Here is a 57671-nt window from a genome sequence, read left to right as displayed (position 1 = left end):
CTCCCTGATATCGATAAGCTTGCCGTTTTGGATGATGGCAATCCGGTCGCACATGAGCTCAATTTCAGAAAGCATATGGCTGGAAACGAAGACGGATACCCCTTCTGTTTCGGCAATCTTACGAAGGTACTGCCTGAATTCACGGATTCCCGCAGGATCAAGTCCATTCGTCGGTTCATCCAAAATCAAGAACTTCGGCCGGTGCAAGAGTGCTTGCGCGAGGCCTAAACGTTGACGCATTCCCAGTGAATACGTCCCCACTTTCTCGTGAATCCGGTTTTGCATCCCCACTTGACGGACGACATCATTGATCCGCTCCTTCGTCACACCTTTATGCATGCGGGCAAAATGCAGCAAATTCTTATAACCTGACATAAATTTATACATTTCCGGATTCTCAACAATAACGCCAACTTTTGAAAGGCCTTCCTCGAAGTCGTCCCGCAATGAAACCCCATCGATGACGATATCGCCCTCCGTCTGCTTCATGAGCCCAACCATCATCCGGATCGTCGTCGTTTTCCCCGCCCCATTCGGACCGAGGAAGCCCGTTATCTGCCCCGGATACAGCGACAGATTCAAGTTATCGATGATTTTCTTGCTTCGAATCGTCTTGGATAAATTCTTCAACTCCACTACCGGCTTCATTTTCCCAACTCCCTTTCTACTTGTGAATCTTTGAACAATGACATCATCCAGCTTGTCGCGTCGATTCCGTAAAAGTCCCTTATTTCGTCGACCGCCTCATGGGCGATCAACCGCCCGCCCCGCATGACGATGATTTCATCCAGCAGCGGCTCCACTTCCCGGATTTCATGCGTCGACATGATGACCGTCTGGCGCTCTTGGTCTGTAAAACGGATGAGCCCCTTTGAGATATCATCCCGCACCATCGGGTCGAGGCCCGAAAACGGTTCGTCAAGCAAGTAGTAATCAGCTTCCCGTGCAAGCGTCACAGCGATCTTCACACGGCCCCGGTTCCCTTTTGACAAGCTTTTAATCCGCGAAGCAAGCGACACATTCAGGAATTGCACTATCTCCTTCGCTTTGACCATGTCGAAATCCTCGAATTGCGTTGCGTAGAAATCGAGCAGCTGCTGAACGGTAAAGTACGTATAGAAATCATCGGTGTCGGACATATAGGCAATTTGTGATGCAATTCGCCTCGTAATCGGGTGCCCGTCAAACGTCGCGCTTCCGCTATTCGGCGTCACTAAACCCGCCATCATCTTCAATAACGTCGACTTGCCGCTGCCGTTCTCGCCGACAAGACCTATCACTTTCCCTTTAGGAATCGACACCGTCACATCATGCAATGCCATTTTACTGCCATATTTCTTCACAATGTTCATCAATTCAATCATCTACGCCACCCCGTTCCTGCAGACACTGTACAATCTCGTCCGTCGTAAATCCGAAAGCCGCCACGTTTTGAAGGAATGTCGCCACGAGCTGCTCCTTCATTTCATTGCGAAGCGCTGTAATCTTCTCCTGATCTTCTGTCACGAACGATCCCTGCCCCCTTCTCGTCTCCGTGATCTCCATTTGCTCCAACTCCTTGTATACGCGCTGCATCGTGTTTGCATTAACGCCCACTTCCACTGCGTACTCACGGACGGACGGCAACTTCTCCCCCGCTGCAAGCGTGCCGCGCATAATATCCCCCATAATCCGGTCGATGAGCTGCTGGTAAATCGGCTTATCCGGTAAGAAATCAATGCTCATCGTCAGTACCTCACTTTCTTTTCAAGCAGGATGGCTCCGCCTGCGAATAATACAATTGAAACGATGATGTATAGAGTTGAACCGGCGAAAGGTCCGAACTCATGCCAAATCATCTCCATAATCCCCCATAGAATCGACCCTATGAAAAGAATGACAAGTACGACAATTGCCGCCAACCAGCCAACCCTCAATGCTAAAACCTTGTAAATAGCCCATATCGGCAAACTTGCAGAAATCGCAAAGACTGTAGTCAATAACACTTTCAGCAAATTCGGCCATTCTGGGATAACTCCCACAAATCCTCCAATGAAATACGTGAAAACTCCTATGCCGCTCCAAACCAGGTTAGATACCCCAACCAATAGTAAAGCCATCAGCATTTTAGCCCCCAAAAGCTTCCCTAGCGAAGCTGGCGAATGCAGCCATATATCCGGTTGCTTCATGTCCGTATTAAGACTATGGACAAATAGCAACGCACCAAAATACATGTGCAAAAACGAGAACATATTCGTAATCTCTGTGAGATCAAATTTGCCCCCCACCGCCAAGGGAGCAAAACTGGATGCGGCAATGAAGATCATAAACGCGATTAATACTAGAAAAGTAATACGCAGAAGCACCCATTCTTTTCTCAATAAACCATTCCAACTCGTCATAGCCTCACCCTCTTCTCAAACAAGGCGATTGCCAGATAGAACAAGCCGACAGTAAAGAGAACGGCGAAGATGATCTCTCCTGTATACAAAACTGTATCCGTGACGGTGAAGTAATCATATTGGAGATCGATTACCGGGTTCTTAAGGGACATCAAATCGAAGCTGCCAACCTGCATGAAACTCGCGTAAAAGCCTGAATTTATAACTTCTCCGTACATCCATACTGAAATGATGAATAAAAGTAATGTAATGACAAAGGAAAACCCTTTAAGAAAAGGTTTCAGCAACTGGTCGATGACGATAAAGAAAAAACCGTAAACCATGAACTGTATAGAGGCGAGAAATATTCCGCCAATCAGAAAACTTCCATAAAACAATAATTCATTGAAAATGGCTTCCGGTTGAGGTGTAATTGCAAAACCGATCGCAACAACAAATGCTGTAACAAGCAAGTATGCCAAACCCACTCCTGCTGACATCACCATTTTCACCGCGACAAGCTTCACCGTAGAAGCTGTGGAATGAAACCATAAATCCGGCCTTTTCATGTCCTTGTTGAACATCGTCGAGAACGCAATGACGGGAACCACTATGCATGCACCCGCTGCTACGAAACCTATGACCATCGTCATTTCAAATACGGACACTTCCCCTGCTGCAAGCACCCCTGCAAAGTATGGCAATATAAACAATCCCGCTAGTAGCAGGAAGATCACCACAATGATCTGCCCTCTCCACTGGACCCATTCCTTTTGCAATAAACCATTCCACTGCTTCACCATCTACCCCTCCTGTACCGGTGTATTAGTTACATAGTACACTAATCTATTCTGGAATGTAAAGGAAATTGAATAATTTATCTGAAACGAAGCAAAAGTCCTTTTATGGTGGAGTGGGGGGTTATCGATCAATTCCGAGGAGTTATCGGTCACTTGGACAACGTTATCGGTCACTTTTGGAGAGTTATCGGTCATTTTCACATTTATATCGTCATTTCAGGACTATTGACTTACTCACTTCGAAAGCTTTCAGTTTCCCAAAGGCATTTAGCGCGACAAAAAAGGTTGCTAAAACAATTCTCCTCGCGTAACTTATCGCGAAGAGAATTGTCTATAAGCAACACTTATACATATTGTTCCATTTCCCGTCATAGCTTCTCTTGACCAACTCATCTACACTGAAGATAACAATACAAAGGGGGCGAATGAACATGACTCAATTTCTAACCGGTATCGACCATATCCAAATTGCGGCACCTCCTCATTCGGAAGAACAGGCACGCGAATTTTACGGCAACCTGCTCGGAATGAAGGAAATCCCGAAGCCAGAAAACTTGCAAGCGCGGGGCGGCTGTTGGTTCCAATGCGGCGTACAGGAAGTTCATATCGGCGTCCAAGCCGATTTCACACCAGCCAAAAAAGCGCATCCCGGCTTCACCGTACATGCGCTTGAACAATTGAAATCCCGATTGGAAACAGCCGGATACGTAATTTCTGAAGAACCACCGATTGCAGGGCGTGCCCGCTTCTTCACACACGATCCGTTCGGCAATCGAATCGAGTTTTTAGAGTTTAATTAGGACACAATGATATCCTTCTCCTGCTGATCCAGCCGGTTCAATTCTTCCAACGCTTCGTCGCGTTTCCGCCGCAACTGATCCTGCACGCGGCGGACGTCGTGGAGCACGGTGTTCAGCTTGCCCTTCGCATTTGTGATCCGCGAATGGACCGCCCAGTCGGAGAAGATATTATCAAAGAAAATATCCGTAAATGTGAAAATGTCGTTTTGATTCACATTGAATGATTCCGTCGCGGCATTTTGGACGTCCATCAATTCCGTTTCATAATGGCGAAGCGCCCGCTGTGCACGATGTACTAGATCATCCGAGCTGTTCATTTCAGAATACTTCAGCGCCGAAACGATGAGCCCACCACCTAAAAATGTATCCCACATGGACAGTCCTTCCGCGTTGCCCAGCTTATCGAGCGCAGCATCCAGTGTCCGTTTCGCTTTATCGCCCGCTTCATACGCCTCATCGATTTCCCTCACTAACGATCGGACCCGAACCCGGTCGTCGGCAATTTTCTGCAGCGTCCCATTTGCCACAGTATCATTTTGGCGGATCCACGCCTCTTTCTCCTTCAGGAAATCTTCCCAATCCTCATCGACATAAAGGAATTCATCCCGATTCATTTCGGTGCGCAGCCGTCCGACTTCCGCTTCCAAATCGGTTACCGTCTTTTCGGCTTCATTGTATTTCAGCTCAGCCTCCGCGACTTCATTGATCTCCTTTTCCATTTGCTCATCCCATTTCCCGGTCCACTCTTTAATTTTATCCGCAAATGAAAACTTGCCCAACTTCACAACATCCTGCTGCTCCTTCGAAAGCTGTCTGTGCAAGCGATCGCGCAACCGGATCGCTTCCTTATAGTGCGCCTCCGCCCCGTCAAGCCTGCGTTTCACTCGATTTCGTTCATTCCTCAGCATCGTCAGCTCCATTTGCCGTTCATGGATATCCGTCCTCATCGTAATCACTCCTTTCCTTATATACGGAAAATTCCATTGGAGGTTTCAATACAGCTTGATGCAAATCAATGTTTCCACGACGTTTTTACAGTATGCTTACTCCAAAGGTGATTACGATAAGAGAGGAGAACATGAATTGGAACAGATTTTCGAGCAAAATCAATTGAACAAACCTGCGTCTGACCAAGAAATCACACTTGCAGAAGAAATCCTTGGAAGGAAGTTGCCGCCTGATTTTATACAATTATTGAAAATCGCTAATGGGGGTTATGTCAACGCCGCGCATAGGGCATTCCCCGCGGACTTCCAGATTGAAAGCGGAGATGCTTTCATTGAAGTGGAAGAGATCATGGGTGTGAATGAAGGAGGCATCCTGTTAAGTGACTATTTCATCCAAGAATGGGGATTGCCTGACCAGCTCGTCCTCTTCTCAGGCAGTGGCCATGCCTGGCTCGCTTTCAATTATGAAGGCAGGGACACCCCGAATGTCGTCTACGTTGAGCCGGACGACGGGAACGGAAATAATTATCATGTGTTGGCGGAATCATTCACGGAATTCGTCGGCAAATTGACAAAGATAAATTGAAAAAACCGCCCACTATGAGGCGGCTTCTTTCAATGTTTAATTTCCCTACGCAGTTTCCGGTGGTTCCGGCGGGCAGGGCCGGTGTCGAATAGCCGTTTTTCCGCTTCAGTTTCCGGGTAGACGCCGGGAACCGGTGTTGGCTTGTTGTTTTCATCCATAGCGACCATCGTCAGGAATGATTCCGTCGTCAGTTTTTTCGCACCCGTCAACAGATCCATCGAATGCACCGAGACGAATATTTCCATCGATGTACGCCCTGTTGAGCTGACGACAGCTTCGAGTTCAAGTACATCTCCCACTTTCGCGGACGACAGGAAGTCGACCGAGTCGATGGAGGCAGTGACGGCTGCCGCTTTGTTCGAATGTTTCATGGCCGCGATGGCGGCAATTTCATCTATGTATGCCAAGACCTTCCCACCAAAAATTGTCTGCATATGGTTAGTGTCCGGCGGCAATACAAGTTTCGAAATGATTGTGCGTGATTGGCTCATCGGCCGTTGTTCCATAGTTGTCCATCTCCTTATAATTCTCTTTCCCAGTATACCCACTTCTAAAAAGGTTGAACAGGCTCACTCGAACAGCATTAGGGAATAGGGATGTGTGAATGAAAACCCGCCATTTCGCTTCACGCTTTCTTCGACAATCCTACCGCCCTCCATTACATACACCCGGTCGCATAAATGCTGCACGACCTTTAGATCATGGGAAATGAATAGAATCGCCATGCCCATCTCCCGGTTCATCTTCTGAATGAGCTCAACAATCTCTTTCTGAATCAACCGATCCAGATTGGATACGATTTCATCGCAAATCAACAGCTTCGGCTCAACAAGCATAGACCGCAGCAAATTCACCCGTTGCCGTTCGCCGCCGCTTAATTCCGAAGGACGCCGATCCAAATGGCTCTCTTCCAATCCTACTTTTCCTAGCATCATCAGGATGTACGCATCCCGATTGCCTATCATCAACCGCAACGGTTCCTTCAAAATTTCGCGGACCGTCCATGAAGGGTTCATAGCGGCAGATGCGTTTTGGAAGACGATTTGGCAGGAGGCATAGAAATCACCATCTTCAGCAAACGAAACCAATCCTTCATCTACAGACTCCAATCTCATAATCAGGCGAGCCAATGTACTTTTCCCGCTGCCACTTTCCCCGACGATTCCGACGAGCTCACCGTCACCTACCGACAAATTAATCTCGTGAAGAACAGTTTTCCTTCGTTTTCCTCTGCCATAGCTTTTCGAAAGATGTTCAACTCTCAGCAACCCCTACGCCCCCTTTCCTAAAATCGGCTATCCAACAAGCGCTTTGTATATTCATGCGTCGGCCTCGCCAAGATATCTGCAACTGCACCAGTCTCCACGATTTCACCTTTTCGCATGACAATCATTTCATCCGCCGCATCTGCGACGACATCCAGATCATGCGTTATGATCAATACCGTCGTGCCGCTTTCATTCAACAATCGCAGCCATTTTAGAAACTCCTTTTGCACAACTTTATCGAGTGCAGACGTCGGCTCGTCTGCAATGAGCAATGCTGGCTTCACATACAAAGCGCAGGCAATCATGCATCGCTGCAGCATACCGCCCGATAATTCGAATGGATACTGATTCAAAATTTCTGAGGACAAGTTTAGTTTTCCGAGGATCGCCTTCATCTTCTTCTGGAAGCTATCCTGGTCATCACCAACCCGGCCGGCGGAAAATGCATACAGCTGCCGATCCATCTTTACACTTGGATTGAAGCTGTTCAAAGCGTCTTGGAAGATCGTGAAAAACTTTCTTTTCCTCAATACCGCCATCTCTTCATCCGTCGCCTTCAATAAATCGGTGCCCATGAAACAGATTTCGCCATAAGCTTGAGCATCAACGGGCAGCATCCTGAGCAAAGCAGCAACCGTCATGCTTTTCCCGCTGCCACTTTCTCCGATCACCGCTGTTATTTTCCCTTCCGGAATGAAAAACGAGCTGTCTTTTACAACGGGGATTCCATTTATTTTAACCGATAATCCTATCGCCTCAAGCATGGAAACGCCCCCTTCCGGATTTCTTCAACGCTTCACCGATGAAGTTAATGGAAAGTATCGTCAGGAAGATCAGCAATCCAGGGAACACACCGATCCACCATGCACCGATCAACAGATCATTTTGTGCATTGTATAGCATATTTCCCCACGATGGAATCGAAGGCGGTATGCCGATTCCGAGGAAGCTGAGCGACACTTCGATGAATACCGCCCCTGCCAAATTGAAAATTGTCACGACTAACAGCGGCGGCAGACTATTGCGCAATAGATGCCCTGTAAGGATACTCCAAACTGGTGTGCCGAACATTTTTGCCATCTTCACATATTCAGCATCCTTCAGCCGGATGAATTCAGAGCGGATAATCCGGGCCGTCGTAAACCAGCCCGTCACACCGATAATGAAGGTCATTCCCCACATACCGCCTTGCATGACTGCCTGGAACGCCAAGACGAAAATGAGGGAAGGAATTGAAATGAGGGCTTCCAAAATCCGCATCATCACACTGTCTGTCCATCCGCCGGCATATCCGCTGATTCCTCCGTATATGACACCGATAACAAATGACAATGCAACCGACAATCCTGCAACGGCCAATGTTACCTTTCCACCTTGCACTAAACGCGAAAAAACATCCCGGCCAAGATGATCCGTCCCTAACAGATGACCCTCTCCCGGCGGCGAATACACGGAGTCCAAATCCATTTCATTCACGGGTTGCGTGGCAAGAAGATCAGAGAATATTGTCATGGCTAGGATCAGGCCGAGAAGCGAGCACCAGAAGATAAGTCTTTTCCGAGATTTCATCCGCCCAACTCCCCTTTCCGAAGCTTCGGATCGAGCATGTACATGAGCACATCAATGACAAATAGGCTTATGACTACAATCAGCCCTGTAAGCATAATGCCGCCCATGAGCAGCGGATAGTCCTTCACCATGACGGATCTTACAAGCAATTGGCCAAGACCCGACCATGCAAATAAAGACTCCACAATGACGGATCCCCCGAAAAACGAAGGGATTGTCACACCTAGATAATTCAAATAAGGGATGAATGCATTCCGCAAGACGCCCCGCCTGATTTCCCGCTCCATAACACCGTTCGCCCTGGCCGCCATCACATAATAACTTCCAAGTTCGGCTTTGACACTTTCTTGAAGGAAGCGCGCGTAAAGGCCGACATGCGTCAGAACGACGACGGATGCCGGCATGATGAGATGCTTCATTTTATCGACAAAACCGCCGTCCCCGCCCAGGCTTCCCGTCCCGGAAGACGGCAAGACGCCAAGCGTGACAGCGAATAGATAAATGAATAAAATCCCGAGCCAAAACGCCGGGATGGATGAAGATGCTATGCTGAAAGCCGACAGCCCCCTGTCGAGCAGCGATCCGGGTCTCATGCCCGCCGTCATCCCAAGCCAGATCGACCCGATGATGATGAAAAACATTGACACACCGAACAACAGCAATGTGTTCGGCAGCCGCTCCCCAAGAATCGAAGCGACGGGACGCCCAACACCAGCAGACATGCCAAGATTCCCTTGCACGGCCTGTTTCAGCCATGCCCCATATTGGACGGGCAATGGCCGATCCAGTGCAAAGGCTTTGCTGATCCGCTCTTTTTCTGCGGCGGTCAACGTTTGGGCATTACCCCCGTAATATGCCGTCGCAGAGCTTCCCGGACTTGCATGCATGATGAAAAAAGAGAGGAAGCTCACGATGAAGAGGACGAGTACCCCTAGCATCATGCGCTTCCCAATCCATTTAACGGTCATTCCATTTCCACTCCTCGACATTCCAAAGGAAACCGGAGCCGTGATGGCCAAGCGTTCGCTCCTTCACGCCTTCGATATTTCCGTGAATGCCATAGACTGCATTGACATAAGCGATAAATGCGAATGCCGGATCGTTCGCTAATTCTTCCTGGAAGGCCATATAGCTTGCTTGCCGTTCCTGTTCATCCATTGATAAACGACCTTTTTCAAGCAATGCATCCACTTTCTCATTCGAATAGCTGCCGTAGTTATAACCGGATCCTGTCAAACTTGATTCCTCTGAATGGAACAAGATGTACGTATGATGATCCGCGTCATACGGACTGCCCCATCCGATCATGAAAGCATCCGTCTCTTCAATCGTGATGGCACTCCAGTCGAGTGCCGCCACCTTGACATCCGCGCCGATCGATTTGTAGCCCTCGGCGACATAATTCGCCATATTGACACGCACTGCGTCGGACGCAGGTGCTGTAATCGTGAAGCTCAGTTTCTGGCCATCCTTGTAACGGAATCCGTCGTCCGCTAGCTTCCAACCTGCTTCATCCAGCAACTTTCCAGCTTGCTTGATGTCATAGCTGTACGTTTCAATGTCTTCATTATGAAAAGCATGCTTCTGAAGCGGCGAATATGCCTCTTCTCCGAACCCTTTCAAAATGCCTTTCACAATTTGCTTCCGGTCAATGGCATAGCTGAACGCCTGACGAACCCGTACATCTTGCCAAAGATCATTTTGCATATTGAAAAGGATTCCGCGGTAGTCGGCAGTGTCGATATTGTAAATCTTCACATGATTGCGCTTTTCCAGTTCACCGACTTGCACCGGATCGAGAAGGGCGATGTCGACCTCGCCGGAAGCCAATTGCAATGCCCGCACATTGCTGTCAGGGATGAATTTGAAGATGACTTTAGCAATGGACGGCTTCGTGCCGTGGAAATGCTCATACGCTTTCAACGTCAAGCTATTGCCTCGATCCCATCGATCAAATTCATATGGACCTGCACCGATCGGATGGCTGTTAAAGTCCGCTGTCCGCATCTCAACGCCGGCAAAAGCGTGCTTCGGCAAGATCGGCAACGTCAATTTATCCAAAATCGGCGTGAAAGGTCGCTTCAGTTTCAGTTCGAATTCATAGTCATCAATTTTCTTCAGCGACTCCACTTCTAGGAAGTCCGACTTCAGAAACGAGGCATTCTTGTCATCTAACACACTTTCGATCGTAAAGATGACATCGTCCGCAGTCAGCGGTTCACCATCGTGGAACCGGATATCTTCCCGCAGCTTGAATGTATATGTCAACTTGTCATCGGACATGTCGAATGACTCCGCGATATCGGCTTTCGGTTCATTGTTTTCATCAAAACGGAATAGACCGCGGAATAGAAGTGCGTCCACGTTCGTCTCCTCAAGAATCGGATTCAGTCCATCAAACTCGGATTCTGAAGCATAGATGAGGCTATTTTCTTTCGCTGCGGGCGCTGCCTTTTTTCCACATCCTGCAACGGCAACGAGCAGGAGCATACTGATTAAAACTAGTATTATTTTACGTTTATCCATAGTTTACCCCGCTTTATATGAGCGCCGACAGCTCGGAAAATACCCGTTTCATTTCCTGCTGAAGCCTCCATTGGTTCACCCCGAGAAAACGGCAATGCACCGCATTTCCCGCGAGTCGGGTCACACCTGCCCTTAATCCGTCGCCGACATTCATCGCTTCATGAATCGCCCGCAGATCGATTTCTTCGGCCTTTTCCGAAACGAGCCAGATGGAGCCGACATACAATGCCTCTTCAAGTAAACCAAGTCCATTGAGATGGATATCATCCGGGACGAAACGGAGGCTGTCGAAAGCGAGCAGCTCCTCTTCGACGTAAATCTTCATCATTGATTTCAATGAGGTGAAATCGAACACTTCACCGCGCATCTCCCTGCCCGGAGCGATGATTTCACCCCAGAGCAATGTGGCGCCCTTCTTAAGATGAATTTTCGTTTCCATCTGGAATTTGGAGTCCGCAAATGGGATGATCACTTCCGGCATCCATTCGAGGCGTGAATCTTCCTCAAGCTCCACGTCAATCGATTGGACGCACGTTTCACCCGTATGCGACCGGTACACTTTCAATGCCGATTGCTGGATGATCCTCGCTTTGCTTTCCGGCAACAGGCGGATCGTTATATCATTGCGATCTCCCGCCACCATGCCGCCTGATGACTCCATCACAAATACCGTCGCCGTCGGATCTTTGCCTTCGTACAGCTCGCGGCTCGCCTTTAAAGGAGGCTGCTGGAACACATGCGGCATCCGGGTATAGCCTCTTCTCGGCTCAAACACCATATCCAGCTTGCCGTTATGGTGTCTGCGTGCCACTTTACTCACCACTTGCTGTCCCCGCGCCTTCTAAAAGCATGTTCCGTTTGATCCAATTGACGATCTGGTCGACATTTTTCCGTGTTCGTACATCAGCAAGGACGTAAGGACGGCCGCCTCTCATCTTCTTCACGTCGCTCTCGTACAGTTCAAGGTCAACGCCGACATGAGGGGCAAGGTCCGTTTTATTGACCAATAAAAGATCTGATCTTGTCAACGCCGGGCCGCCTTTTCTCGGAATATCCTGTCCTTCCGCAACGTCGATCACGTAAATATAGCCATCTACAAGTTCAGGGCTGAACGTAGCCGACAGGTTATCCCCGCCGCTCTCGACGAAAACAATATCCAGATCCTTGAAACGTTCCTTCAAGTCATCAATCGCCGCGAAGTTCATGGAAGCATCTTCACGGATCGCTGTATGCGGGCATCCGCCAGTCTCCACTCCGAGAATCCTGTTTTCATCCAACACACCATGTTTCATTAGGAATTGAGCATCTTCTCGTGTATAAATATCATTCGTAATAACTGCAACGTTATAGTCTTCATGCATCGCACGGGTCAATGCGTCGACGAGCGATGTTTTGCCCGAGCCGACGGGACCCCCGATGCCAATACGTACTGGTTTCATATATAGAAACGCCTCCTGTCATGAAATGAATAATCTTGAATGTAAATATTCGTGCTTCATCGATGCAAGCTCGATGCCTAGCGCATTATTGCTAATATCCGCTTCCGTCAAACCGACGACGATACCGGCAGCCGCAACCGCCTCTTCCGCCAACACATGCACCGCCTGCACACCTGTATTTTGTCCGAACGGCACCGCGCGAACTGCGTTTGTAACGAGCCCGTTCACCGATGAGAATAAATACGAAAGGACCGCATAATGCGCATCCATACTATTGACGGCGCAATAAATGCCATAAAGGATCGCATAATGGCCTTTGATTTCATTCGCAGCGATCCGGTTTTTCCACTCGTCGAAAAAAGCATCCTCGACGAGCGGTGAAACCGTTTTGATGAACTGCCTGCCCAAATTGACGCTTGCATCCCTGGACTCCTTCGCGAGCTTAATAGCGCCGCAAAGGTTCTCCAAATGCAGAAGCCGGTCGATGTCCCGGTCTTTTGCAGCCTGATGCGCCTCCTGAATGAGAATCGCATCGCCATATACGAGATTCTGATAGAGGAAAGTCGTACAAAAAGCGATCAGCTCTTCCTTCGTCCGGATTGCATCCTCCTGGATATACGTCTCCATCCCGTAGGATTGCGTATACGTACCGATCGGAAAAGCTGAATCGTGGATTTGGAGAAGTCTTAAAAACTGTATATCAGTGGGAATGGCCGCGGTATTTGAAAGGTTGCTTGAATCGTCGTTCTGTTGTTTCATAGTCCACACCCACCTCATCCAATAATGGCGCCAACGTGTGATCTGCGCGGACAACAATTTCATCTTTTTCGATCAGCGCTGGAGTATGGCGGTTGCCAAGCTCGAATGCGGTCTTGCCCATTTCGACCATATCCTTCGGCCGGATGACGATGACCGATTCCATTTTCGTCCGGATCACAAGGGCGCGATTGTCGTCTTCGAACAACAGATCGCCGTATTTCAACGGCTCTTCCTGGTTGATGCGCAATGCGACATCTGTACCCTCTGTCGTTTCCGTCCGCAAAATACGCTTGCTTAGTTCTTCCCATTCCAGTTCAACCCACTCGATGCGCTTCCCTGGAATTTCTTCTGTATCACCGATATTGCCTATGACTTTTTCAATTAGCATCTTGCATTCTCCTTCTTTGCAAAGACTCATAAGAATTGGCTTTTACATAACGTTGATTTCCGTTTCAGGCGGACGCTTTCCGCGGGCGAGCGCCAAGCCTCCTCAGTCGCTTCGCTCCCTCCGGGGTCCCGGCTGTCTCGCTTTTCCCGCCGGAGTCGCCGCCTTACACTTCAATCAACTAGCAATCCGTAATTAATAAATAAATTAAAACTAATTAAAACTAATTAAAACAGGAAATATCTCTGTGCCATAGGTAGAACATCAACTGGTTCGCATGTGGCGAGTTCTCCGTTGATTTTCACTTCGTATGTCTCCGGATCTACGTCGATCACGGGCATTTCGCTATTATGCTTCATGTCCGCTTTTGACACATTACGGCAATTTTGTACCGTTCCGATCATCTTCTTCAGCCCGAGTTCTTCCGGAAGACCTTCCTCCACAGCGATCTTCGGCAAGAATGTCATTGAGGAGTTTTGCGGACCTTGTCCATGGTAGCCGTACATCCTGCGGCCCATGAACGGCTGCGGCGTCGGAATAGAAGCATTTGGATCACCTGTCGCTGCGTAAACGGCGATGCCGCCTTTTATGACAACCGACGCTTTGATGCCGAAAAATGCTGGTTCCCATAAAACGATATCCGCCAATTTCCCATCCTCAATCGAACCGACTTCATGGGAAATCCCTTGGGCGATCGCAGGGTTAATCGTATATTTTGAAATATAGCGCTTCACGCGATAGTTATCATTGTCCTTCTCTTCGTCCTGCGGGAGCGGACCTCGTTGTTTCTTCATCTTATCCGCCGTCTGCCATGTCCGGATTGCCACTTCCCCAACCCGGCCCATCGCCTGGGAGTCGGATGACATGATGCTCAGAATCCCTTCATCCTGCATAATATCCTCAGCAGCAATCGTCTCCGGACGGATGCGTGAATCCGCAAAAGCGACATCTTCCGGCACGTCACGCTTCAAATGGTGGCACACCATGAGCATGTCCATATGCTCATCGATCGTATTGACTGTAAACGGCTTCGTTGGATTCGTCGATGCCGGCAATACATTCGGCAGTGAAGCCATTTTCAACTGGTCAGGCGCATGGCCTCCACCAGCTCCTTCAGTATGGAAAACGTGAATGACACGTCCCTTGATTGCATCGATCGTATCCTCGACGAATCCTGCCTCGTTCAGTGTATCGGAGTGCAATGCGATCTGAACGTCATATTCATCCGCCACCGTCAAGCTTTGATCCAATGCAGACGGAGTCGCTCCCCAGTCCTCATGGATCTTCAAGCCGATTGCGCCCGCGCGGATCTGTTCAACAAGCGGCGCAGGAAACGCAGCGCTTCCCTTTCCGAATATACCGATATTCAACGGAATGTCTTCAATCTGCTGAAGCATCCGATGCAGATGCCATTTCCCCGGTGTCACCGTCGTCGCAGTGGAACCAGACGCAGGCCCTGTTCCGCCGCCTATGAACGTCGTTGTCCCTGCATTCAACGCGACATCCACCTGTTCTGGGCTGACGAGGTGGATGTGCGTGTCGATTGCACCCGCTGTCGCAATCAAACCTTCGCCCCCATATACCTCAGTGCCGACACCGATGATCATGCCCTGGTCGACGCCGTCCATCGTATTCGGATTCCCCGCCTTGCCTATACCGGCGATTCTTCCGTTCCTGATTCCGATGTCTGCTTTCACGATCCCTGTATGGTCAATGATTGTCGCATTCGTGATGACCGTATCCAATACGCCATCTTCGGAAGTCTTCTCTCCGTTCTGCCCCATCGACACGCGAAGGGATTTCCCCCCGCCAAAAATACCTTCGTCTCCGTAGGTCGTATAATCTTTTTCGATTTCAATCCATAAATCGGTATCCGCTAAACGGACCTTGTCGCCCACAGTCGGGCCGAACATTTTTGCGTACTGCTCGTGTGTAATTCTCACTTAACTGTCAGCTCCTTTAAATCCGCCATCCGACGCCTTCTCGACAATTTCATCCTTTTTATGAGTGGAACCTTCCGTCAACTTATTCAGACCGAACACATGGCGTCGACCGCCAAACTCAACAAGTTCCACTTCCTTTTCCTCGCCCGGCTCAAAACGCACCGCTGTCCCGGAAGGAATATTCAAATGCATGCCGACCGCCTGTTCACGATCGAATTCAAGAAACTTATTCACCTCAATGAAATGAAAATGGGACCCGACCTGAATCGGACGGTCGCCTGTATTCGCGACCTTTACCGTCTTCGTATCACGCCCCACATTAATTTCAATCCATCCTTCAGCCGGTTTGATTTCTCCTGGTTTCAAACGAAAAACCCCCTCTATTATTGAATTGGATGATGTACTGTGACCAGCTTTGTCCCATCCGGGAACGTGCACTCAACTTGCACATCTTTCACCATATCGCCGACGCCTTCCATCACATCGTCTACCGTCAACAGCTGCTTACCTTCACTCATCAACTGCCCAACGGACTTTCCGTCACGCGCACCTTCCATAATAAAATGGCATATAAAAGCCACAGCCTCGGGATAATTCAACTTCACCCCGCGCTCTTTACGCTTGATGGCAAGCTCTCCAGCCATATGCAACATCAGTTTTTCCTGTTCAACTGGTGATAACCTCAACGAAAAACACCCCCGAATTTTTAATCAGACATTTTAGACAACTATAGACAGTATTCTACTTCGTCTGGTACTTCTATTCAATTTTTTCGATTTTCTTGTGTCTTGCATGAACATGCAATTGTGGGCAGACGCCCGATAGATTGGGACCTGGCTTGATGCAGGCCGAAAGAGGGAAATGAGGGATTGCAACACTACTATTATAAGATAACCAAATTTCCTTGGCAACTTTAACGGAAACCGGAAGTTATTTCTTGGGAATCGCGTCGTCATTGGCGGCGGCTGCCCCATACAGAAGCCCGCGGAGCAAACCTTATCGGCTGCCCAAATTATTTGTGTGTGTTCAGGTCACTTATGCTCAAGTTTGAGGGAGTATGCGCGAGTTATAGGGAGTTTGCTCGTGTTTGTGGAGGTTTTGAGCGAGTCAGGGGCAGTTTAGCGCGAGTTTTGATGGGCTTTGATCATTTCAGGACCTTTGACCCGCCTTGCATCTCTGGAAATTTCTTCGCAACCAAAAAAGCCGCCCCGAACGATCAGGACGACCCTACTGGAATCTTCACCGCATCCGAACGCTTCATCACTTCCTCGTCATGCAAGTGACAGGCGACAAAATGCCCTTCTTCCTTTTCAAGCCATTTCGGCTTCAGCTCCCCGCACACCGGCATCGCGTACGGACAGCGTGTCCGGAAAACGCAGCCCGACGGCGGATTGATCGGGCTCGGCAGCTCGCCTTTAAGCAAAATCCGTTCACGCGCTTCCTCAATATCCGGATCCGGAATCGGGATGGCAGACAACAATGCCTCTGTATACGGATGCAACGGTTTGTCATACAACTGCGAACTCGTCGTGAGCTCTACCATATGCCCCAAATACATGACGCCGATCCGGCTTGAGATGTATTTGACCATCGATAGATCATGCGCAATGAACAAATACGTCAATCCCTTCTCACGTTGCAGCCGCTGAAGCAGTTTGACGACTTGCGCCTGCACCGACACATCAAGCGCGGAAATCGGTTCATCCGCGATAATGAATTCCGGATCGAGCGCTAGCGACCGGGCAATCCCGATACGCTGCCGTTGACCTCCGGAAAACTCATGGGGATAGCGGTTTGCATGATCCCGGTTCAAGCCGACGTCTTCTAGCAATTCATTCACACGCGCCCGCATCTCCGCCTGTGACTTGTACATTCCGTGAATCTGCATCGGCTCGGCAATGATTTCGTAAACAGTCGAACGTGGATTCAACGAGGCGTACGGATCCTGAAAAATCATCTGCATCTTCTTCAGGAAGCGTTGGCGTTCGTTATCGGTCATCGTATGGACGCTGCGCCCTTCATAAAGAACTTCACCGTCCGTTTTGTTGTACAGGCCAAGAATCGTCCGTCCCGCAGTCGATTTGCCGCAGCCCGATTCGCCGACAAGCCCAAACGTCTCCCCTCTTAAAATGTCGAAGCTGATGCCATCGACCGCCTTCAACTTCAACCCTTTGCCTACGTCAAAATGGCGTTTCAAGTCCTTTACGGATAAAATTACATCTCCAGCCATTCATTTTCCCCCTTCATCGCTGCCATACCGGCGGACTGCACACAAATCCTTCTCCAGCTTCGAGCCCTCAAGTTTCACTAGCTCAATCGATTGCCCTGTCGAAGGCGAATGCAGAAGCAGCCCATTTCCATAATAAAATCCGACGTGCCGGACATTGCCTTTCCCTTCATCATTCGCGAAGAACAGCAGATCGCCCTTTTCCCACCGCTCCGGTTTATCCACCGGCACTTCCTCACCGCTTTTCGCTTGATCGCCGGCATCCCGTGGGATGAAATGCCCGCAAGCCTTCAGCATATTGTACGTGAAGCCAGAGCAATCATAGCCGTACGACGACATGCCGCCCCAGAAATACGGAAGATCCAAATAGGCGAGCCCCTCTTCGACCGCGGCTGCCCCACTACGCTTTTTGAATGTATGGACAGATGCCGCCCGCACAATATCCGTTTTCAGGAGCAACGCCTCTCCGTCCGGCGTTTCCACATGAAAATGATTGTCGCTTTCATCGGTCAGCGGCAGGACCGTATTGAACGGAACAATGATGTGCGGCGTCCCATCCGGATTCCATACTTGTGATTTCGCGACCGCCACTCTCACAAATCCACCGGCCTCCGACAACGGAGTCGCCTTTTTCAATTGAACTAGCGGCACCCACCCCGGGTAGCCCCGTTCGTCTTTCTTCGATGGCTGCCATACCGCAATCACCTTCGCCCATTCACCTTCAATTTCGTCAACGATGACCGGTTCCCCGTATAACAGTTGCGTTTGCACCCGGTTACCATTGCAAAGGTCGAGCCGCTCCTCGTACGCAAGCTTCTCCAGCCATTTATTCAGATGAAGCGGATTGGAAGTACCATCCGCATCCAGCTCACGCGCTGATTCCGGCGAAGTCCACACCGTCGCGACCGGCACTGCGCACGCATACATATTCACTGTCAACTCCGTCATTGTCCTGCCCCCTTCCCGATCAGTCCCATTCCCGCCTGATCCAATCCTAGCCCAGGTCCTTCCGGCATTCGGATGACCTTTCCGGCATAAACGATCCCGCCCACGACAATATCTTCCGCTAACATTAGCGGCGCATCAAAATCGAATCTCGTAATGTTCGGCTGGCTTGCAGCAAAATGTGCTGCCGCCGTGATCCCGAGCTTCGTCTCGATCATGCTGCCAACCATGCATTCGACACCGTATGTCTCAGCCAATGCATTGATTTTCAGTGCCTCGTGGATACCACCTGATTTCATTAATTTGATATTGATCAAATCCGCTGCCCGCCGCTCCAGCACACGGAGTGCATCTTTCGCGGAAAACACGCTCTCATCCGCCATGATCGGCGTAATCGTATGATTCGTCACATACTGGAGCCCATCGATATCATCCGTAGGCACCGGCTGTTCAATCAATTCGATGTCGAGCCCTGCGTCTTCCATCTGGCCGATTGCAAAGACAGCCTCTTGTGGTTTCCACCCTTGGTTCGCATCGAGACGAATTTTCGGACCTGACCCGATCCTTTCCCGGATTGCACGGATTCTCTCGATATCGTCGGTAATCTCCCCGATCCCGACTTTTACTTTCAACACATTGAAACCGTCCGCAAAATAACGCTCCGCGTCGTCTGCCATTTCAGCGGCGTCATTTACACTGACCGTGAAGTCGGTTTCAATTTCACTTCTGTAACCGCCGAGCAATTGGTAAAGCGGCATGCCGGAAAACTGGCCAAGAAGATCATGGATGGCCATATCGACAGCGGCCTTCGCACTTGTATTGCGGACGATCGACCGTTTCAGCAGGCAGAACATCTCCTCGCGATTTCGTAAATCCTGCCCTTTCAGAAGGGGTGCAATAACCTCTTCAATCGCATATGTAATGCTGCCAAGCGAATCGCCCGTGATGACGTGGGTCGGGGGTGCTTCCCCCCAACCGGTCCGACCGTCTTCACAGGTCACTTTCACATAGATTGCATAGGCTGTTGTCACGGTACGAAGAGCCGTTTTAAACGGCTTAGTCAACGGCACCGCGACGGGAATTGTTTCGATTGAAAGGATGCGCATTCATTCCACCCCCGGCAAAATCGTCAACGTCTTGTGATCGGCGTCCAGCTTCGCATCGACCCCGAGGGGAATCGCGAAATGCGGCTCGCAGTGGCCTATCTTGAAGCCCTCCACAACCGGCTTATTCAAGCCGCTCAAATAATGGTTGAACACTTCATCCAACGACAAGGTCCTCTGTTGTTTCTTTGGCTCAACGTCAGAGAAATCGCCAATGACAATACCTGCAGCGTCAGCAAGTTTCCCTGCCATGCGCAACTGGTTCAGCATCCCATCGACCCGATAAGGTTCCTCGCCGACATCTTCAATAAACAGCAGCTTGCCCTTCGTTTCGATTTCGAATTTCGTACCAATCGTATTTGTCAGCAATGATAGATTTCCACCAACGAGCTCGCCCTGCGCGCTGCCCCCCGCAATTGCTGTCAGCGGTGAAATTTGGTCTGTATAATGTAGTTCCATCGGCTCGAATAGCTGTTGGAACATTTTTGCGGACAGTTCGCTGAAACTGTCTTTCCCGACGCATGAAGCAAGCATCGGGCCATGGAAGGTGACTAGATCCGAATAGAGACCGATTGCGGTATGGAGGAAGGTGATGTCGCTGAATCCCCAGAACACTTTCGGGTTTTCCCGGATCAGCTGCAAATCCAGCCGATCGGTGTATCGTGCCGAACCGTAACCGCCGCCCGCACAAATGATGCCGCTGATCGAGGAATCCGCGAACATGTCTTCCAAGTCCTGCAGCCGTTCATCATCCGTCCCCGCCAAATAGCCGTTACCATTTTTCACATGTTGTCCGAATTTCCATTTCAGGCCAAGCTGTTCCAGAAAAGCGAGCGAGCGATCAAGATTCTCTTGATTCGGCGGGCTCGACGGCGCGACAATCCCAATCGTATCCCCCTGCTGAAGCCTTTTCGGTCGTACTCTCATTTCCCTGCACCTCTTTCAATCAAAAATCATCGTACTTACGCATACTATCATTCAAATACGCAAAACTCCGTTCTAATACGCATAAATTTCATTTCTCGCGCATAAATCAATGGAGTTAAGCATAAACGCTCGAAAACACGCATAAATCATTTTATTCACGCATAACGCCTGCAACTAGTTCATGAATGGTCTAAAGGCATTTGGCGCGACTAATTGCTTACATTTAATTAGATTCCCCGCGAACTCCAATTGGAAAGTCGCGGCGCCATGACGGACACCGCGACTTGTTCAATCATTAGTTCTTATCTGCGTATTTCAAGTCGACATAGCCGACAGGGTGGCGAAGAATGCCGGAAACGCCTTCTTTTTCAAGCGATGTCGAGTTGTAGAAGTATAGTGGGAAGACAGGCATTTCATCCATGAGAAGCTTATCTGCCTGTTTCAATAACTCCCAGCGTTTATTTTCATCCGTTTCGTTTTTAATATCCGCAATGAGCTTATCATATTCAGCATTCGACCATGTTGTACGGTTCATGGAAGAGCCGGTGATGAAGCTTTCAAGCGCGTTCACAGGATCTGCATAGTCATGCAGGAACGAGGAACGGGACATTTGGTACTTGAACTCTTTTTGCTCGGAAAGGAATACTCCGCTTTCCACGTTTTGAAGTGCTGCGTCAACGCCGAGCACTTCTTTGAATTTCGATTGAAGCGCAATTGCGATATTCTGGTGCGTTTCGCTCGTTGAATAAGAAAGTGTCACTTTCGGAAGTTCAGCATAACCTTCTTCTTTCATTCCCTCTTCTAAGAGCTGTTTCGCTTTTTCCGGGTTGTAGGAGACGAGGTCGCCTACAGTTTCACGGAATTCTTTCCCGTCCGGCCCGATGAAGCCGTATGTGACGAAGCCATGTGCAGGCTTCTCGCCGTTTTTCGTTACAAAATTGACGATTTCCTCTTGATCAACCGCGTATGCGAATGCTTGGCGGATTTTTTTATTCGTGAATGGTTCCATTGATGTGTTGAAGCGGTAGAAATACAAGCCCGCTTGATCGTCGATGCGTAGTTCTTTGCTATCCTTCATTTGGTCTGCGATTTCAGATGGAACGCTTGTCACATCCAACTCATTTGCTTGATACATTTGATATGCAGTCGTATCGTCGTTGACCATTGCCCAGTGGACTTTATCCAACTGGACCGCGTCTGCATCCCAGTAATGTTCGTTCTTTTCAAATTCAAAACTTACATCGTGACTCCATGCGGACAATTTGAATGGCCCGTTCCCTACGAAAGTTGCAGCTTCCGTATGCCAATTCGGATCAGCAGAAGCCACTTTTTCGTTGATCGGGAAGAAGCTTGGGTTTGTGATGATGTTCAAAAATGCTTCGTTCGGAGACGTCAACTTGACGACGAACGTCTTTTCATCCTTCGCTTCGATAGCGATGTCATCAGCGGAGCCTTCCCCGTTATTGTATGCTTCCGCACCTTCGATGAAGTATGCAAGGAATGCTGCCGGAGACGCTGTTTCCGGATTAAGCATATGCTTCCATGCGAAAACGAAATCGCCTGCCACAACCGGATCGCCATTCGACCATTTAGCACCATCACGGATTGTGAATGTATACGTCAACCCGTCATCGGAGACATCAATTTTTTCAGCTGTCGCCTCGACCGCTCTATGATCCTTATCAAGACGTGTCAGACCTTCCATGATATTGTTAAGTGCACTCCAGGATACTGCGTTGAACCCGATGGACGGATCGAACGAAGTCGGCTCTTCCCCGTTATTCATAAGAAGAGTCTTCTCGATGGCAACGTCCTCATCCTTCTTGCCTTCTTCTTTTCCTTCATCAGTCGACGTATTTTCCGCCGGTTTTTCAGGCTCCTTGCCCGCTTCCTTGTTTGCAGTACATGCCGCAAGAACAAGTGCAAGCATTGCCACCATCAAAAATGATAACCACTTCTTCATACCGATAGCCCCCTTTGTTTATATATGACTTGCTAAGCACTTTCGTGCAAAAAACCTAATTGTGACCAATCACTTGCTTCGCCCTTTCATCCTGCAGCCAGCAATCGACCGCATGGGTTTCGGATAAGCCTGTTGTTGCGGGATAGACGCGTTCACATACTTCCATGGCGAACGGGCATCTCGCTGTGAACGGACAACCGTTCGGCGGAGAGAATAGATCCGGCGGGGTCCCTTCGATCGGCTGAAGTTCCTCTTCCTTCAAGTCGAGCCTCGGAACGGAAGCGAGAAGCCCATTTGTATAAGGATGCTGCGGCGTGTAGAACACTTCGCGCTTATCGCCGATTTCAATGACTTTCCCTGCGTACATGACCGCGATCCGATCTGCGATTTTCGCCACGACCCCCAAATCGTGCGTGATGAGAATGATCGAAACGCCTGTACGTTCCTGGATCTCTTCGAATAGTTCGAGGATCTGCGCCTGGATTGTAACGTCGAGTGCAGTTGTCGGCTCATCTGCAATAAGCAGTTCAGGCTCGCAGATCAGGGCGATTGCAATGACAATCCGCTGACGCATTCCTCCGGAAAACTGATGGGGATATTGTTTCATCCGTTCTTCCGGATTCGGTATGCCGACAACTTCCAGAAGTTTGATCGCTTTTTCGCGCGCCTCGGCTTTACTCACTTTTTGATGGGTCCGCAACCCTTCCGTCAACTGCTCGCCGATTTTAAGCGTCGGATTCAAGGCGGTCATCGGATCTTGGAAGATCATCGAAATGTCGACCCCTTGCACCTTTCTCATCTCGGATTTATCGAGCTTCGTCAAATCCTTGCCTTTAAACAGGACTTTTCCATTTTTAATGCGCCCTGCAGGCTTCGGAATGAGTCCCATGATTGTATTCGCGGTAACGCTCTTTCCACAGCCAGACTCCCCGACGATGGCAAGCGTCTCCCCTTTATAGAGATTAAACGAAACGCCGCGCAGAGCTTGTACTTCCCCTCCGAACGTCTTGAACGATACATGGAGGTCCTGAACGGAGAGCATGACATCCGTAAATGTTTTAGTCCGCTTGCGCAATCGTTTTGGTTCAGAAGCAATCGCTGTTCCGCCTTGATTTTCATCAATCGGCGCAAATTTCCTATCTTCCAATCCATTCACCCCCTCAGTTTCGGATCAAGTGCATCTTGCATACCGTCTCCGAGGACGTTAAATGCAAACATTGTCATTGAAATGAAGAACGCCGGGAAAAATAACCTCCACCAATGCCCTGACAGGATGACAGGCAAGGCGTCATTCGCCATGACCCCCCAGCTCGCAACAGGCGCTTGGATTCCGAGCCCGATGAAACTTAAAAAGGCTTCCGCGAAAATAGCGCTCGGCACAGTCAACGTCATTTGGACAATGATCGGTCCCATTGTGTTGGGCAGCAGATTCTTCCGAATAATTCTAGGTGTTCTCGCTCCAAAAGATTTCGAAGCAGTAACAAATTCATAGTTTTTGATTTGCAGCACCTGCCCCCTGACAATACGAGCCATACCGACCCATCCGGTAATTGTCAGCGCAACGATGATTGTTGTCAGGCTTGGACCCATGATGACCATTAACAGAATGACGACAAGCAGATGAGGTAGTCCATAAAGGATTTCAATGATCCTCATCATGACGGTGTCCGTCCTCCCGCCTTTATAACCGCTGATTCCGCCGTAGATGATGCCGATGAAAAAGTCGATCAAAGCGGCGGCAACACCGACGAACAGTGAAACGCGGGCGCCATGCCAAGTTCTCGTAAAGACGTCCCATCCTTTGTCGTCCGTTCCAAACCAATGTTTTGAAGACGGCGGCAAATTCTGGTTTGCATATTGCGTCGTCTCTATATTATGTGGTGATAGAATCGGAGCAAAGATTGCGAACAATGTCAGGACAATTAAGAATACGAGTCCACCCATCGCCAATTTGTTCTTGCGCAATCTGCGCCAGGCATCCTTCCAATAGGAAAGTGATGGACGTACGACCGATTCCGCTTTCTCCGCATCTTTCCCTATTGGTTTGAACCATTCATCCGGGACTTGAACGTTTTGCTGGTGACTTACCATCACGCATCACCTTCCTTTCGGTGAAGTTTAATGCGCGGATCAAGGAATCCATAGACGATATCTACTAAAAACAACATGAATACGAGGAACGCGCTATAGAATACGGTCGAACCCATGATGACCGGATAATCCCGGTTGTTGATGCTTTCGACGAAGTATTTCCCCATGCCCGGAATCGCAAAAATCTTTTCAATAACGAATGTTCCCGTCAAAATCCCCGCAAGCATCGTCCCCATGATTGTTACAATCGGCATGAGCGCATTACGCAATGCGTGCCGAAGGACGATGCGCATCGGCGATAATCCTTTCGCCCTCGCCATTTTCATATAATCCTGCGTCAGCACTTCCAGCATGCTCGACCTTGTCAGACGTGCAATAATTGCTGTCGGACCTGTGGCGAGCGCCAATGTTGGCAAAATCATATGGAGAGGGCTGCTCCACGTGGCGGGCGGCAGCAGATTCCAGTTGACCGCCACTTGCTGGATCAGCACCGTCGCCAATACGAAGTTCGGGACAGATATCCCGACTACTGCGAATGCCATCGCCGCGTAATCGATGATGCCGTTATGTCGCAAGGCAGCAAATGTGCCTAGTGTAATCCCCGATATGACAGCGACGAGTATCGTCACCATTCCTAACTCGAATGAAATCGGAAAGCCTCTGGCAAGTAATTTATTCACCGACTCATTCGGTTTTTTAATGGAAGGTCCGAAGTCAAACGTTGCAATTGACTTCAAGTAGTGAGCGTATTGCACATGCGTCGGTTGATCCAGCTTATAGAACTTCTCCAGGTTCGCCTGGATTGTCGGATTCGATGTCCGCTCTTCATCGAACGGCGAGCCTGGTATCGAATGCATTAAGAAAAATGTCAGTGTCGCAATGATGAGGATTGTCGCAATCATCATGAAGAATCTCTTAACTATGTAAATTGCCATGCGCCATCCCCCTTAGCAGAACTTTGTTTGCATTGCCAATTCGACCATGACAAGCATAGCCCGGTACGCTTCCAGAATATCTTTCGCTTCAAATTTCACGATTGTTGTCCCCGGCTCGATTTCACAACCTGGCATGAGAGCGGCCCATTCCGCTTGACCATAGTTCGTAAACTCGATCCGCAAAACCGGATTTACCGGCGGTACGAGCGGTTTAATTGCTGACCGTTTGGCCATCGCTTCTGCAGTTTTTTCTTCAATCAATGCGTGCGCTTTAGTTGGATGCAACGTCTTCACGGCTGAACGGGAGATTGACTGCTTGACAGCAGCTGTCACTATTCCCGGAATTAAATCCTCCGCTTCCTTGCATGCACGATCATCCCCGGCAACCATGATGACGGGAACTCCGTAATAACCCGCTACATATGCATTAAATCCGAGCTCGCCGATAGCTACGTCATTGATATGCATATTCCTGACGCCAAAGGTCATCGAATGGCTCATGACACCCGGCTGACCGGCTCTTGCGTGGTATCCGGCAAAGATAGCACCGTCAAACGACTCATCCAGTGCCTGCACCATAGAAAACGCTTTCAAATCACCTGTTATCAAATCCGCATCAGGGTGTAACTCCTCCACAAGCAGATTATTCATTTTGGAGTGGCTGTCGTTCACAAGGACCTGATCAGCTCCTTGTCCGATTGCTGAGCGGATGATTGCGTTTGCTTCCTCCGTCATAATACGCCGCGCACGTTCATAATTATGCCTGGCAGAATCGACAAATGTGTAATCAGGCAGTCCCGTGATGCCTTCCATATCGACGGATATGTAAATCTTCATTTCTAGTTCCCCCATCTCTTCATCTCTCTGAATTGATAGTCTAGTCGGTCAATTGGTAAGTTTAATCCTATCAAATTTTTAAGAATATTACAATATAGTTTCAAAAAATAAAACCGCCACCCAGTTTCCCGGATGGCGGTTGATTATCGATTAGAACCGATAATTACTTATTCACTTACACCCAAATGATACAACCATAGGTCTGTAGCTGGGTCGATAGAGTAGTTAACAACGCGTTTGTTAACACCCATTAAAGCGTAACGGTATACAGTTGGTGCAACCGGAACTTCTTCAGCCATTAGCGCTTGCCATTGTTTGTAGATATCTTTACGGTAATCGGAATCAAATGCCTTCTCAGATACACCAGCTGCAAGAAGCTCGTCGTTCTTCTCGCTTGTGTAACGGCTGTAGTTGAATGCAGCATCTCTACCGTATAGGCCAGATGGATCCGGATCAGAACCAGTTCCCCATGCACCTTGATAGATGTCGATTTTCGGATCATCTGCTTTAACCATGTCATAGAACGAGTTGAATTCGTGTAGACGTCCGTCTAGAAGTTGTACTTTAATACCGACGTCAGCCCAGTTTTGCATATACCACTGTGCAATCGGCTCAGCAGTTTCTCCACCGGACATAGAAGCGAAGTTAAGAACGAATTCTTCACCTTTGTCATTTTCACGAATTCCATCGCCATTAACGTCTTTATATCCTGCTTCGTCAAGAAGTTCTTTCGCTTTTTCAGGATCATAAGATGGTGTTTCAAGGTCCGCATCATGGAAGCTTGCGAATACAGGAATGATCAATGATGTTGCAGGGAAACGGAGACCGTGGTAAAGTTCTTTACCGACTGTTTCGTTGTCCATTGCATACCACATAGCTTGACGAACAAGTTTGTTAGCCAGTTTTGCATTTGGATCTGTTACGTTTGTTTTCTTTTCTGCATCCCACTTACCAAGTTTGAAACCAATGTAAGTATATGCAAGGTCTACTTTCGCTAACAATTCAATATTGTCGATTTCTTTTGCGTTTAGATATTGATCAACTGGGACTGAAGCGATATCAGCTTCCCCTTTCTTAAGTGCTTCAAGGATAGAAGCGGAGCTTACAACTTTCAATACCAATGATTTAAGATTTGGTTTACCTTGCCAGTAGTCATCATTGCGGACGTACAGTACAGATTCACCAGGGATGATTTTTTCAACTTTGTATGGTCCGAAACCGATTGGGTTCACACGGATTTTATCGGAAGCTTCAAGTTCTTCGATTGTAAGTTCGCCCGTCATGACATCCCCGACGTGGTGTCTAGGAGTTGCATATGTCCAAATTCCGGATAAAAGCGATGGTGTTGCTTCTGTGTAAGTGATGGAAATTTTCTTCTCATCCTCTGAAACTTCGATACCCGAGATTTCTGTTGTTTTACCTGCGTTGTAATCCGGCATACCAACTACGTTTTCAATCATGAAATCGTAACGGTCTCCAGTGTAGTCAGGGTGGCCAAGCAATTGGTAAGAGTAAAGAAGGTCGCTTGCTTTTACCGGCTCGCCGTCATGCCATTTTACCCCGTCTTTAATTGTTAACGTGATTGTTTTATTGTCATCTGAGATTTCGTAAGTAGCAGCACCGTCATTAGTAATTAAGTAGTCCCCATCTGAACCTAGTAGAGACTCATCAAATTTAGAGATAACTTCAGCGTCAAATGTCCCTGAGTAGAACACACGGCTTAACGTACCTTCAAACGGAGTGTCCGTAACCATAGCCCAAGTTAACTCTCCGTCTTCCTTCACATCAGCTTTGTTCGATACATCCATCGGGAAATCAAGGCCAGCGGTTGGATCTTCTTCCACTGGGTCTTCTTTTGTTTCTTCTGTTCCTTTCTCTGGATCTTTTGCCGGTTCTTTCTCACCAGCTCCATCTTTTTCCTTGCCAGTACATGCAGCTAAAAATACGCTGAGAACAAGCAACAGACTCGCAAGTAGCATAAACTGCTTCTTTGCCATTTGTATTACCTCCCCTTATTTTTTAGGCTAATCTCTGCCTTGCATCAGACGCGCGTTTCACCGCTTGCCCGATGTAATTTATACACAGCATCATTACTAGGATCAGCAATGCTGCAGGTAACCAAACCCACCACTTGTTCTTGATAATATCGGGATTCCTTGCGAACGCAATCAACGTTCCAAGTGAAGGAGTTCCAGCGGGCAGGCCGAATCCTAAGAAAGTAAGCCCTGTCTCTATCCCGATATTGTTAGCAAGCGTAAGTGTCATATTAACTATGACGAGTGAACTTAAGTTAGGGAACATTTCAAAGAACATGATTTTGAAACTTGGAGTCCCTAATGTCTTGGAAGCATTGATGTAATCAAGCTCCCTTTCCTGAAGAGCCCTGGAGCGGATTAGCCTCGCTTTTCCAAACCAGGCGAAAATACTCATGATCAGGATGAATGTAAATACATTATAGTTTGGTACAATAGTTACAAATACAATAATGAACATCAATGACGGCAAAACCATGAGGAATTCAAGAATACGCATCATAACATTGTCGGTTGCGCCTCCGTAATACCCAGATAGCAGGCCGTATGTCAAACCAATCAACCCGGCAATGAGCGTGACTGCAACTCCGATTGTGAGCGAATTCCGTGTCCCGATCATCAACTGGCCAAATACGTCCCGTCCCCCATCATCTGTCCCGACCCAATTATCTAAGGAAGGCGGCTTCCAGACGTTTAAGAAGTTCACTCGCGTCAATGCTGTTTGGTCAACAAATAATGGCGAAATGTAAGCCGATAATACAATGATTGTAAACAAAATTAATGAGCCCAATGCCATTTTATCGTGCATTATTTCACGCCAAATCGTACGCAAAAGCGATGGATTATTTAGTTTTTCTTGAGCAATCAATTTTTTTTCATCTATGACTGGATTTGTCATTACTTTCCCCCCTCTTCCTTCTCTTCATCTTCTATTCAATACGTATACGAGGATCGACAATGCTAAGGATAATATCCGATAGCAAAGTCCCTATTATTACGGCAGCACCGGAAACCATGACGAGTGCCGTAACGACAGTGAAATCTCGTTGCGAAATAGATTGAAGGAAAAGTTGTCCGAGACCGGGATAACTGTAAATAGATTCAATGAATATTGAACCGGAAATCAGACCTGTGATTTCATAGCCGAGAAAAGCCGCAATCGGCAAGAGGGAGTTCCGCAAGATATGGCGGGTGTACACCTTGCCCTCTGGCACGCCTTTAGAACGGGCAGTCTTTACGTAATCCTTTATCTTCTGGTCGATAATATCATTCCGTAAGTATTGGATTGTTCCGTACGTACCGATTAAAGCACCTGACATAACCGGTAGGAATAAATGTTTTGCCCTGTCGACGATATATTCCCAGCTTCCTGGGTCTATTCGTATATTTCCGCTTCCTCCAATCGGAAACCATCCCAATATGAAAGAGAAAAGGAAAAGCATCAATAAGGCGAAGATGAATAATGGAGTCGCAAAAGCAAAATAGTTATAGGTTACGATCATTTTATCCGCCCATGTATCTGTCCATCTTCCCGCTACAATTCCTAGCGGTATGGCTAACAGATAAATGACAATTGCTGTGAAAAGTGACAGAAGCACTGTATTTTCGATCCTGCCCGCCAATAATGATGTTACTGGCTGTTTGTGGACATATGACTGTCCGAAATCACCTTGTACCGCTTTTCCGATCCACCGCCCATATTGTTCGTACCACGGATCGTTCAGACCTAATTTTTCACGAATCTTCTCTACCTGCTCCTGTGAAACGTTAGGGTTTGACATGAACGCTCCCGTTACCGCATCACCCGGCATTGCTTTTGAAAGCATGAAGATGATGAGACTGAGGAGGATGAGTTGCGGAATCATGAGCAATGATCTTCGTAAAATGAATTTCAACATTTACTTCATCCTCCTTATAGCATGGCGACGGAATGCGTATCCGAGACTCTCTTCAAGTCGAACATCCGCCCATCTTTGTCGAAGTAGTTATTGTATTCAGTTTGGTATTCCTGATTGATTGCCTGACGCAAATGCATCTTCTCGAAACGTTTTTCTGGATTCATTTCTGGAATCGCTGCAATCAGACGTTTTGTATAGACATGCTGTGGGTTGTTGTAGATATCGGATGCCGTTCCTTCCTCTACGAAACGACCCCGATACATAATGCCAATCCGGTCGCACATATGCTGGATGATCCCTAAGTCATGCGAGATAAATAGATACGTCAAGTTGAACTCCTCTTGGATTTCCTGCATGAAGTTCAATACTTGTGCCTGAACGGATACGTCCAACGCGGAAACCGGCTCATCCGCAATGATCAGTTTCGGATTCAAAGCAAGTGCACGAGCGATTCCGATCCTTTGCCTTTGCCCGCCTGAAAATTGGTGGGGATATTTATAGATCGATTCAGGGCTTAAACCAACACGTGCAACCAACTCTTGTACTCTCAATAACTCCTCTTTCGGAGATAATCTCTCAAAGTTGCGAAGAGGTTCCGCAATAATGTTCAATACGTTTTTCCGCCCGTTCAAAGATGAGTACGGGTCCTGGAAAATCATCTGAATATCTTTAGTATAATTGCGTCTTTCAGCCCTGCTCATTTTGGCAAGGTCTTTTCCTTCGAACAGCATTTCCCCGCTTGTAACTTTGTTCAAACCGATAAGCGCACGGCCGGAAGTCGTCTTGCCGCAACCTGATTCTCCAACCAGACCATAAGTCTCACCGGGCTGCAATTCAAAACTGATGCCGTCCACGGCTCTGACATGGTCTACTACTTTACGGAAAAATCCGCCCCGGATCGGGTAATGGACTTTTAAATCATTAACTGTTAGTAGCGACATATTCTCTCTCTCCTACTCTGTCCTCCGGAAAGTAGAACGTTTTATAGCATGAGCATCGGACAAAATGGTTCGGTGCCGCTTCATGCATTTCCGGTATCTCCTCATGGTCCTCTTCAGGAATCCAAGCGATCCGCGGTGCGAAACGGCACCCTTTGCGGTCGAGGTTCTGAATGGAGGGAACGATTCCATCAATGACATGCAATTTCTCTTTTCCTTCCATATTGGAAGGGATAGAATTCAACAATGACCTTGTATACGGATGCAAAGGGTTTTCAAAAAGGTCTTTTACATCTGCTATTTCAACGACTTCCCCTGCATACATGACGACGACACGGTCTGCCATTTCAGCAACGACTCCAAGGTCATGCGTAATCAGGATGATGCCTGTTTTCATCTGGTTTTGCAGTTCTTTCATTAAATCCATGATTTGTGCTTGAATTGTAACGTCCAAAGCAGTCGTAGGCTCATCCGCCAGTAGAAGGACCGGGTCACATGCAAGTGCAATTGCGATGACGACACGCTGTCTCATCCCACCCGATAATTCATGCGGATATTGCTCATAGACGCGTTGCTCGTTTTTAATGCCCACCCGTCTAAGTAGTTCCAATGTACGCTTTTTCTTTTCACTTGCGGACAGTTTCATATGATAATCCATCGGCTCTTCGATCTGCCGTCCGATTATCGCGAGTGGATTTAGAGCGGTCATCGGATCTTGAAAAATCATTCCGATATCCTTCCCTCTCACTTTGTCCAACCGTGACCGTGTTAACGTCAGCAAATTTTGCCCGTTAAAATTCACCTGTCCATCAAGCTTTGTGGATTTCCGGTCGTGCAAACCCATTACAGAAAGGGCTAATGCACTTTTACCGCAACCCGATTCACCGACGATTGCAACGACTTCGTTCTCGTGGACTGTAATGGAAACTCCATCTACCGCAGCATAATAATCGCCCTTAATATTGAATGAAGTACGAAGATCTTTTATTTCCAAAACCGGGTTTTTCAATAGAACTTCCTCCTTACAAACTGACACTTTACCGAATAACTAATATTCAGACTTCATTCGAAGTTATTGAACTCAATATACTACACATCATAAGTCCTGACAATACTGTTTTTTTAGAATATCTAAATCTTGTATTATTTCTAATATGACAAATATGTTACAAACGTTGCTAGGTAAACGTTTTCTTAATGATTTTTTAAATTAAAATATTTTTCGTCTATTCGTCCCACACAATAAAAAAACAGGAAGAAAAAGCCATTGTTATATGACAATAGCCTCTTCTCCTGTTTAATTATTTATTTCATTTCATTAATTGGAAGAACTCGCAGCCGAGGAGGCCGCGACTGCTGCAACCGTTGCGGCCATCACCGCCTGTTGCGCCTGCAAGATCAATTCGACGGATGCAGCAAGACTGACACTCACCTGATCGGCTCTCTCCGTCAGCCCATGCATCACATGGCCGATTGCGACTGACAAAGCCATCCCCTTGTTCCATTTGAACCGTTTCGACTGCTCCAATTGCTTTGCAAGCAGGATAATCTCCTCGATTTTCGCGTCCTCGACCTCGAAAACTGTCAGGAACTCGACCATCGGATAATGGATGGGCTTCGCTTTTAATTCCTCACGGAGCCTCTCGTAAAGTTCCCAGGCCCTGTTAACGAGCCGTGGCTGGAAAGCGATATCCATGTACGTCATCACTTGCGACAGCCATTGAAGTTCATTGCCCGTCCGGAAACCTTCTTCACGCAATGCATCGTAATAAGAACGCATCGCCTTGGCATGCTCCACAGGATCTTCCTCCATTTTTCCAAGCAATACTGCATATGCATAATCATCATCAGATGTAAGAAAGTAATGCTGTTTTTTCATCGCATCATATAGCTTTTTAGCACGGTCCGCCTCTTCCTGGAATCTTGTGCGGTCATCGTCCATAAGCAGCGCGGCAAGATAGGAATGGATCGAGTTTCGGAACCCGGCACGCTTCAACGTCCGTTGCTTATCCATCAAACGCTCTGCTTCCGCTTCCACCGAGTCTTCGGCTTGTGTTAAAAAAGCAGCCATCATCGGCAGCAGATGTCCCCGCAATGGTGAAAACCAGCCTGCCCTATCCTTCAAGGCGGCCATGGCGCGGTTGAAACTCATAGCATTGAACTCTTTCTCCGCCGTCACATAATACGAAGTAATCGTCAACACAACGTTCTTGTCGACGCTCCAGCCCGCCAAAGATTTCACTTTGTCATATGTTGTTTCCACTTCCTGTCTGATCAAATCCACATCCATGCCGTACAACTCCTTTGCTATATGTACGTCATAGGTGCCTGAAAAGTTTCAGTGTTAATTGACAATTTCAATTTTCCCTGAGCTAGTCCCTGCCAATTCGCGGATTTTGTCCAACTCATCCCGATGAAATGCTTCGACAATCGCACTGCCGACGATGACGCCGTCCGTGTTGTCGCCCATCTCCTTCACTTGCACCGGTGTCGATATACCGAATCCCGCCAATACCGGTACGGCGCTGATCCGCTTGACACGCTGCAAATGAGAGTAAATATCCTCACCGAAATCATTCCGCGTGCCTGTAATCCCATTGACGGTAACGGCATATAGAAACCCCTCCGCGCTTTCGGCTATCCTTGCAATCCGTTCATCAGGACTTGTCAACGACACAAGCGGAATCCATGCGATGTCCGTCCCTCTCAATTCATTGCGAAGCGGCCCGCTCTCCTCAAGCGGAAAATCCGGGATGATCAGGCCATTGATCCCCGCCCGCTGGCACGCTTCGACAAATTGCGGCACTCCGTACGCCAAAACCGGATTCAAATACGTCATCACGACTAGAGGAACCGCCACTTCACCTTTGCACCGTTCAAGCTCCTCCAACACGTTCCGCAGCGTCACGCCTTCCGCAAGTGCCCGTGCTCCCGCCTGTTGGATCGCCTCACCATCCGCCACTGGGTCTGAAAACGGTATGCCAATTTCAATTGCCGTCACACCGGCTTCCTGTAAAAAGAGGAGCTTATCCTTCAGCGTTCCGAGTCCTCCATCGCCCGCCATCATATAAGGCACGAACGCCTTTTTGCCTTCCTCATTGCATTCACGGATTCTCTTCTCTAACGTCTTCATTCTACTCCACCTCCGAGCACATCACGAACCGTCTGCATATCCTTATCTCCGCGTCCGGATAAACAGACGACGACAATTTGGTCCTTCCCCATGCCCTTTGCGAGCTCCACTGCAAACTGGATAGCATGAGCACTTTCGAGGGCAGGGATGATTCCCTCTGTCCTTGAGAGCAATTGGAGGCCTTCAAGCGCTCCAGCATCCGTTACAGCCTCATATTTTACCCTCCCGATATCATGCAGATGACAATGTTCCGGTCCGACTGCCGGGTAATCAAGCCCCGCCGAAATCGAATGCGCTTCTTGGATAAAACCGTCCTCGTCCTGCAAGATATACATATACGCTCCATGCAATACACCTTCCTTGCCGTCCGCAATTGCAGCCGCATGAAGCCCTGTCTCCACTCCGCTCCCCGCCGCTTCGACACCATATAGCGCAACTCCCTCATCTTCGACAAACGGATGGAACATGCCGATCGCATTGCTTCCGCCTCCAATGCACGCAACAACCGCGTCAGGCAAGCGCCCTTCCTTCTCAACAATCTGCCGCCGCGTCTCCACGCCGATCACCCGCTGGAAATCACGCACAATTTCCGGGAATGGATGCGGGCCGAGCGCGGATCCTAAAATATAATGCGTATCCTCTACATTCGCGACCCAATAGCGAAGCGCTTCATTGACAGCATCCTTCAACGTCCCCGATCCCTTGTCGACCGACACGACCTTCGCTCCAAGCAGCTCCATCCGGAACACATTCAGCTCCTGCCGGCGGATATCCTCCTTACCCATGAAGACGACGCATTCCAAACCGAATAACGCACAAGCCGTCGCCGTCGCCACCCCGTGCTGACCGGCTCCCGTCTCAGCCACGATCTTCCGTTTCCCCATCCGTATTGCAAGCAGCGCCTGACCGAGCGAGTTATTGATCTTATGGGCACCTGTATGATTCAAATCCTCCCGCTTCAAGAAGATCTTTGCGCCCCCGACCTTCTCCGTCAATCGCTCCGCGAAATAGAGCGGATTCTCCCTACCGACGAAATCACGTAAATAATAGTCCAGTTCCTCCTTAAACTTCGGATCGGCCTTCGCCTCCCCATACGCATTCTCCAATTCAATCAATGCAGACATCAACGTCTCCGGCACATATTGCCCGCCGAACTTTCCATACCTTCCTTTTCTCATCTCTACTGCCATCTCAGCTTTCCTCCTCTTTCACTGCTTGAACAAACTCACGGATCAATGCCTCATCTTTTCTGCGATCGATCTCCACTCCGCTCGACACATCCACCATGAACGGATGGACTTGCCGGATCGCTTCCTTCACATTTTGCGAATTCAGACCGCCAGCCAAAATCAGGCGGTCTGTTGGCACATCCTGCTCCACCAGACTCCAATCAAACACCTTACCGCTTCCGCCCTTGAATTCAACGCCCGGTGTATCAAACAAGACATACTTCGTCTCATAGTCATGCACTTTCGCTACATCTTCACTGCCACGCACTGATAATACTTTAATAGAAGGAAGTCCAACTTTTTCAATGAATTCTGCCGTTTCATCGCCATGATATTGGACATAATCGAGCGGCACTTCCCGAAAAGCCCGTTCCAATTCCTCTTGCGTCGCATTCACAAAAACACCGATTTTCATGACATGATCAGGAATGAATCGCGCCAGTTCCTTCGCTTGCGCAATCGCGACACGGCGTCTGCTCGGTGCAAATACGAATCCGACCGCATCTGCACCTGCTTCAACCGCGGCTTGCACATGCTCCGGCTCCATCAACCCGCAAATCTTCACTTTCGTCATAACGGAACACCTGCCTTCTGAACTTGCAGTGAACGGAGCGAGTCTTCAACGGAAGCGCTCCGCATGAGCGATTCGCCTACGAGGACAGCACACGCCCCAGCTGCAGCCGCCCGTTTTGCATCTTCCGCGTCCATGATTCCGCTTTCGCTGATGAACACGCGGTTTTCATTGAAAGGAAAATGCTGTGCCACCTCTTCTGTCCTTGCAAGATCCACATCGAACGTTTTTAAATCCCTGTTGTTGACGCCGATCAGTTTTGCGTTGATTAAGAGTGCACGCTCTAATTCTTTTGCATCATGGACCTCCACAAGCACCTCAAGGCCATGTTCCATCGCATAATTGTGAAGCCTTTGGAGAGTCCCGTCGTCAAGCGCAGCCACTATGAGCAAAATGACGGAAGCGCCCGCTTGTTTCGCACGGTCGATCTGCACTTCATGAATGATGAAATCCTTGCAGAGCAACGGAATTTCAACAGCTTCAGCTACCGCCGCCAAATCGTCAAAGGAGCCTTTAAAATAAGTGGAATCAGTCAATACCGAGATGCATGCCGCTGCGGCTTGTTCATACGCCTTTGCCTGTGCGACTGGATCCGTATTCCCGGCTATCAACCCCTTCGAAGGCGAAGCGCGTTTTATTTCCGAAATGACTTCCAAACGATTTGATTCCTTTAGCATTTCAAATAGGGAGGGCCGTTTCGACATTGTTTCACATGAAACGACATGTTCCTCCATGAGCAGCTGTTTCACTTCAAGCCGTTTCGTCTGTAAAATCTTTTCTAAAATCGTCATCTTACCATCGCCTCCTGCCCGATTTGTTCACTGAAGGCGACGACCGCCTCCAATTTTTGGAGCGCGTTGCCCGAAAGAATGCTGTCGGTCGCCTGTTCAATCCCTTCCTTAACAGAACCCGCCACGCCGTTCGCAAACAAACCTAGACCAGCATTGAACACGACCGTGTCAAAACGGGGTCCCCGTTCCCCTTGCAATACGGAGCGGATCATCTCAGCGTTTTCCTCCGGAGACCCGCCGCGGATTGCAGATAGAGGAGCGTATGAAAGCCCTACATCTTCCGCATTGAGCGAGAAAGGAATCAAGTCACCTTTATCCATCAGGACAAATGAATTCTGTCCGGCAAGCGACGCTTCATCAAGTCCTCCCGCCCCTGATACGACAAGTCCCCTTTCCCTTCCCAGCATCCGCAGGACGGACGCATATTCCATTAGAAAATCTGGGCGGTTGATTCCCGTAAACTGGGTCTCTAGCGGAACCGGGTTCGTTAGCGGTCCGACGAGGTTGAAGATGGTCGGCTTCCCGATTTTCCGGCGAGCCTCCCCGATTCTCTTCATTTTCGGATGGACGATTGGCGCAAAAAGAAACGCTATCCCTCCCTGTTGAAGCATCCTAGCCATATCGTCAGATGTAAAGTTGGAATGGATGCCAAGCGAGTCAAGTGCATCCTGGCTGCCCGCAGCACTTGTTATTTTCCGGTTGCCATGTTTCGCCACTTTCACGCCGGCGCCAGCCAAGACAAAAGCAGATGTCGTACTAATATTGAAGGAGTTCGACCCGTCGCCTCCCGTCCCGCAATTGTCCAAATAACGGGCTGCCGGGACGTTGAATTCAATGGCATGAGAAGTCATGACCGCAGCCAATGCCCCCACTTCTGTGGCTGTTTCTCCTTTCTTGGCTAAAGCGATAAGAAACGCAGTCATCTCAGCTAGATCCACTTCATCTGAAAACATCCTGTTTGCTGCATCCTCCATCTCTTCATATCGTAAATTACGGCCTTCCTCTGCTATTCTCGTGTAATTCTTCACTGCTCATCTCTCCTCTTCTCGTCTTTTCTTTTATTTCAAAGCCTCCAGTAGAGAGCGGGCTTTGTTCACTGTCTCCTTATATTCCAAAGCCGGTACGGAATCCTTCACAATCCCAGCTCCCGCCTGCACGGTTGCTATTCCGTCCTGTACCGTCATCGTCCGGATCGTCAATGCAAAGTCGATATTCCCATTTAATCCTATATAGCCGATTGCGCCGCCATACAACCCACGCGGCTCATCTTCCAGCTGTGAAATTATATCCATCGCAATCTTTTTCGGCGAGCCCGTAACTGTTCCTGCGGGCAATGTCGCCTTCAATGCATCGAGCGCATGCAAGCCCGGTGCAAGAGTGCCTTCCACTTCCGAAACGAGATGCATAACATGCTCGTATCGAACCGTTTCCATATAGGTTGATACGTGGACGGAAGATGGTTCACAGACCAATGCCATTTCTTTCTTGCTCACTTCAACTAACATGTCATGTTCCGAAAGCTCTTTCGGATCGCTTCTCAACTCGTCTTCCAATGCTTGATCTTCTTCGTCGTTGTGCCCCCGTCTTCGTGTTCCCGCTATCGGATTTGTAATGACCGTTCCACCTGTCACCCTGACGAGACTTTCGGGAGAAGCACCGATTACGGTATGATCTCCGAACTCCATATAGTACATATAAGGCGACGGATTCTTTTTGCGCAGCTTTCGATACAGCGCGAATGGATCGCCATCGATATCCGCTTCAAGTTTACGGGAAAGGACAACCTGCTCAACCGTACCTTTTTCAATGAAGTGCTGCGCCTGCCTGACCCGGTCTTCAAATTCTTGTTGTGGGATAGCGCATCGGTAATCTGAAACAGATACACCCTTCTCTTCTTCTGTTGGACCTGACGTAATCATCTCCGCCAAAGCATCCAAGTCAGGCTTCGCATACTCCGGGTGAATTTCCGTATGCAGCAACGTCACTTCGTTCTGAAGGTGGTCGAAGATGATGACCGTATCGTAAATATTGAAATGCACATCAGGCTTTTCATTGGAGTGAACTGGCGCGTCCTCCGCCGCCCCATAGCTGACATATCCGACTGCGCCGCCCATGAACGGGTAGTTTCCATGCTCCGCAATCCGAGGCATGAGCCGTTTCAGCAATGCATACAAATCCCCTTCATGCACGTACGTCTTCCCTGTCGCGTATATGAACTCTTCCAACCGGCCATTCCCTCCGCGATACGCTTTCACCGGGTCGACGCCGATGAACGAATACCGCCCCGACCGCTCATGTTGCGACGAACTTTCCAATAAAAATCGGCGGCGTCCTTGCAGACGTCTGAAAATCAGAATCGGTGTCAGTGAATCCCCTTCAATTTTCTTTTCCGTAATGCGCAAACTCGTCTTTTCCATCTCAGCTCTCCTCTTCTTTTTTACTTGTGTGTAGTTATCGATCATTTCCCCGGTGATATCGGTCATTTCCCGGAAGTTATCGATCATTTGGCAGCATTTATCGATCATTTCAACAGAGTTATCGATCAATTGACGAGAGTTATTGTAATTTCGTGACCCTTTACCTAGTCCACTCCTTCGAATAAAACCTTTTAGTTGTCAAAAGCCTTTGGCGCGACGAAGCGCCCCTGATCCAAACTACTCCTCGCGGACTCTTAATCTTTTCACGCATAAATCTGTTGAATCACGCATAACTTCCGCAATCTGCGCATAATCCTGGCCTTTCACGCATAAATTACCCTAAGCTCGCATATTTCGAAATACTTGCGCATAAAACCATGAATTCACGCATAAAACAAAAAAGCCCTCTGCAAAAGGACAGAAAAGTCCAGTTGCAGAGGACGGATTACCCGCGTTGCCACCTCTATTTGAAGCCATACAGCTTCCACTCGGCGCGCCAAAAAAAGCGCTTCCCGTAACGTGGGAAAGACGTCCATCCGGAAAACTCCAGACAGCTCTCATAAGTCCATTCACACCAGCCGCGAATCAGTTTCCACCACCCACTGACTCTCTACATCGCGATTCCGATGCTACTCCTCTTATTCAACAATTTCTCAGCTATGCTCTTCTCAACTCGGCTCATCTGTTCCTGGGTGGCACCGCTCCCGGCGCCTCTACCCTCTCCGAACAAAAAAGTTGTACTAACCTTACTATTCTTTCAATCAATTGTCAACCTTTTGATAATATATGTAATCCCCTGACTTTGTATACTCGCAGCCTAAGCTGTACAATAGTGGGAAAGAAACTCGGAAAAAGGTGAACCTCATGAGAATTAATAAATATTTAAGCGAAGCCGGCATCGTCTCCCGGCGGGGTGCTGATAAATGGATCGAAGACGGACGTGTCACCATAAACGGCAAGCCAGCCGAACTCGGAAGCAGAGTCGAACAGGGAGACGAAGTCCATGTTGACGGCAAACCCGTGAAAACCGAAGAGCAGCTCGTCTATATCGTTCTCAATAAACCAGTCGGCATTACAAGCACCACCGAACGCCATATCGAAGGGAATGTCGTCGATTTCGTCAACCACCCGCTTCGCATCTTCCATATCGGACGGCTCGACAAAGACTCGGACGGCTTGCTGCTTCTAACGAATGACGGCGACATCGTGAATGAAATCCTGCGCGAAGAACACGGCCACGAAAAAGAATATATCGTTACCGTTGACCGCCCGCTTACAAAGGAATTTATTCACAAAATGGAATCAGGCGTCGAAATCCTCGATACGATAACAAAACCATGCAAAGTGAAACAACTCGGCCCCCGCAAATTTAACATCACGTTGACGCAAGGCCTGAACCGCCAAATCCGCCGTATGTGCTCAGCACTCGGCTACAACGTCAGACGCCTCCAACGTACCCGCATCATGAACATCCATCTCGGCAACTTGCCAATCGGACAATGGCGCGACTTGACGGATAAGGAATTGAAAGAAATGTTTCAAATGCTTAATTATGAGCCAAAAAGGTGAATACAACCATGACAGTACCAACAAAAGGGCGATACGACACAATGTATCGCCCTTTATTACATATATCCATTATTATTACAGAATATATCAATCCTGTTATAAATATTAAAAGAGAGCGCGTACTGTTTCTTTTTCATAGAATTACCTCTATAATGCGCACTAGATGATTTTTTTAGTGAAAATCATACTTCTAGCTTAAGGGAGGAGATCGATTATGAAAAAAATGATGTTTACATTAATAACCGGTCTATTGGCCGTTGTTTTAGTAGCATGCGGAGGAAATGAAGAAAGTACAGAAGCCCCAAATGATGATAAAGCAAAAACAGCGGAAACCGATCAGCAGAAGGAACAGCAAAAGCAAACGGAAGAAATGCAAAAGAAATTAGAAGAACAGCAAGTAGATGAAAATAAAACTGTTGCCAAAGTGAATGATGAAGAAATCTTAGGAAGCGACTATAATATCGCTCTAGCATCCATACAAGGACAAATGCAGCAAATGGGACAAGATCCGACTTCTAAAGAAGCTGCAGAACAATTGAAAAACCAAACAATTGACAGCTTGGTCGGACAAACCCTTCTTCTTCAAGAGGCAGATAAAAAAAGCTATAAAGTTTCAGAGGAAGATATAAACAAGCAACTAGCTGAAATAAAGAAACAGTTTAAAACAGAAAAAGAATTCGAAGCTGTTCTTAAACAATCCGGCGTCGATATGAAAACGTTTGAAGCTCAATTAGCTGACGATATTAAACTTAAACAGTATGTTGACAAGGAAGTGCCGGTTGGTAAAATAACCGATGAAGAAATTCAACAAATGTATGATCAGTATGCGGAACAAGGAAAGAGTACTGGACAAGAAGTTCCAAAGCTTGAAGACATAAAATCGCAAATAGAACAATCCCTTCAGCAGCAAAAACAGCAGGAAAAACTTGCCCAGCGGGTTGAAGAGTTAAAGAAAAATGCGACGATTGATATAAAGATTTAAGTTGTACACACATAAATGAAATAGCTATATGGGTATTGATAAATGCCCATTTAAACGGAAAGAAGATGAATCTCTACAAAATGTAGTGTTCATCTTCTTTTTATATTCTGTGTGTATATCGGGCTCTTTAGATTGATCATTAGTAGCTACTACTGCCAAGGAGGATTGCTTATATCTAATTCAACTCGTTTTCAATAAATTTTGTGCATACATGCAATCCATCAGATCCTTCACAGCAACTTCCCCCGCATGAATCCATCTGTTTTTATTAATTATCTTCCCATCCTTGTCTATCGGCTGCTGGAATTGACTAAATCCGGTCGCATCCAATAATGAATCACCGTCCCGATCGAGACCGATATGCACGACATGCTTGATGATATAAGGTGTGCCGAATTTGATGGAGGCTTCATAATCGTCGAGCTCGCCTTCCGTCACGACAAAAGGAATTCGGATGTAGATCGTTTCGCCGCCTTCCTGGCACAGAATATGGTCGAAACATCCTTGATCATAATCCCAGTTCCCACCCATGTGATATCCAAGCTCCCTGATACAATCGCTCACAACGCCAAAAGAAGCAGTCTGTCCCTCCAGCCCCGTTTGTAACTTCAACATAACTTCTCCTCCTCTGAATGATTCTTTAGACAGCATTCACAAAACGAGGTGGAGACATACTAAGAAAGAAGAGATTATCATTCCTCCCTAACGGCAATACTTATAAAAAACCATTTGGAGAGGAGTATTTTGACAATGATACATACCGTTGACGCACATTCAGATAACAGAGTACCATTTGCGCGTCGAAACCTTTGGTCAGGCATCCTGTTCGGATTAGGCTTTGTTGCGTTTCTCGATGAGACATTATTTCATCAACTGCTTCATTGGCATAAATTTTATGATAAATCGACTGTTGCGGTCGGGCTCGTTTCGGATGGACTGTTTCATGCATTTAGCTGGTTTGCGACTGTTGGTGGGTTATTTCTTGTTGCCGATTTACGGAGGCGTAATGCTCTCTGGCATAAGATGTGGTGGGGAGGAAAATTGCTAGGCGGCGGGGCTTTTCAACTTTACGATGGTACGATTCAGCATAAGCTTATGCGCATCCATCAAATCCGGTACAATGTCGATATTTTACCGTATGATCTTGCGTGGAATATTTCTGCGGCTATCATGATTGCGGTAGGTATCGGTTTGATTGCGAGTGCAAAACGTGACAAACGGGTGGAGAATGGAGCGTTCTCCAATGCATGATGCTCATTTTCCATTGACTGATTTGCTGTTTGGCATTCCGGCTCTGCTTGCAATAGGATTATATATTGGGGCCGTGTTACTCACGAACAGAAGTGGCCGACTTCGTAAATGGGCTTGGCTTCGCACGGTTTCTTTCGTTGCAGGTGTGTTTATTGCTTCGGCCGCATTGGTCGGTCCACTCGCACGTCTATCCCATGCGGACTTCACAGCTCACATGGCAGGGCATTTACTGCTAGGCATGCTCGCCCCGCTTCTCATTGCACTTGCCGCGCCTATGACATTAGTATTGCGTACGTTAAATGTCCATTTAGCAAGAAAGCTTAGCCGACTGCTGCAAAGTTCGTTTGTTGGTTTCTTCACTCACCCGTTCGTTGCTTCTGTCTTGAACATTGGCGGGTTATGGCTTCTCTATACAACCAATTTATATGTGGCGATGCAATCGAACCTGTTGCTCCACATCATTGTTCATATCCACGTCTTTCTAGCCGGTTATTTATTCACAATCTCTTTGGTTTATATCGATCCGGTCTTCCATCGTTTCAGTTATCCATACAGGACTGTTGTCTTCATCTTGGCGCTTGCCGGTCATGGCATCTTGTCAAAATTCATTTACGCATATCCACCGACGGGCGTTCCTGAAGAACAGGCCAGGATCGGTGCCATGCTGATGTATTATGGCGGCGATGCAGTCGATTTGTTGCTGATTTTTATTCTGTTCAAGCATTGGTACCAATCAGTTCGACTTCGTAAGTTTGCTTCAATGGTGGAAAGGGCAGTGTAGATGCTTATATGGGGAGTCTTTTCGATTTATCGATCATTTCTAGGGAGTTATCGGTCAAGTTCACAAAGTTATCGGTCACCTGTAAGGAGTTATCGATCACTTCAGCAGAGTTATCGGTCACTTTCACAAGTTTATCGTCATTTCGTGACCTTTTACCTAGCAAAAATTTCTACTTCAATTTTCCCCAACCACTTGGACAGACACTTCCTTCCACTCACTCAGCCAAGCATCAAGATGCTTGATTGCATCTGCATGGATCGGTTTACCGATCGTCTTGATGTAATCCTTCTTATACGTGGAAGGGGAGAGTGGCGTAAGTTGTTCTTTCAACCCGTGATCCATATTTTCGATAACGACGCATTTCGACGGGCCTTTTACGTTTTCAGGAATCCTTTTCGCGAATTCAACGCTTGATTGGAAATCCTTTGATCCATTAATCGCCAGCACAGGACATGCGACATGCTTCAGACCTTCGACAATGTCATAGTCAAAATGCTCGCGGAAATATTTCGCGGGCATCTTTATTAAACCGGCAATCCTGACTATATCCTTATTTGACGTCGTCAGTTTCCGGTACGTCGCTTGTGCCTGTTTTTCACCCTTCTCTAGCGTATTGAATTTCCGAATGATAAACCCTTGCAAACCTTTAGCATGTTTCAACTCGGAATATAAATGCTGCCTTTGGAGATCCAGACTTTCACGCAAGCCACCGCCACCGCCGGACAATAAAACCAATCCATTAAACGGTCTTTTCGCGTACAGTGCAGTCCCGACAATGCATCCCTCACTATGGCCAACCACAATTAGCCGATCCGGATCGATGTCAGGATGGGAAGCCAAAAATTCAAGGGCGTTCGCCGCATCCGTTACCGCGTCCCAAAGCCCTGTCTTTTCAAAGTTCCCTTCACTTTCTCCAACGCCCCGTTTATCATACCGAAGCGTTGCAAACCCAATGGTCGAAAGGTGCTCAGCCAGTTCCTTATATATATTGAACTGGAACTTCCCTTTTTCCGCGTTCGCATCCCGATTCAGTTTACCTGATCCCGCAAGTATCAGAATCGCTGGAAGCAAACCTTCTTTACTTGAAGGCAAGGTCAGTGTTCCTTTTAATAAAACATCACTTTTAACGACAACCTGTTGATTCTCCACATGGATTTCCATCGGCTTTCTCCCCTTTTTCCTAAAGGCATCATAACTCTTTAGTTTATGATTCGATGGATTCCTCCTATTCCCCTTCGCCTACACAAACAAAATTCCAGATAAATACACGACAAATGTTACTGTAATAGCGCTTACTATCGTTGAAAACAGAACCGTTTGCGCTGCCAGGTCCGGGTATACGTCGTATTCCAACGCAAGTGACGAACTGTTTCTTGACGTCGGAAAAGAACTCGCGATGAACAATGATTGCGCAACTACGCCATCCAGCCCGAAAAGGAAAATGAGAAGCAATGCAACGCTTGGACCGATGAGAAGTCTTCCAATACTGCTCGTAACAATCGTCCGATTCAAAATCGTCTTCAATTCAATTTGCGCAAGCTGCGCTCCCAATAAAATAAGGGCAATCGCCAAAAATGCATCCGCCAGATGACTGATCGGCGCCCAGACGAAGTTCGGAATCGGGATTTGCAGCCAATTCAACAAGCCGCCGAGGAGCATCGCGTGGATGACTGGCATTTTTAATAGTGATCTCAGGATTTCCAATCCGGACTTTGTTGCGGATATCAAATTATACAATCCATATGTATAGGTTAAAACGTTTTGAAAGACCATCACGATAATTTGAATGGAGATGCCGAGGGGATTCGCGTGGAATAGCAGCTGACTGACCGGTATTCCATAATTCCCCGAGTTAATTAACGAAATGCTGTTTTTGAATATCGCGGCTTCCCCTCTGTCTAACTTCAATAATTTACTCAATATAGTTGTGACAATGATGATCGCTAAACTGAAGGCGACTAGGTAACCGATGATTTCCAAGAGAACCTGGACATCAATTTCTGTTTCATATAAATTAATGAAAACGGCCGCCGGCATGAGACAATATGTAATCAGATTCGAAACTGCTTTTAAATTGAATGCGAATTTCCGTTGCAAACCTGCGCCGAGGACTACAAGGATTAAAATGGGCAAGATTACATTTAGGAAAATGGATCCTATGAACATGAGGGCCGCCCCCTATATCGGTTTAAAGAAATCTCTTCCATTATGAGTATACAGGAAAGCAATACGTTGTTGTAATTATGAAATAGTTATGACATGACATAAGAAAAGGACTTCCTACAATCCGGAAGTCCTTTCTTTATCGTCTATTGTTTTCCCCGGATGGATATCGGCCAGTTGCCGGGAGTTATCAATCATTTACTGTAAGTTATCGGTCAGTTGCCGGGGCTTAACAGTCACTTCAAGCGAGTTATCGGTCAGTTTCACAAAGTTATCGTCATCTTGTGACTTTATACCTGCAGAAAAAGCTCTTTATTTGTCAAAGGCACTTGGCGCGCGAATTAGGGTTTCATTACATGCAATCTTCCGCGGACTTCATTCCCCTACAATATTCGCCCGTTTCAGAGTGAAATCTTCCTCGGGATAATAAGCATCTTTCACCAAGAGATTCGGCCCTAGGCATTTCACAGCAGGACAGTGGCAGCCAACCGTTTTTGCAAGCGGACGTTCCAGCCATCTGTCGAGCATTTCTGGCAGAGAATCGTCCTGGATATTGCCCATTGGAGGCGTATCGCCGAAATCGGTTACGATGACGTCGCCTGTGAAAATGTTGACGTTCAAACGGGAGCGTCCGTCCGGATCGTTGCGTACTGAGACGTTTTTGCTGCTGTAAATGCGTTGCAGCAGCCTCAAATCTTCTTCGTCTTGGCTGCAAGGATAGAACGGCAATGTACCGAACAGCATCCACACATCTTCATTCCGCATATCCAATAATTGATGGATCGCTTCTCGCGTTTCGTCGAGCGACAGTACTTCTAGCTGTGAAGCGAAGTCACTCGGATACATTGGGTGCACTTCATGCCTTGCACACTTCATCTCCTCAACAATTTGGCGATGGATATGGCCAAGATGCGGCAACGTCCGCTTATTCAACATCGTCTCTGCAGATACCATCACACCCGCTTCCGCCAATGCGCGGCTGTTGTCAATCATCCGCTGGAACTGCTCGGCACGGCGTTCCCTTGGAGGCTTTCTTTCCATATTCGCGAAACCACCGTCAATGAAATCATCAACTGTCCCCCAGTTATGGGATATATGTAAAACATCCAAATAAGGTGCAATTCCCATATAACGATCAAGTGGCATCGTCAAATTTGAATTCATTTGCGTCCGAATGCCATTTTCATGTGCATATCTCAGTAAAGGCAAAACGTATTGCTCAATCGACTTCTTTGAGAACATCGGCTCGCCGCCTGTTATGCTGATCGTCCGTAAATGCGGAATTTCATCGAGTCGGGAAAGGAGTAAATCGATTGGAAGGGCATCCGGATCTTTATGCTGCAGCATATAGCCGACCGCACAATGCTCGCATCGCATATTGCACAAATATGTAGTCGTAAACTCTATGCTCGATAACGTTAATTTGCCATGCTCCTGCACGTCTAAGTAAGCTTCCCACGGATCATAGGAAGGTGACATTTTGTTTAGTGTTGCTATCGTATTCATTTTCTATGACTCCCTATCAAGTAATTACATTAAAATAGTATGCGCTTCATCCCTTCCTTTTGCAACCTGAGTCCCTCTGACAAACAAGACAAAAAAGCATTGGGAGAGCTACTCCCGATGCTTTTTGTCTCGCTATATGTTCAGTCCTATAAATCCACCATCTCCAAAAATTGCCGTGTCCGTTCGTTTGTGGAGCGGTTGAAAAATGTATCCGGGTCGGCATCTTCAATGATACGCCCTTCATCGAGCATGATGATGCGGTCCGCCACCTCTTTGGCGAATTTCATTTCGTGTGTCACGACGACCATCGTCATCCCTTCATCGGCAAGCTCCTTCATCACTTGAAGGACTTCCCCGACGAGCTCCGGATCGAGTGCGGATGTCGGTTCATCGAATAACAACGCTTTCGGCTCCATTGCGAGCGCCCGTGCGATGGCTACACGCTGTTTCTGCCCGCCCGATAATTTATTCGGATAGACATCCGCTTTATCGGACAGCCCGACTTTATCCAACAGGGCAAGCGCCAGTTGCTTCGCCTTCTCCTTATCCGCCTTCTTCACGATCAACGGAGCTTCCATAATGTTTTCAAGCACCGTCTTATGCGGAAACAGGTTGAAGTGCTGGAACACCATGCCCACTTCTGCACGGACATTCGATAAGTCGTCCTTCTTCCGGTCGATTTTCCGCCCGTCGATCAAAATGTCTCCCTCTTGCGCCTTTTCAAGGAAGTTCAGGCAGCGCAGCAATGTGCTTTTCCCGGAGCCACTCACTCCGACAAGTACGACGACCTCACCCGGATTAATGTCGATATCGATCCCTTTCAACACTTCGAGATCACCGAATGATTTATGGAGATTTGTTGTTTTAATCATGTGATTTCCTCCAGCCTACGATTTGTCCACGTTCAATTTATTCTCATACAGCTTCAAGAGCCCTGTGAAGATCAGGACGAGAACAAGGTAATACATGCCTACGACAAGGAATGTCTCGAACGGCAAGAAGGATGACGCCGCCTCCCGATTTGCGAGGCCGAACAGTTCCGTCACTCCAATAACATAGACGAGTGACGAATCCTTCAATGTAATGATGAACTGGTTGCCGAGCGGCGGAATAGCACGGCGCAATGCTTGTGGAAAGATGATACGGCGCATCGCTTGACTGCGATTCATGCCGAGTGCAAGGCTCGCCTCCCGCTGCCCGCGGTCAACCCCTTGGATCGCCCCCCGGAACACTTCCGCAATATAGGCCCCGTTATGGACACCGAGTGCAATCGCCCCTGCCCAGAAATTCGACAGGACGACGATCGACGTAATCCCATAGTATAAAAACATGATCTGTACGATGAGCGGCGTCCCGCGGATTAACGTAATATATAAGTTTGCAATCGTTTGTAAGATTTTCGATCTCGATATTTTCATTAACGCAAAGACAATCCCGAACACGGTTCCCAACACAATGGCAATGGCAGTTATTTTCAATGTGACAAGTGCCGCTTTCAGGAAGCCTTCGTACGTGCGCATGAACACTTCAGATAACGTTATCAATATATCAGGCACTGGTCACTCCCTCTTTCCGTTACAAATCTGTTTTATTCTAGTAGTTCAGCATCTTCCAAATCGATATCCAATAGATTCCGGCCGAACCATTTTTGCGAAATTTCCTCATACGTTCCGTCATCGATAATTTCTTTCAGGGCTTTGTCAATCGCGTCACGGAGCTCTTCATTATCCTTTTTCACCGCAACCGAAGGCTGTTCGACCCATAACGGGTTGCCGACTTCTTTAATGGCAAAGCCGTTATCCTTTGCTTCGAAACCGACGATGTCCGATGTAATGACGGCATCCAATCGATTTTCGACCGTCAAATCTTTCAGTGCGACGACATCGCTGCTATAGTATTGAAGATTGTCCGATAATTCCTTTGCCGGCTCTTCATATGTTGATTGTGCAATGACGCCGATCTTCTTGCCTTTCAGGTCTTCAGGGGACTTGATATCGTTATTGTCCTCCGCGACCCAGATCATTCCGCCTGAATAATAGTACGGTTCTGTGAAGGCTGCTTGCTCGGCGCGTTTTTTCGTATAAGCCATCGAACCGATGATGGCATCGTATTTATTCGCGACTAGTCCTTGAAGGATCGTTTCGAATGGGTTCGTCACCGGATTCGGCTCCAGGCCCATCCTCTCCGCAATCGCCGCTCCAATTTCCATATCGAACCCCGTCAATTCGCCATTTTCCTCGAAATTGAACGGTTTATAGAGACCACTTGCCGCATATGTCAATTTGCCTTTCTCAACAAGGCGATACCCGTCGCCATTCGCTTCGGTCTTGTCACCACCGCAAGCCGCTAGCACGAATGTTGCAGCAATAAGTAAAAATAATAGCGTTTTCCATTTTCCCATTTTACTAACTCCCTTTTTCCCGACAAGATGCCGTCTATTTCTTGCTTACTAACTCTCTTTCCCTATCATTTTCGTGCTAAACATTACTTTCTGATTTTTACTAGAGTATAGTTCAGCGACTCCATTCCGTTTATTCACAATAGAAACAGGGAATTGAACAAGTTAGCAAGGCTTTCCTATACATAAAAAGAGAGGTGAAGGGGTCATGGCATTAAACGGTGAAAAAGAAGATGTTTCGCGCGCGATTGTCCACGTTTTGAAGGAAGGGCAAAAGGATACATTTCAAAAGATCGTAAGTGAATTAAGCTCATATGAAGTATCGAGACATTACCGGGGACTACCCCGTAAGAGAAGAATTCTATTTTTAGAGTGGCTCTCTTTAGATCAGCTCGTGACGTTGCTTAGATATTTGACTCGCAGCGAACAGCTTCGCGTATTGAAGAAGATCGGAGCCGTCCGCTCCACGGAATTACTGGAACTATTGAAGAGCGACGACCTTGCCCATCTACTGTCCGATTTACCTGATAAAGAGGTCAATGCACTCATTGCCGAAATGCGGGACGAAGAAAAGAAGGACATCCGTAAAAAGATGAAGTATCCGAAAAAGTCAGCCGGTCGCGCGATGATCAGCCAGTACGTGTGGGTCCATGAATCCTATACGGTTGAAAAAACAATCAATAAGTTGAAATACTTCCGGGATTTCGCGGATTATTTGAATTACGTTTATGTCATCAATGATGAAAAAGAATTGGTCGGCGTCGCTTCCTATCGTGACTTGCTCTTGAACGAACCTGGTGATGCGATAACAGATGTAATGACGACGGACATCGTCAAGGTGCATGAAAATACGAAAGAGAGTGAAGTCGCCAGGATGATCGGACGGCATGATTTCTTGTCCGTTCCCGTTGTGAATGATAACAATATTTTAGTCGGCATCATTACTGCTGACGATGTACTCGATATAGTCGTTAGGGAAGCGAATCAGGATATTGATATGTTGCTTGCTTCCGGTAAAGAGATCGACTTTTATACAAAACCCCTTGTCGCAACATATAAACGGCTCCCTTGGCTTATTTTGCTTTTATTCATAGGGCTCGTATCAGGTAGCATTATTGCGAAATTCGAGGCAACACTCGAAGCTGTCGTGGCATTGGCGTTTTTCATGCCGATGATTGCGGGAATGACCGGAAACACAGGAACCCAATCGTTGGCTGTCGTCGTCCGTGGGCTTGTCACCGAGGAATTGACGATGAAAAAGACACTTAGCCTGGTATTCCGAGAATTGCTCGTCGGCATCATGCTCGGAATTGTCTGTGGTGCTGTCATCTCCGTCATTGCGTATATTTGGCAAGACAGCTTCACACTTGGTCTAGTCGTCGGCTCTTCCCTCGTCGCGACGCTGATCATCGGGACGTTGGCAGGAACCATTATTCCGTTGATCTTGAGTAAATTCAAAGTCGATCCTGCGGTAGCATCCGGCCCGCTCATTACGACGATCAATGACATTTTATCCTTATTGATCTACTTCGGGATCGCAACAATGTTCATTTCGAAATTGATGTAGAGAACGAAAAAAAGCAGCCCCATTGGCTGCTTTTTTTCATTGGCGGGTATATAGCAAAGTTCGATGGGTTGGTTGACGTTAGACGCGTTTCTCAGTAAGTGGGCGCACGTACCATGCTGCATGAGATTCACATGCCAGGAGAATGCTTTTTCAAGCACATGCGGCGTGTGGCCGCCTCTATCAAGAGCTTCGTAGAAGTACTCCCATAGTTGCGTACGGTACATCGGGTGCGCACAATTGCCGATGATCAGCTCGACACGTTCTCTCGGCGCAAGTCCGCGCAGATCCGCATACCCGTGCTCCGTCACGATGACATCGACGTCATGCTCCGTATGATCCACATGCGAAACGAACGGCACGATGCTTGAAATGTCTCCGTTTTTAGCAATCGATTTCGTGACAAAGATGGCAAGCCTTGCATTCCTGGCGAAATCACCGGAGCCGCCAATGCCGTTCATCATCTTCGTCCCCGTCACATGGGTCGAATTGACGTTGCCGTAAATATCGAGTTCAAGCGCAGTGTTGATGGAAATCAAACCGAGTCGGCGGATAATTTCGGGATGATTTGAAATTTCCTGTGGACGCATGATCAGTTTGTCCCGGTAGTTATCCAGATTGTTGAAGACCTTTTCCATCTTCTCCTGCGACAGCGTAATTGACGCACACGAAGCGGTGCGGATTTTGCCCGCGTCAATCAAATCGAATACCGCGTCCTGCAGCACTTCGGAATACACTTCAAGATCCTCGAATTCCGAGTCAAGCAAACCATGCAGAACCGCATTCGCTTGAGAGCCGATTCCTGATTGGAGAGGGGCTAGCCGGTTCGTCAATCTTCCCGCTTCCACTTCCGAACGAAGGAAGGATAGCAGATGCTCTGCCATAACTTCCGTGTCGCGGTCAGGCTGAGTGATGGTTGACGGAGAGTCCTGTTGGTGAGTGAACACAATACCCTTCACTCGATCCACGTCAATTGGAATGCCGACCGTACCAATCCGGTCGCTCGCTGCCGTCAATGGAATCGGGTTCCGTTCGCCCTGTTTGCCCGGGTCATACAAATCATGGATGCCTTCCCATGCTGTCGAATGTGCTGTATTTATTTCAATAATAATTTCCTTTGCATGCTGCGCAAATGATAACGAGTTGCCTACGGAAGTAGACGGAATGATCATTCCATCCTCCGTCACTGAAATCGCTTCCAATATTGCGAAGTCGATCGGTTCGGTCACATTTGTGCGGATCCACTCTGCCGTATGGGATAGATGATGGTCGACAAAAAGCAGTTCCCCGTTGTTAATGCCGTTGCGCATCGCCTTTTCCGCTTGGAACGGCAGCCTCTTTTTCACGATGCCCGCTTCCGCGAATAATTTATCGATATCGGAGCCGAGGGATGCCCCCGTGAACACATTCACTTTGAACTTTTCGGTTTCAGCGCGTTTTACTAACGCCATTGGTACCGCTTTCGCGTCACCTGCACGTGTGAATCCGCTCAACCCTAATGTCATTCCATCTTTAATCCAAGAAGCGGCCACTTCAGGTGACACGACCAAGTCTTTCAATTTTTCAAGTCTGATACGATCCATATGGTTACCCATTTAAATCGCCCCTTTTCATAACTTTTAGATAATTGAATTATACCTCGCTTGCGTGCTGAAAAGGGGATTTGTGAATAAACTACCGGATTTGAAAACAGACAAGCTTATTCAGTGGCTGAAACAGCATATTTTTGATTAATCACCTTAAAATCCTAACAGTTTACGAAAATAACTGGAATACGATTGACTTACTGGGATTTGGGCACCGTCGTTCATAGAGAGGGTGAATGTCGAGTGGGTATCCGGATAAATCGCTTTAATTTGTGTTACGTTGACGATGAACGAACGATGGCAACGGACGAACAATTCATGCGGCAGCACAAATTCAAAGTTTTGCAATGAGTGCCGATGGGTTCCCGTAATATGATCCGCGACGACGACCGTTCTCCGATCCCGCACTTCAATATACTTCACTTCGGGAAATGGGACCGGCACCCAGCCGTCATCCGTTTTTACTGTAACAACCGACTTCCCTTCCGTATATGCAGGGTAGATAGCAACGACGCAACCGTCCAAAACGCCATCATCATGGAACGGGACGGCCATTCCGTGATAAGGAACTCCAAAGACATCACGGTTGATGAATTCGGAAACCTTCTGCCCTTCCGTCAGTGCCTTATAGGCGATTGTTCCTTCCCGTACAGGGTCGCCCGGTCTGATTTTCAAGTCGATCCGCTTGCTCGGCCTGTAGTAAATATATTCTTTTGTATTCGATACGACGATGGAGATTTCATCAGCAAACAACTCGCCGACAACGTCGAGGAGAGATTCCACGTTTAACAACGCACCTCAAACTCCTTTCATAATCAATTCGTACACGTATAAGTTTTCATGTACAATATTCCAATTTTCATTTATAATGAAAAGCAATCTAAACTAAAAATTTGGACTTAACAGAAACTATAAGAAACGAGGGGGAGCTTTTATGCATATTCGGGACTTAATAGTAGAAAGACTCGCAGTCGCTACAGTAAAGTCAAATCAAAGCGTATCTGAAACACTTGCAAAAATCAATGAGACAGGATACAGGTGCATTCCGGTCGTCGACATCGATGACACCTATAAAGGGATGATTTACAAAGTCGATCTGCTTTCCTATCTGTATGAGGATAAGGGAAATCCCGAGAATCCTATCGACTCCTTATTGAGACACCAAGACATCTACTTATACGAGAACGCTTCTTTTTTGAGCGCCTTGCTTGAAATCAAAGCATTGCCTTTCATCAGCGTCGTCAGGGATGGCAAACTTCTTGGCATTTTGACACATAATAAAATTGAAAGCGTTCTGGAAGACGCATTCGGATTGAAGACAGGCGGCATTAATATAACACTTGCATCGACTGAAGCGCGAGGCATGATCAAAAAGTTAACGACGACGCTAAAGGACGAGAACATCGAAGGCATGCTGACACTCGATAACGGCTCAGCACTCGCTAGAAGGGTTGTCATTACGCTCGAAAACGGAAAATCCGATGAAGAATTGGTGAAATTACGTGAGAGACTTGAAAAACACGGATTCCGGATCTTGCAAATGCACAGAATTCCACCTAAGTAACGTAAAGATTAGATGATAAATAAAAGGCTGTTTCCACGTCGCAACCGACATCGGAAACAGCCTTCTTTTATGCAAGCTCACTTACTGGCTTCGGCACCATCCGCAATAGAATTCCTCCAATAATAAAGAGGATAACAAGGCTGAACACACCGTATGCAGAGTTGCCTGTCAATGTAGCAGTCACCCCAAGCAATAGTGGTCCCATGACGGATGCGAATTTCCCGAAGATATTATAGAAGCCGAAAAACTCGTTGGACTTCTCTTTTGGCACCAGTTGCGCGAAATAAGAGCGGCTCAACGCTTGAATTCCGCCTTGCGATGTCGCAACGAGCATTGCCAAAATCCAAAAATCCAATGTAGTTGATAAGAAGAACGCATAGATGCAGACGATGATATAAACAAATATCCCGACATACAACATTGTTTTCACCGAAAACCGCTGGGCAAGCCTACCGTAAAGAATTGCAAACGGCGCTGCGACGACTTGGGTGACGAACAGAACAATCAGTAGGTCGGTCGGCTCAATGCCCAAATCTGTGCCATATGCCGTCGACATTGAAATGATTGTACCAACCCCATCAATATAAAAGAAATAAGCTAGCAGGAAGATGAAGACGGTCCTGTATTTTTTTATCTCCTTAAACGTCTCACCAAGCCTGCGGAAGCTGCTAGCCAAAATCCTTGGTTCCCGTTCAATTGCATGGATCTGCACAACATTCTTCAGCATCGGAATCGTGAAGGTGAACCACCAAATTCCCGTAATGACAAATGCAAGCTTCGTCGCGACTGTCGTCGAAAGTGGTATAGCTCCCTGTTTCGCCAACAGGATGATGGCAATGCTGATAATGAACGGAATCGTACTGCCAATATACCCCAATCCGAAACCGCGTGAAGAGACTTCATCCATCTTTTCTTCTGGCGTTACATCGACCAGAAAGGCGTCGTAAAAAATATTCGCCCCGTGGAATCCGATTGCGGTGATCGTATAAATGATCAATAACGGTAACCAGGTTCCCTCCGGAACAAACGCCAATGAGATTGTAGACAGTGAACCGATGAGGAAGAAGGCGAAGAAAAACTTCTTCTTCAATCCCTCATAGTCCGCAATCGTCCCTAATATCGGTCCAATCATTGCTAAAATGAATGTCGCAATCGCCACCGTATACCCCAGATACGCTGTAGACTGCGTCAGTCCAACACCTGCTTCTGTCGCCACCGACTTGTAAAAGATCGGGAATACCGCAGTTGTAATAATAATCGAATAGGCCGAGTTCGCCCAGTCATAAAACATCCAACTTTTCTCCGTCCTTGAGTACTTCCCTTTTCCCATCTTCCCACCCCTTTCATAATCTTCAAAACTATTCCCTATGAATATTGTACAATTAATGATCGGTAAACAGTAGTAATGGAAGACTTTTTTCTTCAACAAGTAAAAAGGCCAACCCTCGATGAAAAGGATTGGCATCCGGGGAATCATGCCTCTATGAGAGAAAACATGCTTTCAATGACCTCCCCTAACACGTGGGGGGTATAGTGGAACGCACTCTTTTTATGCAATCGCTCGGTCAGCTTATGCGCATCTTTCCCATACGGCCCGATATTCAGCACAGGCGCCTGAAGCTGCTGCATTTCCTTGAAAGGGATGCTATAGGTATCTCCCCACACGGGTGTGTTTTCAATATAAGACTGCCAGCCGGAATCTGCCGTGTCATAATTCACATAGCTGAGATCAGAGATTCCATTGAAATAATGCACTTGCTTTGCTTCCACATGAAACTCTTCAAGTAGAATCTTTTGCACAAGGGCAATCTTTTCTTGAACGAGCTCGTCATCGGATGAATTGACTGCCGGATAATACGGAGGGGCATAAAACAGGACGACAGCTGGAGCCAAGTCCTGACAGTGCAATAGTAGTCGGTCGCTGATAAGCATCGACATTTGCCGTTCATCCAACGACTCGTCCGACTGGATCTCTTCAAGAATCATTTTAACTTCCGTGCCGCCGATTTTCCCCTTGGCATACGTAAGCAATTCCTTGTACTCCAGTACGTTGATGTGCCCGATCGGCTGGACGCCTTCACGTTCACAAACCGCTCTATACTCCATTGCGCATTCCGCCATCGCCCGTTCAGCAGTATGCTTGAATATCTTCATAATCTCGTCGGCATTTTGCCGCATTAAAAAGACATTGTACAAAGCCGCACTATGATGGGAAGTTTGAGTCGAATAATCTTCCTTTAAATCCACCTGCTGCAGACACACCGGCAGCGGGGTCCTTTCGCCATACTCTTCTTCCATGAAATCGGAATTGAACTCCATCGCCCTCGTCAGATAAGAAGCCATATAGTGGCTCGTCATGCCGTTCAAAGGCTCTCCGGCATGCGTCTCCCTTCCGTAAAACAGCGCGGATGGCATAATTTTGCCGATCGTTCCAGAGTAGATATAATAATTCGGGTCCTGCGGCTTTTGTGAAAAGGACGGCTCACTGTTCAGGAACAGCTCGTATTCCATTTGATAGGCTTCCTTCAATTCCACGAGTCCCTTCACAGCTGCCCTCATTCCGGAAGAATTCACCTCTTCGTCAGGCACTGTCAGTAAAAGGAGATTGATCGGCCACTGTTCGACACTTGCCCTTTCCAATAAATGAAGATGCAATACAAGCCCCATTTTCATATCCATCGTTCCGCGGCCAAACAAGTATTCACCCGAATCCAAATCCTCTTGCGCATCCTCCGGCAAGTCGGCCATCCGGTTTTTCAATTCCTCCGTCAGTTGCCTAGGTTGGAAAGCTAACTCTTCTAGCCCCGCGCCAAACTCCTTTGTATGAACAGTGTCAAAATGGCTGATCAACACAATCGTTTTATTCGTCGCCCCACTGTTATAAAGG

The 57671-nt window shown here is 47.7% G+C and carries 59 protein-coding genes, 1 pseudogene and 1 other annotated feature (2 of these 61 running past the window's edge); of the genes and pseudogenes, 8 read left to right on the top strand and 52 right to left on the bottom strand.

What is annotated here, in order from left to right; all coding sequences use genetic code 11:
• The 5 genes in view from M3193_RS11160 to M3193_RS11140 are tightly spaced (at most 2 nt apart) and all read right to left on the bottom strand, a layout consistent with a single transcriptional unit that may run on beyond the window.
• Positions 1-648, bottom strand: partial view of an ABC transporter ATP-binding protein gene (locus M3193_RS11160; RefSeq protein ID WP_251627653.1) — the 5' portion only. It extends 270 nt beyond the left edge of the window; the window shows 648 of its 918 coding nt (coding positions 1-648); the start codon lies at positions 646-648; its stop codon lies beyond the left edge, outside the window.
• Positions 645-1364 carry an ABC transporter ATP-binding protein gene (locus M3193_RS11155; protein WP_251627644.1) on the bottom strand — a complete coding sequence of 240 codons (720 nt, stop codon included), beginning with the start codon at positions 1362-1364 and terminating at the stop codon, positions 645-647. Before M3193_RS11155 ends, M3193_RS11160 begins: the two co-directional genes overlap by 4 nt.
• Positions 1357-1725, bottom strand: a complete 369-nt coding sequence (locus M3193_RS11150; protein WP_251627642.1) for a GntR family transcriptional regulator — start codon at positions 1723-1725, stop codon at positions 1357-1359. The genes M3193_RS11155 and M3193_RS11150 overlap by 8 nt, the downstream gene beginning before the upstream one ends.
• Positions 1726-1727: 2 nt before the next feature.
• Entirely contained in the window at positions 1728-2381 is a 654-nt protein-coding gene (locus tag M3193_RS11145; protein WP_251627640.1) for a hypothetical protein, read from the bottom strand.
• Positions 2378-3160, bottom strand: coding sequence for a hypothetical protein (locus M3193_RS11140; protein ID WP_251627638.1), 783 nt, complete (start codon positions 3158-3160; stop codon positions 2378-2380). The genes M3193_RS11145 and M3193_RS11140 overlap by 4 nt, the downstream gene beginning before the upstream one ends.
• Before the next feature lie 425 nt (positions 3161-3585).
• Here M3193_RS11140 and M3193_RS11135 point away from each other — a divergent pair, with 425 nt between their 5' ends.
• Complete coding sequence (locus M3193_RS11135; protein ID WP_435372044.1) at positions 3586-3960, top strand: VOC family protein; 375 nt, start codon at positions 3586-3588, stop codon at positions 3958-3960.
• Here M3193_RS11135 and M3193_RS11130 read toward each other — a convergent pair.
• Positions 3957-4907 carry a hypothetical protein gene (locus M3193_RS11130; RefSeq protein ID WP_251627634.1) on the bottom strand — a complete coding sequence of 317 codons (951 nt, stop codon included), beginning with the start codon at positions 4905-4907 and terminating at the stop codon, positions 3957-3959. The two genes, M3193_RS11135 and M3193_RS11130, sit on opposite strands and share 4 nt — an antisense overlap.
• A gap of 58 nt (positions 4908-4965) precedes the next feature.
• On the opposite strand from M3193_RS11130, the gene M3193_RS11125 reads away from it, so the two are divergent.
• Positions 4966-5493 carry an SMI1/KNR4 family protein gene (locus M3193_RS11125; protein ID WP_251628276.1) on the top strand — a complete coding sequence of 176 codons (528 nt, stop codon included), beginning with the start codon at positions 4966-4968 and terminating at the stop codon, positions 5491-5493.
• Positions 5494-5522: 29 nt separating this feature from the next.
• On the opposite strand, the gene M3193_RS11120 is transcribed toward M3193_RS11125, so the two are convergent.
• The 34 genes from M3193_RS11120 to M3193_RS10955 all read right to left on the bottom strand — a co-directional run bounded on the left by M3193_RS11120 (position 5523) and on the right by M3193_RS10955 (position 39507).
• Positions 5523-5999 carry an acyl-CoA thioesterase gene (locus tag M3193_RS11120; RefSeq protein ID WP_251627632.1) on the bottom strand — a complete coding sequence of 159 codons (477 nt, stop codon included), beginning with the start codon at positions 5997-5999 and terminating at the stop codon, positions 5523-5525.
• 63 nt (positions 6000-6062) lie between these two features.
• Positions 6063-6761 carry an ABC transporter ATP-binding protein gene (locus M3193_RS11115; RefSeq protein WP_251627630.1) on the bottom strand — a complete coding sequence of 233 codons (699 nt, stop codon included), beginning with the start codon at positions 6759-6761 and terminating at the stop codon, positions 6063-6065.
• 17 nt (positions 6762-6778) lie between these two features.
• Complete coding sequence (locus M3193_RS11110; protein WP_251627628.1) at positions 6779-7525, bottom strand: ATP-binding cassette domain-containing protein; 747 nt, start codon at positions 7523-7525, stop codon at positions 6779-6781.
• Positions 7518-8330 carry an ABC transporter permease gene (locus tag M3193_RS11105; RefSeq protein ID WP_251627627.1) on the bottom strand — a complete coding sequence of 271 codons (813 nt, stop codon included), beginning with the start codon at positions 8328-8330 and terminating at the stop codon, positions 7518-7520. Before M3193_RS11105 ends, M3193_RS11110 begins: the two co-directional genes overlap by 8 nt.
• Entirely contained in the window at positions 8327-9298 is a 972-nt protein-coding gene (locus tag M3193_RS11100) for an ABC transporter permease (protein ID WP_251627625.1), read from the bottom strand. The genes M3193_RS11105 and M3193_RS11100 overlap by 4 nt, the downstream gene beginning before the upstream one ends.
• Entirely contained in the window at positions 9288-10856 is a 1569-nt protein-coding gene (locus M3193_RS11095) for an ABC transporter substrate-binding protein (protein ID WP_251627620.1), read from the bottom strand. The genes M3193_RS11100 and M3193_RS11095 overlap by 11 nt, the downstream gene beginning before the upstream one ends.
• 13 nt (positions 10857-10869) lie before the next feature.
• Positions 10870-11676 (bottom strand): urease accessory protein UreD, encoded by an 807-nt coding sequence (locus M3193_RS11090; protein ID WP_251627617.1) that lies wholly within the window; start codon positions 11674-11676, stop codon positions 10870-10872.
• The gene (gene ureG / locus M3193_RS11085) at positions 11669-12295 is read right to left on the bottom strand and encodes an urease accessory protein UreG (RefSeq protein WP_251627615.1); all 627 of its coding nucleotides are present in this window, start codon (positions 12293-12295) and stop codon (positions 11669-11671) included. Before ureG ends, M3193_RS11090 begins: the two co-directional genes overlap by 8 nt.
• Positions 12296-12313: 18 nt before the next feature.
• On the bottom strand, positions 12314-13054 hold the full coding sequence (locus M3193_RS11080; protein ID WP_251627613.1) for an urease accessory protein UreF: 741 nt from the start codon (positions 13052-13054) through the stop codon (positions 12314-12316).
• Positions 12996-13442 carry an urease accessory protein UreE gene (locus M3193_RS11075; protein ID WP_251627611.1) on the bottom strand — a complete coding sequence of 149 codons (447 nt, stop codon included), beginning with the start codon at positions 13440-13442 and terminating at the stop codon, positions 12996-12998. Before M3193_RS11075 ends, M3193_RS11080 begins: the two co-directional genes overlap by 59 nt.
• Positions 13443-13666: 224 nt before the next feature.
• On the bottom strand, positions 13667-15382 hold the full coding sequence (gene ureC, locus M3193_RS11070; RefSeq protein ID WP_353056399.1) for an urease subunit alpha: 1716 nt from the start codon (positions 15380-15382) through the stop codon (positions 13667-13669).
• A complete protein-coding gene (gene ureB, locus M3193_RS11065) occupies positions 15383-15748 on the bottom strand; it encodes an urease subunit beta (RefSeq protein ID WP_251627609.1) in 366 nt (121 codons plus the stop codon). It lies immediately after the preceding gene.
• A 17-nt stretch (positions 15749-15765) separates the two neighbouring features.
• Positions 15766-16068, bottom strand: coding sequence for an urease subunit gamma (gene ureA / locus M3193_RS11060; protein ID WP_251627607.1), 303 nt, complete (start codon positions 16066-16068; stop codon positions 15766-15768).
• A gap of 530 nt (positions 16069-16598) precedes the next feature.
• On the bottom strand, positions 16599-17612 hold the full coding sequence (locus M3193_RS11055) for an ABC transporter ATP-binding protein (RefSeq protein WP_251627605.1): 1014 nt from the start codon (positions 17610-17612) through the stop codon (positions 16599-16601).
• Entirely contained in the window at positions 17613-18557 is a 945-nt protein-coding gene (locus M3193_RS11050; RefSeq protein ID WP_251627604.1) for a C40 family peptidase, read from the bottom strand.
• Positions 18554-19660, bottom strand: coding sequence for a mandelate racemase/muconate lactonizing enzyme family protein (locus M3193_RS11045; RefSeq protein WP_251627602.1), 1107 nt, complete (start codon positions 19658-19660; stop codon positions 18554-18556). Before M3193_RS11045 ends, M3193_RS11050 begins: the two co-directional genes overlap by 4 nt.
• A complete protein-coding gene (locus M3193_RS11040; RefSeq protein WP_251627601.1) occupies positions 19661-20584 on the bottom strand; it encodes a S66 peptidase family protein in 924 nt (307 codons plus the stop codon).
• Between the two features lie 295 nt (positions 20585-20879).
• Positions 20880-22547, bottom strand: a complete 1668-nt coding sequence (locus M3193_RS11035; protein WP_251627599.1) for a peptide ABC transporter substrate-binding protein — start codon at positions 22545-22547, stop codon at positions 20880-20882.
• Positions 22548-22602: 55 nt separating this feature from the next.
• Complete coding sequence (locus M3193_RS11030; protein WP_251628272.1) at positions 22603-23589, bottom strand: ABC transporter ATP-binding protein; 987 nt, start codon at positions 23587-23589, stop codon at positions 22603-22605.
• Positions 23590-23699: 110 nt separating this feature from the next.
• Positions 23700-24638 carry an ABC transporter permease gene (locus tag M3193_RS11025; RefSeq protein WP_251628270.1) on the bottom strand — a complete coding sequence of 313 codons (939 nt, stop codon included), beginning with the start codon at positions 24636-24638 and terminating at the stop codon, positions 23700-23702.
• On the bottom strand, positions 24638-25573 hold the full coding sequence (locus M3193_RS11020) for an ABC transporter permease (RefSeq protein WP_251627597.1): 936 nt from the start codon (positions 25571-25573) through the stop codon (positions 24638-24640). Before M3193_RS11020 ends, M3193_RS11025 begins: the two co-directional genes overlap by 1 nt.
• A gap of 12 nt (positions 25574-25585) precedes the next feature.
• Positions 25586-26410, bottom strand: a complete 825-nt coding sequence (locus M3193_RS11015) for a M55 family metallopeptidase (protein ID WP_251627596.1) — start codon at positions 26408-26410, stop codon at positions 25586-25588.
• A gap of 167 nt (positions 26411-26577) precedes the next feature.
• Positions 26578-28407 carry an oligopeptide ABC transporter substrate-binding protein gene (opp4A, locus tag M3193_RS11010; protein WP_251627594.1) on the bottom strand — a complete coding sequence of 610 codons (1830 nt, stop codon included), beginning with the start codon at positions 28405-28407 and terminating at the stop codon, positions 26578-26580.
• Between the two features lie 22 nt (positions 28408-28429).
• Positions 28430-29341, bottom strand: a complete 912-nt coding sequence (locus tag M3193_RS11005) for an ABC transporter permease (RefSeq protein ID WP_251627592.1) — start codon at positions 29339-29341, stop codon at positions 28430-28432.
• A gap of 31 nt (positions 29342-29372) precedes the next feature.
• Complete coding sequence (gene opp4B, locus M3193_RS11000; protein WP_251627590.1) at positions 29373-30341, bottom strand: oligopeptide ABC transporter permease; 969 nt, start codon at positions 30339-30341, stop codon at positions 29373-29375.
• Positions 30342-30355: 14 nt separating this feature from the next.
• Positions 30356-31282 (bottom strand): ABC transporter ATP-binding protein, encoded by a 927-nt coding sequence (locus M3193_RS10995; RefSeq protein WP_251627588.1) that lies wholly within the window; start codon positions 31280-31282, stop codon positions 30356-30358.
• Complete coding sequence (locus tag M3193_RS10990; protein ID WP_251627586.1) at positions 31263-32288, bottom strand: ABC transporter ATP-binding protein; 1026 nt, start codon at positions 32286-32288, stop codon at positions 31263-31265. The genes M3193_RS10995 and M3193_RS10990 overlap by 20 nt, the downstream gene beginning before the upstream one ends.
• A gap of 309 nt (positions 32289-32597) precedes the next feature.
• Positions 32598-33569 (bottom strand): DUF4003 family protein, encoded by a 972-nt coding sequence (locus M3193_RS10985; protein ID WP_251627584.1) that lies wholly within the window; start codon positions 33567-33569, stop codon positions 32598-32600.
• 54 nt (positions 33570-33623) lie between these two features.
• Positions 33624-34412, bottom strand: coding sequence for a tryptophan synthase subunit alpha (gene trpA, locus M3193_RS10980; RefSeq protein ID WP_251627582.1), 789 nt, complete (start codon positions 34410-34412; stop codon positions 33624-33626).
• Positions 34409-35602 (bottom strand): tryptophan synthase subunit beta, encoded by a 1194-nt coding sequence (gene trpB / locus M3193_RS10975; RefSeq protein ID WP_251627580.1) that lies wholly within the window; start codon positions 35600-35602, stop codon positions 34409-34411. The genes trpA and trpB overlap by 4 nt, the downstream gene beginning before the upstream one ends.
• Before the next feature lies 1 nt (position 35603).
• Positions 35604-36215 carry a phosphoribosylanthranilate isomerase gene (locus M3193_RS10970; protein WP_251627578.1) on the bottom strand — a complete coding sequence of 204 codons (612 nt, stop codon included), beginning with the start codon at positions 36213-36215 and terminating at the stop codon, positions 35604-35606.
• Positions 36212-37003, bottom strand: coding sequence for an indole-3-glycerol phosphate synthase TrpC (gene trpC / locus M3193_RS10965; protein ID WP_251627576.1), 792 nt, complete (start codon positions 37001-37003; stop codon positions 36212-36214). The genes M3193_RS10970 and trpC overlap by 4 nt, the downstream gene beginning before the upstream one ends.
• Positions 37000-38031 (bottom strand): anthranilate phosphoribosyltransferase, encoded by a 1032-nt coding sequence (trpD, locus tag M3193_RS10960; RefSeq protein ID WP_353056398.1) that lies wholly within the window; start codon positions 38029-38031, stop codon positions 37000-37002. Before trpD ends, trpC begins: the two co-directional genes overlap by 4 nt.
• 30 nt (positions 38032-38061) lie before the next feature.
• Positions 38062-39507 (bottom strand): anthranilate synthase component I family protein, encoded by a 1446-nt coding sequence (locus M3193_RS10955; protein ID WP_251627574.1) that lies wholly within the window; start codon positions 39505-39507, stop codon positions 38062-38064.
• Between the two features lie 346 nt (positions 39508-39853).
• Positions 39854-40075 (bottom strand) — a binding site (T-box leader).
• Between the two features lie 209 nt (positions 40076-40284).
• On the opposite strand from M3193_RS10955, the gene rluF reads away from it, so the two are divergent.
• Together rluF and M3193_RS10945 are read left to right on the top strand one after the other, a co-directional pair.
• A complete protein-coding gene (rluF, locus tag M3193_RS10950; RefSeq protein ID WP_251627572.1) occupies positions 40285-40989 on the top strand; it encodes a 23S rRNA pseudouridine(2604) synthase RluF in 705 nt (234 codons plus the stop codon).
• Between the two features lie 214 nt (positions 40990-41203).
• Positions 41204-41971, top strand: a complete 768-nt coding sequence (locus M3193_RS10945; protein ID WP_251627565.1) for a SurA N-terminal domain-containing protein — start codon at positions 41204-41206, stop codon at positions 41969-41971.
• A 180-nt stretch (positions 41972-42151) separates the two neighbouring features.
• On the opposite strand, the gene M3193_RS10940 is transcribed toward M3193_RS10945, so the two are convergent.
• Positions 42152-42586 (bottom strand): YugN family protein, encoded by a 435-nt coding sequence (locus M3193_RS10940; protein ID WP_251627564.1) that lies wholly within the window; start codon positions 42584-42586, stop codon positions 42152-42154.
• 135 nt (positions 42587-42721) lie between these two features.
• Between M3193_RS10940 and M3193_RS10935 the strand changes: the two genes are divergently transcribed.
• Positions 42722-43222 (top strand): DUF2243 domain-containing protein, encoded by a 501-nt coding sequence (locus tag M3193_RS10935; protein WP_251627563.1) that lies wholly within the window; start codon positions 42722-42724, stop codon positions 43220-43222.
• Entirely contained in the window at positions 43215-44003 is a 789-nt protein-coding gene (locus M3193_RS10930; protein WP_251627562.1) for a cytochrome c oxidase assembly protein, read from the top strand. The genes M3193_RS10935 and M3193_RS10930 overlap by 8 nt, the downstream gene beginning before the upstream one ends.
• Before the next feature lie 4 nt (positions 44004-44007).
• Here M3193_RS10930 and M3193_RS10925 read toward each other — a convergent pair whose 3' ends face one another.
• From M3193_RS10925 to M3193_RS10895, 7 genes are all read right to left on the bottom strand, one after another.
• A complete protein-coding gene (locus M3193_RS10925; protein WP_251627561.1) occupies positions 44008-44166 on the bottom strand; it encodes a hypothetical protein in 159 nt (52 codons plus the stop codon).
• Between the two features lie 11 nt (positions 44167-44177).
• Complete coding sequence (locus M3193_RS10920; RefSeq protein ID WP_251627559.1) at positions 44178-45164, bottom strand: alpha/beta hydrolase; 987 nt, start codon at positions 45162-45164, stop codon at positions 44178-44180.
• Positions 45165-45242: 78 nt separating this feature from the next.
• Positions 45243-46169, bottom strand: a complete 927-nt coding sequence (locus tag M3193_RS10915; protein ID WP_251627550.1) for an AEC family transporter — start codon at positions 46167-46169, stop codon at positions 45243-45245.
• Between the two features lie 372 nt (positions 46170-46541).
• Positions 46542-47672 carry a radical SAM/CxCxxxxC motif protein YfkAB gene (gene yfkAB / locus M3193_RS10910; protein WP_251627548.1) on the bottom strand — a complete coding sequence of 377 codons (1131 nt, stop codon included), beginning with the start codon at positions 47670-47672 and terminating at the stop codon, positions 46542-46544.
• 146 nt (positions 47673-47818) lie between these two features.
• Positions 47819-48544, bottom strand: coding sequence for an amino acid ABC transporter ATP-binding protein (locus M3193_RS10905; RefSeq protein WP_251627546.1), 726 nt, complete (start codon positions 48542-48544; stop codon positions 47819-47821).
• 15 nt (positions 48545-48559) lie between these two features.
• Positions 48560-49192, bottom strand: coding sequence for an amino acid ABC transporter permease (locus M3193_RS10900; RefSeq protein WP_285847209.1), 633 nt, complete (start codon positions 49190-49192; stop codon positions 48560-48562).
• Between the two features lie 68 nt (positions 49193-49260).
• On the bottom strand, positions 49261-50073 hold the full coding sequence (locus tag M3193_RS10895; RefSeq protein WP_251627542.1) for a transporter substrate-binding domain-containing protein: 813 nt from the start codon (positions 50071-50073) through the stop codon (positions 49261-49263).
• A 205-nt stretch (positions 50074-50278) separates the two neighbouring features.
• On the opposite strand from M3193_RS10895, the gene mgtE reads away from it, so the two are divergent.
• On the top strand, positions 50279-51637 hold the full coding sequence (mgtE, locus tag M3193_RS10890; protein WP_251627540.1) for a magnesium transporter: 1359 nt from the start codon (positions 50279-50281) through the stop codon (positions 51635-51637).
• A gap of 107 nt (positions 51638-51744) precedes the next feature.
• On the opposite strand, the pseudogene M3193_RS10885 reads toward mgtE, so the two are convergent.
• A pseudogene (locus M3193_RS10885) lies at positions 51745-53229 on the bottom strand (acetyl-CoA hydrolase/transferase family protein); the annotation flags it as partial.
• A gap of 144 nt (positions 53230-53373) precedes the next feature.
• The gene (locus M3193_RS10880; protein WP_251627539.1) at positions 53374-54012 is read right to left on the bottom strand and encodes a LytTR family DNA-binding domain-containing protein; all 639 of its coding nucleotides are present in this window, start codon (positions 54010-54012) and stop codon (positions 53374-53376) included.
• A gap of 142 nt (positions 54013-54154) precedes the next feature.
• Here M3193_RS10880 and M3193_RS10875 point away from each other — a divergent pair, with 142 nt between their 5' ends.
• Positions 54155-54784 (top strand): CBS domain-containing protein, encoded by a 630-nt coding sequence (locus tag M3193_RS10875; RefSeq protein WP_251627537.1) that lies wholly within the window; start codon positions 54155-54157, stop codon positions 54782-54784.
• 67 nt (positions 54785-54851) lie between these two features.
• On the opposite strand, the gene M3193_RS10870 is transcribed toward M3193_RS10875, so the two are convergent.
• Complete coding sequence (locus M3193_RS10870) at positions 54852-56114, bottom strand: MFS transporter (RefSeq protein WP_251627535.1); 1263 nt, start codon at positions 56112-56114, stop codon at positions 54852-54854.
• 143 nt (positions 56115-56257) lie between these two features.
• Positions 56258-57671: the 3' portion of a M20/M25/M40 family metallo-hydrolase gene (locus M3193_RS10865; protein WP_251627533.1), read on the bottom strand. It continues 212 nt past the right edge of the window; only the last 1414 of its 1626 coding nucleotides appear in the window; its start codon lies beyond the right edge, outside the window; its stop codon occupies positions 56258-56260.

The organism is Sporosarcina luteola (genome assembly GCF_023715585.1).
Taxonomy (GTDB): Bacteria; Bacillota; Bacilli; order Bacillales_A; family Planococcaceae; genus Sporosarcina; species Sporosarcina luteola_D.
Note: the sequence above shows the minus strand (reverse complement) of the source record. Positions and strands in the feature narration are given on the sequence as shown.

Bases quoted from the DNA above. Each gene is read 5' to 3' on its own strand.
- M3193_RS11155 (WP_251627644.1), bottom strand. From the start codon at position 1,364: ATGATTGAATTGATGAACATTGTGAAGAAATATGGCAGTAAAATGGCA.
- M3193_RS11150 (WP_251627642.1), bottom strand. From the start codon at position 1,725: ATGAGCATTGATTTCTTACCGGATAAGCCGATTTACCAGCAGCTCATC.
- M3193_RS11145 (WP_251627640.1), bottom strand. From the start codon at position 2,381: ATGACGAGTTGGAATGGTTTATTGAGAAAAGAATGGGTGCTTCTGCGT.
- M3193_RS11135 (WP_435372044.1), top strand. From the start codon at position 3,586: ATGAACATGACTCAATTTCTAACCGGTATCGACCATATCCAAATTGCG.
- M3193_RS11130 (WP_251627634.1), bottom strand. From the start codon at position 4,907: ATGAGGACGGATATCCATGAACGGCAAATGGAGCTGACGATGCTGAGG.
- M3193_RS11125 (WP_251628276.1), top strand. From the start codon at position 4,966: ATGCAAATCAATGTTTCCACGACGTTTTTACAGTATGCTTACTCCAAA.
- M3193_RS11120 (WP_251627632.1), bottom strand. From the start codon at position 5,999: ATGGAACAACGGCCGATGAGCCAATCACGCACAATCATTTCGAAACTT.
- M3193_RS11110 (WP_251627628.1), bottom strand. From the start codon at position 7,525: ATGCTTGAGGCGATAGGATTATCGGTTAAAATAAATGGAATCCCCGTT.
- M3193_RS11105 (WP_251627627.1), bottom strand. From the start codon at position 8,330: ATGAAATCTCGGAAAAGACTTATCTTCTGGTGCTCGCTTCTCGGCCTG.
- M3193_RS11100 (WP_251627625.1), bottom strand. From the start codon at position 9,298: ATGACCGTTAAATGGATTGGGAAGCGCATGATGCTAGGGGTACTCGTC.
- M3193_RS11095 (WP_251627620.1), bottom strand. From the start codon at position 10,856: ATGGATAAACGTAAAATAATACTAGTTTTAATCAGTATGCTCCTGCTC.
- ureG (WP_251627615.1), bottom strand. From the start codon at position 12,295: ATGAAACCAGTACGTATTGGCATCGGGGGTCCCGTCGGCTCGGGCAAA.
- M3193_RS11080 (WP_251627613.1), bottom strand. From the start codon at position 13,054: ATGAAACAACAGAACGACGATTCAAGCAACCTTTCAAATACCGCGGCC.
- M3193_RS11075 (WP_251627611.1), bottom strand. From the start codon at position 13,442: ATGCTAATTGAAAAAGTCATAGGCAATATCGGTGATACAGAAGAAATT.
- M3193_RS11055 (WP_251627605.1), bottom strand. From the start codon at position 17,612: ATGGCTGGAGATGTAATTTTATCCGTAAAGGACTTGAAACGCCATTTT.
- M3193_RS11050 (WP_251627604.1), bottom strand. From the start codon at position 18,557: ATGACGGAGTTGACAGTGAATATGTATGCGTGCGCAGTGCCGGTCGCG.
- M3193_RS11045 (WP_251627602.1), bottom strand. From the start codon at position 19,660: ATGCGCATCCTTTCAATCGAAACAATTCCCGTCGCGGTGCCGTTGACT.
- M3193_RS11040 (WP_251627601.1), bottom strand. From the start codon at position 20,584: ATGAGAGTACGACCGAAAAGGCTTCAGCAGGGGGATACGATTGGGATT.
- M3193_RS11035 (WP_251627599.1), bottom strand. From the start codon at position 22,547: ATGAAGAAGTGGTTATCATTTTTGATGGTGGCAATGCTTGCACTTGTT.
- M3193_RS11030 (WP_251628272.1), bottom strand. From the start codon at position 23,589: ATGCTCTCCGTTCAGGACCTCCATGTATCGTTCAAGACGTTCGGAGGG.
- M3193_RS11025 (WP_251628270.1), bottom strand. From the start codon at position 24,638: ATGGTAAGTCACCAGCAAAACGTTCAAGTCCCGGATGAATGGTTCAAA.
- M3193_RS11020 (WP_251627597.1), bottom strand. From the start codon at position 25,573: ATGGCAATTTACATAGTTAAGAGATTCTTCATGATGATTGCGACAATC.
- M3193_RS11015 (WP_251627596.1), bottom strand. From the start codon at position 26,410: ATGAAGATTTACATATCCGTCGATATGGAAGGCATCACGGGACTGCCT.
- opp4A (WP_251627594.1), bottom strand. From the start codon at position 28,407: ATGGCAAAGAAGCAGTTTATGCTACTTGCGAGTCTGTTGCTTGTTCTC.
- M3193_RS11005 (WP_251627592.1), bottom strand. From the start codon at position 29,341: ATGACAAATCCAGTCATAGATGAAAAAAAATTGATTGCTCAAGAAAAA.
- opp4B (WP_251627590.1), bottom strand. From the start codon at position 30,341: ATGTTGAAATTCATTTTACGAAGATCATTGCTCATGATTCCGCAACTC.
- M3193_RS10995 (WP_251627588.1), bottom strand. From the start codon at position 31,282: ATGTCGCTACTAACAGTTAATGATTTAAAAGTCCATTACCCGATCCGG.
- M3193_RS10985 (WP_251627584.1), bottom strand. From the start codon at position 33,569: ATGGATGTGGATTTGATCAGACAGGAAGTGGAAACAACATATGACAAA.
- trpA (WP_251627582.1), bottom strand. From the start codon at position 34,412: ATGAAGACGTTAGAGAAGAGAATCCGTGAATGCAATGAGGAAGGCAAA.
- trpB (WP_251627580.1), bottom strand. From the start codon at position 35,602: ATGGCAGTAGAGATGAGAAAAGGAAGGTATGGAAAGTTCGGCGGGCAA.
- M3193_RS10970 (WP_251627578.1), bottom strand. From the start codon at position 36,215: ATGACGAAAGTGAAGATTTGCGGGTTGATGGAGCCGGAGCATGTGCAA.
- trpC (WP_251627576.1), bottom strand. From the start codon at position 37,003: ATGACGATTTTAGAAAAGATTTTACAGACGAAACGGCTTGAAGTGAAA.
- M3193_RS10955 (WP_251627574.1), bottom strand. From the start codon at position 39,507: ATGATCGATAACTTCCGGGAAATGACCGATATCACCGGGGAAATGATC.
- rluF (WP_251627572.1), top strand. From the start codon at position 40,285: ATGAGAATTAATAAATATTTAAGCGAAGCCGGCATCGTCTCCCGGCGG.
- M3193_RS10945 (WP_251627565.1), top strand. From the start codon at position 41,204: ATGAAAAAAATGATGTTTACATTAATAACCGGTCTATTGGCCGTTGTT.
- M3193_RS10940 (WP_251627564.1), bottom strand. From the start codon at position 42,586: ATGTTGAAGTTACAAACGGGGCTGGAGGGACAGACTGCTTCTTTTGGC.
- M3193_RS10935 (WP_251627563.1), top strand. From the start codon at position 42,722: ATGATACATACCGTTGACGCACATTCAGATAACAGAGTACCATTTGCG.
- M3193_RS10930 (WP_251627562.1), top strand. From the start codon at position 43,215: ATGCATGATGCTCATTTTCCATTGACTGATTTGCTGTTTGGCATTCCG.
- M3193_RS10920 (WP_251627559.1), bottom strand. From the start codon at position 45,164: ATGGAAATCCATGTGGAGAATCAACAGGTTGTCGTTAAAAGTGATGTT.
- M3193_RS10915 (WP_251627550.1), bottom strand. From the start codon at position 46,169: ATGTTCATAGGATCCATTTTCCTAAATGTAATCTTGCCCATTTTAATC.
- yfkAB (WP_251627548.1), bottom strand. From the start codon at position 47,672: ATGAATACGATAGCAACACTAAACAAAATGTCACCTTCCTATGATCCG.
- M3193_RS10905 (WP_251627546.1), bottom strand. From the start codon at position 48,544: ATGATTAAAACAACAAATCTCCATAAATCATTCGGTGATCTCGAAGTG.
- M3193_RS10900 (WP_285847209.1), bottom strand. From the start codon at position 49,192: ATGCGCACGTACGAAGGCTTCCTGAAAGCGGCACTTGTCACATTGAAA.
- M3193_RS10895 (WP_251627542.1), bottom strand. From the start codon at position 50,073: ATGGGAAAATGGAAAACGCTATTATTTTTACTTATTGCTGCAACATTC.
- mgtE (WP_251627540.1), top strand. From the start codon at position 50,279: ATGGCATTAAACGGTGAAAAAGAAGATGTTTCGCGCGCGATTGTCCAC.
- M3193_RS10875 (WP_251627537.1), top strand. From the start codon at position 54,155: ATGCATATTCGGGACTTAATAGTAGAAAGACTCGCAGTCGCTACAGTA.
- M3193_RS10870 (WP_251627535.1), bottom strand. From the start codon at position 56,114: ATGGGAAAAGGGAAGTACTCAAGGACGGAGAAAAGTTGGATGTTTTAT.